The 57,671-nt window shown below is 65.3% G+C and carries 46 protein-coding genes; 31 read left to right on the top strand and 15 right to left on the bottom strand.

The annotated features are described in order from the left end of the window. Positions 1-30: 30 nt before the first annotated feature. From BJF92_RS04105 to BJF92_RS04090, 4 genes are all read left to right on the top strand, one after another. Positions 31-2,223 (top strand): TonB-dependent siderophore receptor, encoded by a 2,193-nt coding sequence (locus BJF92_RS04105; RefSeq protein ID WP_075633508.1) that lies wholly within the window; start codon positions 31-33, stop codon positions 2,221-2,223. A 4-nt stretch (positions 2,224-2,227) separates the two neighbouring features. Continuing rightward, positions 2,228-3,025: a siderophore-iron reductase FhuF gene (gene fhuF, locus BJF92_RS04100; RefSeq protein WP_075633507.1), complete on the top strand. Its 798-nt coding sequence runs from the start codon at positions 2,228-2,230 to the stop codon at positions 3,023-3,025. After that, positions 3,022-4,158, top strand: a complete 1,137-nt coding sequence (locus BJF92_RS04095; RefSeq protein WP_075633506.1) for an ABC transporter substrate-binding protein — start codon at positions 3,022-3,024, stop codon at positions 4,156-4,158. Before fhuF ends, BJF92_RS04095 begins: the two co-directional genes overlap by 4 nt. A gap of 231 nt (positions 4,159-4,389) precedes the next feature. After that, complete coding sequence (locus BJF92_RS04090) at positions 4,390-4,947, top strand: hypothetical protein (RefSeq protein ID WP_139790451.1); 558 nt, start codon at positions 4,390-4,392, stop codon at positions 4,945-4,947. A 95-nt stretch (positions 4,948-5,042) separates the two neighbouring features. Here the strand turns inward: BJF92_RS04090 and BJF92_RS04085 are convergent, their stop codons facing one another. The 7 genes from BJF92_RS04085 to BJF92_RS04055 form a co-directional block, all read right to left on the bottom strand. Then, positions 5,043-6,371, bottom strand: a complete 1,329-nt coding sequence (locus tag BJF92_RS04085) for a glucoamylase family protein (RefSeq protein ID WP_075633504.1) — start codon at positions 6,369-6,371, stop codon at positions 5,043-5,045. 240 nt (positions 6,372-6,611) lie between these two features. Next, positions 6,612-7,913, bottom strand: coding sequence for a flavin monoamine oxidase family protein (locus tag BJF92_RS04080; RefSeq protein ID WP_075633503.1), 1,302 nt, complete (start codon positions 7,911-7,913; stop codon positions 6,612-6,614). Between the two features lie 263 nt (positions 7,914-8,176). Then, positions 8,177-8,905 (bottom strand): aspartate/glutamate racemase family protein, encoded by a 729-nt coding sequence (locus BJF92_RS04075; RefSeq protein WP_075633502.1) that lies wholly within the window; start codon positions 8,903-8,905, stop codon positions 8,177-8,179. 14 nt (positions 8,906-8,919) lie between these two features. Further along, a complete protein-coding gene (locus BJF92_RS04070) occupies positions 8,920-9,738 on the bottom strand; it encodes an ABC transporter permease (RefSeq protein ID WP_075633501.1) in 819 nt (272 codons plus the stop codon). 4 nt (positions 9,739-9,742) lie between these two features. After that, the gene (locus BJF92_RS04065) at positions 9,743-10,651 is read right to left on the bottom strand and encodes an ABC transporter permease (RefSeq protein ID WP_075633500.1); all 909 of its coding nucleotides are present in this window, start codon (positions 10,649-10,651) and stop codon (positions 9,743-9,745) included. A 135-nt stretch (positions 10,652-10,786) separates the two neighbouring features. Then, positions 10,787-12,085 (bottom strand): ABC transporter substrate-binding protein, encoded by a 1,299-nt coding sequence (locus BJF92_RS04060; protein ID WP_075633499.1) that lies wholly within the window; start codon positions 12,083-12,085, stop codon positions 10,787-10,789. A 65-nt stretch (positions 12,086-12,150) separates the two neighbouring features. Further along, positions 12,151-13,242 (bottom strand): ABC transporter ATP-binding protein, encoded by a 1,092-nt coding sequence (locus BJF92_RS04055; RefSeq protein ID WP_075633498.1) that lies wholly within the window; start codon positions 13,240-13,242, stop codon positions 12,151-12,153. A 358-nt stretch (positions 13,243-13,600) separates the two neighbouring features. Here BJF92_RS04055 and BJF92_RS04050 point away from each other — a divergent pair, with 358 nt between their 5' ends. The 3 genes from BJF92_RS04050 to BJF92_RS04040 all read left to right on the top strand — a co-directional run bounded on the left by BJF92_RS04050 (position 13,601) and on the right by BJF92_RS04040 (position 15,626). Continuing rightward, entirely contained in the window at positions 13,601-14,320 is a 720-nt protein-coding gene (locus tag BJF92_RS04050) for a GntR family transcriptional regulator (RefSeq protein ID WP_078057832.1), read from the top strand. 243 nt (positions 14,321-14,563) lie between these two features. Then, positions 14,564-14,800, top strand: coding sequence for a DUF982 domain-containing protein (locus BJF92_RS04045; RefSeq protein ID WP_075633497.1), 237 nt, complete (start codon positions 14,564-14,566; stop codon positions 14,798-14,800). A gap of 148 nt (positions 14,801-14,948) precedes the next feature. Further along, complete coding sequence (locus tag BJF92_RS04040; RefSeq protein ID WP_075633496.1) at positions 14,949-15,626, top strand: sulfite oxidase-like oxidoreductase; 678 nt, start codon at positions 14,949-14,951, stop codon at positions 15,624-15,626. A gap of 596 nt (positions 15,627-16,222) precedes the next feature. Here BJF92_RS04040 and BJF92_RS04035 read toward each other — a convergent pair. Continuing rightward, entirely contained in the window at positions 16,223-18,148 is a 1,926-nt protein-coding gene (locus BJF92_RS04035) for a DEAD/DEAH box helicase (RefSeq protein WP_075633917.1), read from the bottom strand. Positions 18,149-18,455: 307 nt separating this feature from the next. Between BJF92_RS04035 and BJF92_RS04030 the strand changes: the two genes are divergently transcribed. From BJF92_RS04030 to BJF92_RS04005, 6 genes are all read left to right on the top strand, one after another. Continuing rightward, positions 18,456-18,650, top strand: coding sequence for a hypothetical protein (locus BJF92_RS04030; protein ID WP_139790450.1), 195 nt, complete (start codon positions 18,456-18,458; stop codon positions 18,648-18,650). Between the two features lie 354 nt (positions 18,651-19,004). Continuing rightward, the gene (locus BJF92_RS04025; protein WP_075633494.1) at positions 19,005-19,208 is read left to right on the top strand and encodes a heavy-metal-associated domain-containing protein; all 204 of its coding nucleotides are present in this window, start codon (positions 19,005-19,007) and stop codon (positions 19,206-19,208) included. Between the two features lie 79 nt (positions 19,209-19,287). After that, positions 19,288-21,594 (top strand): heavy metal translocating P-type ATPase, encoded by a 2,307-nt coding sequence (locus tag BJF92_RS04020; protein ID WP_075633493.1) that lies wholly within the window; start codon positions 19,288-19,290, stop codon positions 21,592-21,594. Between the two features lie 23 nt (positions 21,595-21,617). Further along, positions 21,618-22,106 (top strand): Cu(I)-responsive transcriptional regulator, encoded by a 489-nt coding sequence (gene cueR, locus BJF92_RS04015; RefSeq protein WP_075633492.1) that lies wholly within the window; start codon positions 21,618-21,620, stop codon positions 22,104-22,106. A 149-nt stretch (positions 22,107-22,255) separates the two neighbouring features. Continuing rightward, positions 22,256-23,647 (top strand): chromate efflux transporter, encoded by a 1,392-nt coding sequence (chrA, locus tag BJF92_RS04010; RefSeq protein WP_075633491.1) that lies wholly within the window; start codon positions 22,256-22,258, stop codon positions 23,645-23,647. A 111-nt stretch (positions 23,648-23,758) separates the two neighbouring features. Further along, complete coding sequence (locus tag BJF92_RS04005) at positions 23,759-25,660, top strand: potassium transporter Kup (RefSeq protein ID WP_075633490.1); 1,902 nt, start codon at positions 23,759-23,761, stop codon at positions 25,658-25,660. 67 nt (positions 25,661-25,727) lie between these two features. Here BJF92_RS04005 and BJF92_RS04000 read toward each other — a convergent pair whose 3' ends face one another. Both BJF92_RS04000 and BJF92_RS03995 read right to left on the bottom strand, forming a co-directional pair. Next, positions 25,728-26,945 carry an adenylate/guanylate cyclase domain-containing protein gene (locus BJF92_RS04000; protein ID WP_075633489.1) on the bottom strand — a complete coding sequence of 406 codons (1,218 nt, stop codon included), beginning with the start codon at positions 26,943-26,945 and terminating at the stop codon, positions 25,728-25,730. Positions 26,946-27,132: 187 nt separating this feature from the next. Further along, positions 27,133-28,395: a DUF3422 family protein gene (locus BJF92_RS03995; protein ID WP_075633488.1), complete on the bottom strand. Its 1,263-nt coding sequence runs from the start codon at positions 28,393-28,395 to the stop codon at positions 27,133-27,135. 390 nt (positions 28,396-28,785) lie between these two features. Between BJF92_RS03995 and BJF92_RS03990 the strand changes: the two genes are divergently transcribed. Continuing rightward, positions 28,786-29,412, top strand: coding sequence for a BA14K family protein (locus tag BJF92_RS03990; RefSeq protein ID WP_075633487.1), 627 nt, complete (start codon positions 28,786-28,788; stop codon positions 29,410-29,412). Between the two features lie 68 nt (positions 29,413-29,480). On the opposite strand, the gene BJF92_RS03985 is transcribed toward BJF92_RS03990, so the two are convergent. Continuing rightward, positions 29,481-30,872, bottom strand: coding sequence for a pilus assembly protein TadG-related protein (locus BJF92_RS03985; RefSeq protein WP_245294654.1), 1,392 nt, complete (start codon positions 30,870-30,872; stop codon positions 29,481-29,483). A 256-nt stretch (positions 30,873-31,128) separates the two neighbouring features. On the opposite strand from BJF92_RS03985, the gene BJF92_RS03980 reads away from it, so the two are divergent. From BJF92_RS03980 to BJF92_RS03945, 8 genes are all read left to right on the top strand, one after another. Next, a complete protein-coding gene (locus BJF92_RS03980) occupies positions 31,129-31,965 on the top strand; it encodes an SDR family NAD(P)-dependent oxidoreductase (protein WP_158032183.1) in 837 nt (278 codons plus the stop codon). A gap of 64 nt (positions 31,966-32,029) precedes the next feature. Continuing rightward, positions 32,030-33,067 (top strand): BMP family ABC transporter substrate-binding protein, encoded by a 1,038-nt coding sequence (locus BJF92_RS03975; protein ID WP_075633486.1) that lies wholly within the window; start codon positions 32,030-32,032, stop codon positions 33,065-33,067. A 115-nt stretch (positions 33,068-33,182) separates the two neighbouring features. After that, positions 33,183-34,700 carry an ABC transporter ATP-binding protein gene (locus BJF92_RS03970; protein ID WP_075633485.1) on the top strand — a complete coding sequence of 506 codons (1,518 nt, stop codon included), beginning with the start codon at positions 33,183-33,185 and terminating at the stop codon, positions 34,698-34,700. After that, entirely contained in the window at positions 34,697-35,758 is a 1,062-nt protein-coding gene (locus BJF92_RS03965) for an ABC transporter permease (protein ID WP_075633484.1), read from the top strand. Before BJF92_RS03970 ends, BJF92_RS03965 begins: the two co-directional genes overlap by 4 nt. 84 nt (positions 35,759-35,842) lie before the next feature. Continuing rightward, positions 35,843-36,742, top strand: a complete 900-nt coding sequence (locus BJF92_RS03960) for an ABC transporter permease (RefSeq protein WP_075633483.1) — start codon at positions 35,843-35,845, stop codon at positions 36,740-36,742. Between the two features lie 28 nt (positions 36,743-36,770). After that, complete coding sequence (locus BJF92_RS03955; RefSeq protein WP_075633482.1) at positions 36,771-37,724, top strand: nucleoside hydrolase; 954 nt, start codon at positions 36,771-36,773, stop codon at positions 37,722-37,724. Positions 37,725-37,846: 122 nt separating this feature from the next. Next, complete coding sequence (gene dps, locus BJF92_RS03950) at positions 37,847-38,350, top strand: DNA starvation/stationary phase protection protein Dps (RefSeq protein WP_280938372.1); 504 nt, start codon at positions 37,847-37,849, stop codon at positions 38,348-38,350. Between the two features lie 108 nt (positions 38,351-38,458). Next, positions 38,459-38,890 carry an organic hydroperoxide resistance protein gene (locus tag BJF92_RS03945; RefSeq protein WP_075633480.1) on the top strand — a complete coding sequence of 144 codons (432 nt, stop codon included), beginning with the start codon at positions 38,459-38,461 and terminating at the stop codon, positions 38,888-38,890. Between the two features lie 139 nt (positions 38,891-39,029). Here BJF92_RS03945 and treZ read toward each other — a convergent pair whose 3' ends face one another. After that, on the bottom strand, positions 39,030-40,805 hold the full coding sequence (gene treZ, locus BJF92_RS03940; RefSeq protein WP_075633914.1) for a malto-oligosyltrehalose trehalohydrolase: 1,776 nt from the start codon (positions 40,803-40,805) through the stop codon (positions 39,030-39,032). Between the two features lie 123 nt (positions 40,806-40,928). Then, entirely contained in the window at positions 40,929-41,498 is a 570-nt protein-coding gene (locus BJF92_RS03935; protein WP_075633479.1) for a DedA family protein, read from the bottom strand. A gap of 226 nt (positions 41,499-41,724) precedes the next feature. Between BJF92_RS03935 and BJF92_RS03930 the strand changes: the two genes are divergently transcribed. Further along, positions 41,725-42,420: a CHASE3 domain-containing protein gene (locus tag BJF92_RS03930; RefSeq protein ID WP_075633478.1), complete on the top strand. Its 696-nt coding sequence runs from the start codon at positions 41,725-41,727 to the stop codon at positions 42,418-42,420. Between the two features lie 23 nt (positions 42,421-42,443). Here BJF92_RS03930 and BJF92_RS03925 read toward each other — a convergent pair whose 3' ends face one another. Both BJF92_RS03925 and BJF92_RS03920 read right to left on the bottom strand, forming a co-directional pair. Continuing rightward, positions 42,444-43,685 (bottom strand): adenylate/guanylate cyclase domain-containing protein, encoded by a 1,242-nt coding sequence (locus BJF92_RS03925; protein ID WP_158032182.1) that lies wholly within the window; start codon positions 43,683-43,685, stop codon positions 42,444-42,446. Between the two features lie 285 nt (positions 43,686-43,970). Then, positions 43,971-44,453 carry a GNAT family N-acetyltransferase gene (locus tag BJF92_RS03920; RefSeq protein WP_075633476.1) on the bottom strand — a complete coding sequence of 161 codons (483 nt, stop codon included), beginning with the start codon at positions 44,451-44,453 and terminating at the stop codon, positions 43,971-43,973. Positions 44,454-44,665: 212 nt separating this feature from the next. Between BJF92_RS03920 and BJF92_RS03915 the strand changes: the two genes are divergently transcribed. The 8 genes from BJF92_RS03915 (at position 44,666) to dnaG (ending at position 57,443) form a co-directional block, all read left to right on the top strand. Then, the gene (locus BJF92_RS03915) at positions 44,666-45,724 is read left to right on the top strand and encodes an aldo/keto reductase (protein WP_075633475.1); all 1,059 of its coding nucleotides are present in this window, start codon (positions 44,666-44,668) and stop codon (positions 45,722-45,724) included. 215 nt (positions 45,725-45,939) lie between these two features. After that, on the top strand, positions 45,940-46,608 hold the full coding sequence (locus BJF92_RS03910; protein WP_075633474.1) for a DUF2161 domain-containing phosphodiesterase: 669 nt from the start codon (positions 45,940-45,942) through the stop codon (positions 46,606-46,608). 546 nt (positions 46,609-47,154) lie between these two features. Continuing rightward, positions 47,155-49,371 carry a UDP-forming cellulose synthase catalytic subunit gene (gene bcsA, locus BJF92_RS03905; RefSeq protein WP_075633473.1) on the top strand — a complete coding sequence of 739 codons (2,217 nt, stop codon included), beginning with the start codon at positions 47,155-47,157 and terminating at the stop codon, positions 49,369-49,371. A 26-nt stretch (positions 49,372-49,397) separates the two neighbouring features. Beyond that, positions 49,398-51,740: a cellulose biosynthesis cyclic di-GMP-binding regulatory protein BcsB gene (locus tag BJF92_RS03900; protein WP_075633472.1), complete on the top strand. Its 2,343-nt coding sequence runs from the start codon at positions 49,398-49,400 to the stop codon at positions 51,738-51,740. A 356-nt stretch (positions 51,741-52,096) separates the two neighbouring features. Next, complete coding sequence (locus tag BJF92_RS03895) at positions 52,097-53,941, top strand: hypothetical protein (RefSeq protein ID WP_143523889.1); 1,845 nt, start codon at positions 52,097-52,099, stop codon at positions 53,939-53,941. A 274-nt stretch (positions 53,942-54,215) separates the two neighbouring features. After that, positions 54,216-54,590 (top strand): CidA/LrgA family protein, encoded by a 375-nt coding sequence (locus BJF92_RS03890; protein WP_075633470.1) that lies wholly within the window; start codon positions 54,216-54,218, stop codon positions 54,588-54,590. Beyond that, positions 54,583-55,293: an LrgB family protein gene (locus tag BJF92_RS03885; RefSeq protein ID WP_075633469.1), complete on the top strand. Its 711-nt coding sequence runs from the start codon at positions 54,583-54,585 to the stop codon at positions 55,291-55,293. The genes BJF92_RS03890 and BJF92_RS03885 overlap by 8 nt, the downstream gene beginning before the upstream one ends. 140 nt (positions 55,294-55,433) lie before the next feature. After that, entirely contained in the window at positions 55,434-57,443 is a 2,010-nt protein-coding gene (gene dnaG, locus BJF92_RS03880) for a DNA primase (RefSeq protein ID WP_075633913.1), read from the top strand. Positions 57,444-57,671 lie beyond the last annotated feature (228 nt).

Below are 57,671 nucleotides of genomic sequence, written 5' to 3'. Positions count from 1 at the left end.
TCATCTTTCTTTGACTTCAGGACGCATGCCATGCCGTTGACGCCGCTTTCCCGCTCTCTTCTGATCCTCGCACTGGCCGGCACAACGCTCACCCCGTTTTGCCGGACGGCCCTGGCGCAGGAGGCCGGTGCGACGGCGATGCAGGACGCGACCGGAAGCTCCACGATGCTCGACACGATCGTGGCTTCGGGCGGATCCGGCGGGGTGATCACGGCGGATGGCTATGTCGGCACATCGAGCGCTACAGGCACCAAGGTAGACACGCCCTTCCTGCAGACGCCGCAATCGGTCTCCTCGGTCACGCAGGCGCAGCTGGAAGACCGCAATCCGCAGACCCTGACGGACGCGCTGGCCTATACGCCGGGCACCCGTGTCGGCGGCTATGGCTTCGATCCGCGCTTCGACAGCTTCACGGTGCGCGGCTTCGACGTGACCTATACCGGCATTTTCCGCGACAATCTGCGCCAGCCGGGCGCCGGCTCCTCCCTGTTCAAGACCGAGCCCTATGGGCTGGAGGGCGTCTCGATCCTGCGCGGCCCCTCCTCCGCGCTCTATGGCGCCTCCGGCGCCGGCGGGCTCTACAATCTCATCACCAAGCGGCCGACGGACACGCCGCTGCGGGAGGTCGAGATCCAATATGGCACGCAGGATCGCATCCAGGGCCAGTTCGACTTCTCCGGTCCGGTGAACGAGAGCGATCCGGTGACCTACCGCATGACCGGCCTGGCGCGCTCGGCCGACACCGAGCAGGTCGGCGTGCCCGACGACCGTGTCTATCTCGCCCCGGCGCTGACCTGGAAGCCGGATGAGGACACCCGCTTCACCCTGCTGGGCGAAGTCTCGCGCATCAAGACGGGCGGCACGGCGGCCTATTATTACGACGCGACCACCGGCAAGGTCTCGGATTTCTTCGCCGGCAATCCCGCCTTCAACGATTCGGTGCAGAATCAGGCGCGCATCGGCTACGAGTTCGAGCATCGCCTGAACGATGTCTTCACCTTCCGCCAGAATGCCCGCCTCTCGACGCTGAAGACCGATGCCGACTGGGCCTTTGCCTATCAGCCCAATGCCGTCGATCCGCTGCTCCTGGATTCCAGCGCCGGCACTTTCGAGGAGCGGCTGACGGCGGGCGTGATCGACAACCAGATCGAGGCCAGCTTCGATACCGGCGCGCTCGATCACACGCTGCTCGTCGGTCTCGACTACACCAAATTGCGCTACAGGAGCCTGAACGGCTATGGCGTCTCCCCGCCGCTCGACACCCGCAACCCGACCAAGGGCCGGCCTGTCGATCCCATCCCCTTCCAGACCCGCACCGATCAGGACCAGTGGCAGCTCGGCGCCTATGTCCAGGACCAGATCCGCTATGATGCCTGGACGCTGACGCTCGGCGGGCGGCATGACTGGGTGAAGACCGACACGGACAACACCACGCTCGCCACCAACGCCGTGACCACGACGAAGCAGACCGACAAGGCCTTTTCCGGCCGCATCGGCCTGACCTACGAGTTCGATTTCGGCCTCGCCCCCTATGCCAGCTATTCCACCGCCTTCTCGCCCAATGCCGGCGTGAACCAGGAGACCGGCGCCCCCTTCAAGCCGACCGAGAGCACACAGCAGGAAGTCGGCGTCAAATATCTGATCCCCGATCTCAACACGCTTCTGACCGCTGCGCTGTTCAACATCGAGCAGAAGAACGGCCTTTACTACGAGGTGGTGAACCTGCCATCGGGCCCGGCCAATATTCAGGTCCAGCGCGGCAAGCTGCGCTCGCGCGGCTTCGAGCTGGAAGGCGTGACCACGCTCGACAACGGCCTGTCGGTCACCGCCTCCTACACCTATACCGACATGAAGATCCTCGAAGGGCCGGAGGGCACGGTCGGCAATCATGTCTCCTCCGTGCCGATGCACATGGCGGCACTGTGGGCGGATTACACCCTGCCGGAGGATGGCTTTGCCGCGGGCCTGGGCTTCGGCGCCGGCGTGCGCTTCATCGGCAAGAGCTATGGCAACGACACCAACACGCTGCACAACAGCGCCCGCGCCCTGTTCGATGCCGCCGTGCATTACGACTTCGCCGCCATCGACAAGAAATATGAGGGGCTGAAGCTGCAGGTGAACGCCACCAATCTCTTCGACCAGCGCGATGCCGTCTGCTCGGCCGATTTCTGCTACCGCGACGCCGGCCGCAAGGTCGTCGGCTCGCTGAAATACAGCTGGTAGTGCCATGACCGGGTCAGCACATCCCGCCGCGGGCGACGCTTTCGGGCCGCTGCCGCTGTCTGCCCTGTTCACGGGCGAACATGCCTGGTGCGCGGAAAAAGTGCTGGCCGCAGAGGATCTGCCGGAGGCGATGCCGCTCGGCGCCTTCTTCCGATCGGGCGCCTTTGCCCAGGCGATCGACCGGATGGAGGAAGCGCGCGGCGCCTGCGACCGGCGGGCGCTCGCCTCCTTCTGGTCGCTCTATTACTTCGCGGCGCTGACCATTCCCTATGTCGTGGCCGGACGGGCGCATCAGGCCCTGCCCGTCTCGCTGGAGGCGATGACGATCGCGCTTGGGGAGGATGGCCTGCCGCGCGCTTTCGGGCTCGACGGCGCCGGCACGCTCAGCGAGGCGGATATCGAGGACCTGCCTGGTCTCGTGACCCCGCTGGTGACCGCGCATCTGCGCGAGGCGGTGGCGCTGATGAGTGCCCATGGCGGCCTGGCGCCGAAGCTCGCCTGGAACAATGCGGCCGTCTATATCGACTATGCCTTCAACGCCACGGCGCGCACGCGGCCGGACGGCGCAGCGAGCGCCGATCACGGTTGGGCCGCGCGCCCGCTCTTCGTCGAGGCCACGCTCAAGGACGGCAGCGCCAACCCCTTCCGCGGCTGCCTGCGCCACGATCCCGGGCCCGAGGGCGCGCCGCTCTGTCGCCGCCGGGTCTGCTGCCTGCGCTATCTCCTGCCCGGTGTCGCAAGCTGCGGCGAACTCTGCGCCCTGCCGGATCAGCGCAAACGCGCTCTGGAGACCACGGCATGACCGACATTCGCACCATCGTCCGCTTCCTGTCCGCAACGCTTGTCCTGCTGGCGCTGCTGGCCTTCGCCGCCCGCCCTGCCGGCGCCACGGACTATCCCGTCACCCTCACCGATTCGCATGGGCGCAGCGTCACGATCCCCGCGCGTCCCAAGGCGATCCTGCTTGGCACTGGTTTTCATCTGGTCGCGCTGTCGCTGGTCGATCCCGATCCCGTCTCGCGCCTGGCCGGTTGGTCTGAGGACATGAAGGCCGACAATCCGGAACTCTATGCCCGCTTCGCCGCGAAATTCCCCGCCCTCGACCGCTTGTCGCGCATCGATGACGGATCGGGCCCTGGCCTGTCGCTCGAAACCCTTTTGACCATTCCCGCGGATCTGGCGATCCTCGCCAACTGGCAGGCCGATACCGATGCCGGGAAACAGGCAATGACGGTGCTGGAACAGAGCGGCGTTCCCGTGCTGGTGCTGGATTTCAACAGCGCGCCGCTGGACAAGACGCCGGAGGCCATGCGGCTGCTCGGCCGCGCGATCGATCGCGAGCGCCAGGCCGATGATTTCGCGCGCCTGTTCGAGGAACGCATCGCGCGCATCCGCGAGCGGGTCGCCAGGGCGGATACACCGGGGCCGAGTGTCTTGATGGATGCCTTCCCCAATCCGGGCCGCTGCTGCTACGCCTATGGCACGGGCGGTCTCGGCGCCTTTCTGACGCTTGCCGGCGGACGCAATGTCGCCGAAGGCTTGCCGGCGCCGGGCGGCATGGTCAGCGCGGAATTCCTGCTGGCGGCCAATCCCGAGGTCTATATCGCCACCTCCGCGCCTGCGGGCGGCTATAGCGACGTCGTCATCGGCCCCGGCGTGGCCGAGGAGACGGCGCGCGACAGCCTCAAGAAGGCCGTATCGGCGCCGATCCTGGCAGAGCTCGCCGCCGTGAGGAGCGGACGGGTGCACGGCCTGTGGAATTTCTTCAATGCCGTGCCGCTCAACGTGGTCGCGGCCGAAGCCTTCGCGACATGGCTACGTCCCCATCTCTTCCCCGATCTGGACCCCGCCGCCACGCTGCGGGAGATAAACGACCGCTTCGCCGCCGTGCCTTTTGACGGCGCCTACTGGATCAGCCTGGAGCAGACACGCTGATCTCTCGATTTCGTGCGTTTTGCCTGGCCCGCCCTTCGCCCTATATGAAGGCTCACAGTCTGTTCAAGACTTGCTGTTGGTCTGACGAAAATGGTGATTTCGAGAACCGGAGCGCAGCGTACTTGAGGTACGTGAGCACCGGAAGCGCAGAAATTGCCATTTGCAGGCGGCCAACGGCGATTATTGGACAGACTGTAAGAGGTAGGACCTGCACGGGGGAGACGGGACGGAATGGCTTGGGCTTTGGCGACGGTCGTCGCATTGGCGATCGTATATGGCGCGCTGCGTTCAAGCCGCTTCGCGCGGCTGGCCGAGCCGGTGCTGAGCGTGCTCGTCGCCATCGTTCTGGTGGCCGCCTTCCTCATCTGGGCAACGGGCGACCAGCGCAGCGCGCGCGACCCTCAGCCGCCGCTGCGGCCCAGCCAGCGCCTGGCGATCACCCCGGATCAGGTGCAGCTTGACGGGCTGGTCTTCACGCAGGGCACGCCGATCAACAATTTCATCGTTACCGGCCGGATGACCAACCGCTCCGATGCCGTGCTCAATTACTTCACCTTTGTCGCGGCCCTGGAAGATTGCGCGGCCTCGCCCTGCCGGCCGATCGGCGAGGATCATGCGCTCGTTCTGGCCCGGCTGCCGCCTCAAGAAAGCCGCGATCTCCGGCTGGTGCTGACCCTGCCGCTTCCGGCCGGGCCGCTCTCTCCTGCGCTGCGCTGGACGACGCGCGTCGAAACCATCAACGCCTTGCCCGCCGGCCCGGCCGCACCGCCCGTGGCGGAAGGCCGCTAGCGCATCGGACCTGAAAGCGGGAAGCGGCTTTTAGAAGAATCTGGCGTGAGAACAAGGATCAGGAGAAGGCGGCAGACCCAGTCGGAGCAGCGACCTTACGCCTGCTCCAGCCAGCCCCCCTCGAAGCCGGCGACACCCAGGCCCCTGCGGATCAACGGGATGCCGCGCATCAGCTCCCAGATGAGCCCGGTCCGGTGATTTTCCAGCATCAGCACGAGAAGACCCTGGTCGAGGCCGACGGTGCGATCATCGAGCCAGCCTTCGGGGCCCGGACCGGGAACGCTGGGATTGAAGCTGCCGAGGAACTGGCCGTCGCGCAGGATATTCGGATAGGTCGAGAGCAGATGGCGCGTGCCGGCAAGGGCGGCATCCGGCGCGAAGGGAAGGCAGGCGAGCGGGGCCCAGGGGGCCAGCGTGCCGTCATCAGGACCGAACGGGGCGCCCCGGGCGAGATAGCCGGCGAAATCGAGCCGTCGTCCATCGAACAGCCGGCGCGAGCGCTGCGGGCCGTCGCAGGCCGTCAGCCCCCAGCAATGGGCGCCATAGCCTTTGAATCCGTGCGGATTGCGCGTGGCATAGTCGCGCTGCACCGCGATGGCCGTCTGCGTGTTCTGGAACAGATCGACGCCCTGATCGCGGCACATGCCGTCGGCGATGCCGCGAAAATCGATGAAGGCATGGGAGAAGAGGTGGATGAACAGCGGTCCGGCATAGAGGAACGGCTTGCCGTCGATCTCCTGCCAGTCGCAGCGCCGGGCGAAATGATGATAGCTCTCCGGCGGCGCGGGATAGGAGCGCGAGGCCAGCGCCATCACATAGAGGATCAGCGCCTCGCTATAGCCCTCCCAGCGATAGGGCAGAAGGCCGGTGCGCGGTTTCCAGCCAAGCGCGAGCGCGCCCTCACCGTCCACCGCCCATTGCCAATTGGCGCGGGCATAGAGCATGTCCGCCAGCTCGCGCAGTTCGGCCTCCCCCCCGCTTCGGTGGAAATAGGCGGCGGCGGTCAAAGCGCCGGCCAGAAGCAGCGCGGTGTCGATCAGCGACAATTCGCAACGCCAGGCCCGCAGGCCGGTTTTCATCTCGAGGAAATGGTAGAAGAAGCCACGATAGCCCGTGGCATCCGCATCGCGGCTTTGGCGGCTTCCCGCCAGGAAGCGCAGGGTGGTCAGCGCACGCTCGAGCGCGGCGTCCCGCGTCATCCATCCGCGCTCGACGGCGACCGGCAGGCAGGCGAGACCGAAGCCCGTTGCGGCGATGCTGCACGGCGTATTCGGCGAGGAGGCATCGGCGACGAGCCCGGTTTGCGCATCGGTGTAGTCAATAAAATAGTTGAATGCCGCCTGTTGCAACGCATCGCACAAGGCCGAGTCCGAGGCATAGGCCAGGGTTTCTGAGGTCAAATTGTGCTGAAGCGCGAGATTCATGAGGTCACGGCGGTGTTGGGCGCGGGTTCGGAGAGGCCGACCGCGACGAAGGTTCTTGGACAGGCGGTTTTGTACGTTGCGGGATGGCGTTTGGATGACAAACCACGCACAGCCTCCCTGCTTTTTCTTTTTCGATGCAGCCCGGCTCCTGACGCGCGCGACAGACTGCCGGAACCACTGTCCTCTGCCGAACCTGTCCTTTTCCTGTCAAACGTGAACGGTCTGACCTTGACGGGCGCGCTAGCGTCCCGTTTCCCCAGCTAAGGTCGCCAGAGCAGACACGGCTGCAGCCGCCGCGGCACGCCCGGCCAGAAGCGCACCCTCGATGTAGCAGGGGAAAGCCATGGCGAGTTCGGACGAGGCAAAATGCAGATCGCCCGCGCCGGCGCGCAGAAGCCGCTCGGCATCGCGCGCCGTCTTGTCGGTAATGACATCGCCATAGCCGCCGCTGCTCAAGGGATCGTCCATCCAGGGGCGCGCCGCGATCTCCAGCGGATGGGCGGCGTCCGGCCCCAGCACCGACAGGCGCTCCAGCACGAGCGTGCGCTGGCCGGCCGCGTCGCGCCCCTGCCAATCGCGCGCAAGCGGACCGCCGAGAAAGACGATCAGGCGACCCTCCGGCTCTGAGGCCAGCCCGCCATCGCAGCTGAAGAAGCCAAAGCCCGGCGCCGTCACCATGCCGCTTGCCCCCTGGCTGCGCCAGAAGGGCGTCGCGTAGCGCAGCATGAGCTTGACCACGCTGGCGCTGCTCCAGGCGGCCAGCGCGCCCTGAAGCGCGGGCGGCAAGGCCGGCTCGAAGGCGAGCGCGCGGGCCACGACCGGCGGCAGGGCCACGATCACCTGGCGGGCCGAGAGCGCCTCGCCCTGATCCATCAGGATCTCGCTGACACCTTCGCCCCTGCGGATGGCGCGAGCCCGCTGCCGGAGCCGCACCGTTCCCGGCCCCAGCGCTTCGGCCATGGCCTCGGCCAGCGCCTGCATGCCGGCGGGAAGGAAGCGGGCCAGCTCGTTTTCCTCATTGGTGTTGCGCCGGTCGTTGGAGGCAAGGAACCAGAGCGGAATCTCCCGCAAGGGGCGGCACCAGAGACCTTCGATCATCGAGCGAAAGGCCTGTTTGCCGAGTTCCGTGGTTGGGCGGCTCTGCAGCCAATCCGCCACGCTCAGGCCGGACAGCGCAGGATCCTCGGGATCGAGCATCCGCAGCCGCGCGCGCAGCGCCTGGCTCGCCGTGTCGGCCGCCTCCACCAGCGCTTCGGAGTGCGGCGGGTGAAAGCGATAGGCGCCGGAGAGACGGGTCTCGGCCGTGTCGAAGCCCAGGTCCCGCACGAGCGCGTTCAGCTCGGTCATATCCTGGCAGACGAACTGACCGCCGCCATCCCAGAGCCTGCCGGTTTGGTCCTCGTGGCGCTCGACCTTGCCGCCGACGCGGTCCCGGGCCTCCAGAACCACGACGCTGAGCCCCGCCGCCTGACAGATCCTGGCGGCACTCAAACCGGAAAAACCGGCACCCACGACCGCCACGTCATACGCGACATTACCCATTACGCCACCGTTGCCGTCTTTGCTGCTTTATCCGCAGATCGCGCTGACTGCCGTAAAGTCAAGGGAAACACGTGTTTCGATCTGGAGCAAGGTCGCAGCGCGGCATCATTCGCCGGCTAGCATCAGCAGGGCAATGCCACTGGGGTTCCCGACGGGCTGAACGCCGGGGCAGACTGCCGACCGGCAGATTGGAGCGATCACCGCCGCGCGCTGGCGAGGCGGCCGCGGGGAAACCGCGCAGCAGAGCCGGGCCAAACTCTGGCTCAGGGTGCGAAGGCACTCATGGCGCCGGCATAGGCCTTGGGCAGCGGTGCGGCATAGGAACCACGCTTGCTGGTCTTCAGGCCCTGGGCCACCAGCGCTTCGGCCTGCTTGATCGCGGCGGAGACACCATCGACCACGGGCACGCCATACTGGTTTTGAAGCCTCAGCGCCAGATCGGCCATGCCGGCGCAGCCGAGCACGATGGCTTCCGCGCCATCCTCCTTAAGCGCGCGCTCGATCTCGCCCGTCAGACGGCCCAGCGCGTGCGAGCCGGAATCTTCGAGATCCAGAACCGGAATATCCGCCGCGCGCACCCGCGCCCGCGCGCCCATGCCATAATGGCGGGCGAGATTGTCGATCAGCACGCGCGAGCGCTCCAGCGTGGTGACGACGGTGAAGCGCTGGGCGAGGAAACCGGCCGTCATCAGGGCGGATTCGCACAGGCCCAGAACGGGAATCGAGGCCAGCGCGCGGGCGGCATCAAGCCCGGTATCGTCGAAACAGGCAATGACCGCGGCATCCGCGCCCTCCGCCTCGCCGGCGCGGATCGCCTGCAGCAGGCCCGGCAGCGCCATGGCGCCGTCATAATGTCCCTCGATCGAGGCCGGGCCCATGGCGGAGGTGCGCGCCAGGATCTCGGTGCCGGGGGCCGCGACGGCGCGGGCGGCCGCGGCCGCCTTCTCGGTCATGGAGGCGGTGGTGTTGGGATTGACGAGCAGGATGCGCATGGAACCGATCTTTGTCAGGCGCGCGCAGCCCGGCGGCGCAGGCCGAGAATGACCAGAAGCGCCACGAGGATCACGCTGAAAGAGAAGAGACTGGTGACGGTGCCGAGCGCATAGAGCACCGGCGTCGTCACATTGGTGGTCATGCCGTAGATTTCCAGCGGCAGCGTGTTGTAGGTGCCCGAGGTCATCAGCGTGCGGGCGAATTCGTCATAGGACAGCGTGAAGCCGAACAGGCCGACGCCGATCAGGCTGGGCGCGATCATCGGCAGCAGCACGTGGCGGAAGGTCTGCCAGGAGGTGGCGCCGAGGTCGCGCGCGGCCTCTTCGTAAGAGGGCGAGAAGCGGTTGAAGACCGCGAACATGATCAGCACGCCGAAGGGAAGCGTCCAGGTGAGATGGGCGCCGAAGGCCGAGGAATACCAGGCCGGCTGCAGGCCCAGCTGGTTGAAGACCACGCCGATGCCGAGCGAGATGATAATCGAGGGCACGACGAGGCTCGCCACCGTGCCGTAGAACAGAAGCGTCGCACCGGGGAACCGCCGGCGGAAGGCGAGGCCCGCCATCAGCGACACCACGACATTGACCACCATGACCATCAGCCCGAGCATCAGGGAGCGGGAGAAGGAGGCGCCGAAATCGCCGACCGCCTGCTTTTCGAACAGGTTGAAGAACCAGTGCAGCGAGGCGCCGTTCATCGGAAAGGTCAGGCCGCCATTCGGCCCCTGGAAGGACAGGATGAACACGGCCGAGAGCGGCCCGTAGAGGAAGAGGACGAACAGGGTGAAGAAGGCCGCGAGCACATAGAATTCAAAGGTGCGCTTCTCGTGGTTCATGGGCTCAAAGCTCCTTGCGGATATCGACGACGCGCAGGATGGCGGCGACCATCAACAGCACGACCACGAGCAGGACGACCGCATTGGCGGCGGCGGCCGGATATTGCAGCAGCGACATCTGGTTCTTCATCATCAGCGCCACGGAGGCGCTCTGCCCGCCGGACATGACCTGCACTGTGGAGAAATCCGCCATGGTCAGCGTGACGACGAAGATCGAGCCGATGGCGATGCCGGGCTTGGCGAGCGGCAGGATGACGTTCCAGAGAATCTGCCCGCCGGTGGCGCCGCAGTCACGCGCCGCCTCGATCAGCGAGCGATCGATGCGCATCAGCGTGTTGAAGATCGGCGTGACCATGAACAGCGTGTTGAGATGCACCAGCGCCAGCACCACCGCGAAATCCGAATAGAGCAGCCATTCGATCGGCGCAGGGATGATCCCCATGTCGACCAGCGCCGTGTTGATCAGCCCGTTGCGGCCGAGCACAGGGATCCAGGAGATCATGCGGATGATGTTGGAGGTGAGGAAGGGCACGGTGCAGACGAGGAAAAGCAGCATCTGCATCGTCGTCGTGCGCACATGGAAGGCGAGGAAGTAGGCGACCCAGAAGCCGATCGCCAGCGTCAGCGCCCAGACGACGACGGTGTATTTCAGCGTGTTGAGATAGGTCTTCCAGGTGATCCAGGAGCCGAGCGTCTCCTCATAGTTCATCGTCAGAAAATCGGGATAGAGACCGGCGAAGTCGTAATCCCAGAAGCTGACGACCGCGATCATGAGGATCGGCAGGAGAAAGAAGAAGCCGAGAATGAGGACGAGCGGGCTCGCCTGCAGATAGGACAGCAAGGCGGGCGGCAGCGCCCTGCGCCGCGCGGGCTTTTGCGCCGTTTCGGCCAGTTTGGAAGCAATGGTCGCCATGGCGCGGCATCTCCCCTTCTCGAGCGTCAGGGCATGATCCAACCGGCGTGACACGCGGATCGATCGGATGATGCATCAAATAAAAGGGCCCGAAGCGCCGATCCCGTTGAAGGAGACCGGCGCTCCGGGGCAGCGTCAGGCGGCGATGAACTCGTTCCAGCGGCGGACCATGTAGCGGTCCTCGTCCATCACCGAGTTCCAGCAGGCCACCTTGCCCATGCGGTCTTCGAAGGAGCCGCCATCGCGCACGGCGCCGGCCTTCTCCATCACCTTGCCTTCGGGCGAGAGAATGTCGCCCTGGGCGGCCTTGCCTTCGATCCAGTAGCCCCATTCGTCCGGCGACATATGCGCCTTGGCCGTGTCCATGCAGGCGGAGTAATAGCCCTGGCGGTTGAGGTAAGCGCCGACCCAGCCGGAGGTGTACCAGTTGATATATTCATAGGCCGCATCCAGCTGCGCGCCGGTGAGATGGGACGCCAGCCCGAGGCCGCCGCCCCAGGCGCGATAGCCTTCCTTCAGCGGCTGGTATTTGCAGGCGATGCCCTTGGAGCGCACGGCGGCCACGGCAGGCGACCACATGGACTGGATCACCACTTCGCCCGATGCCATCAGGTTGACCGACTCGTCGAAGCTCTTCCAGAAGGCGCGGAACTGGCCGGCCTTCTTGGTCGCGATCAGGAAATCGATGGTCTTGTCGATCTCCGCCTTGGTCATGTTGCCCTTGTCGCCATATTTGATCTTACCGGAGGCTTCCATGATCATGGCGGCATCCATGATGCCGATCGAGGGGATGTTCAGGATCGAGGTCTTGCCCTTGAAGGCGGGGTCGAGAATGTCGGCCCAGCTGGAAATGTCGCGGCCGACGAGATCGGGGCGGATGCCCAGCGTGTCGGCATTGTAGATCGTCGGCATCATGGTGAACCACTGGGTCGGTTCCTTGGCGAACTTCTTGTCGCCGGGCTTTTCCACGAAGCCGACCGTATGCGGCGCCGTGCCCTGGGCGATGACGCTGTCGGGCTTCAGCTTGCCGGTGATGAACAGCGGCACGACCTTGTCGAAATATTTCAGCTTCTTCACGTCCATCGGCTGGATCACGCCCGAGGCATAGACCTTCTTCAGGATCCAGTATTCGATGTCGGCGACATCATAGGACTTGGGCTGGGTCACGGCGCGCTGGGCGGCGGCATCGCTGTCGGTGGCGGTCATCTCCAGCGTGATGCCGAGATCGGCCTTGCACTTCTCGGCAATGGCATTGATGTTCGAGACGCCGGTGCCGAACTGGCGCAGCGTGATCGGGTTCTGCGCCCAGATGGTCGGGAAGCCGGTGATGGCGCCCGAGCCGGCCACGGCGCCGACGGCGGCAGCCCCTGTCTTGAGGAGCGAGCGCCGGGTCAGGCCGGCCGTGGCTTTGCTGGTCTTGGTCTCCGTCGTCATGTCTGTTCCCTCTGTTGTCATGAACGATGATGGATGATTGGATCTGTCCGGTCAGAGCCGGGCGTTTACGCCGCGACGCTGCCGAGCAGCACGGCGTCGTCGAGCGCCCAGCTGAGCGCGACGGCATCGCCGACCGCAGCAGGCGCGGCGAAATAATCGGCATCGGAGAGGATCACCGTGAAGTCGTCGCTGCCGGCGCCCATCACGGTGAGCTTCACCGAGGCGCCGCGATATTCGACATTCGAGACCACGCCGTTGAAGCCCGATGCATCGGCCGCCGCCGGACCGAGCCGCACGCGGTCGGTGCGGATGCCGATATCGACAGGCATGCCGGGGGCAATCGAAGGCCCACGAACGCGGAAGACATGTCCGCCCGCGGTCTCGAAGGCGACGATGCCGTCCATGTCGCTGGCGCTGGCGCGGCCGGACAGGACGTTGTGATCGCCCATGAAGCGGGCGACGAAGGCGGTGGCCGGCCGCTCGAACACCTCGCGCGGGCTCGCCGCCTGCTCGATGCGCCCGTCATTCATGATGACGATCAGATCGGCCAGCGCCATGGCCTCTTCCTGGCTGTGGGTGACATGGACGAAGGTGATGCCGAGATCCTTCTGCAGGCGCTTCAGCTCGGCGCGCATGCGGATTTTCAGGAAAGGGTCCAGCGCGGAGAGCGGCTCGTCGAGCAGCAGCGCTTCCGGATCGGTGATCAGGGCGCGGGCGAGCGCCACGCGCTGCTGCTGGCCGCCCGACAATTGCGCCGGCCGGCGCGTGGCATAGGGCTCCATCTGCATCAGCTTGAGCATCTCAAGCGCCTTGGCGCGCCGGGCCTCCTTGTCCACGCCCTTCATCTTCAGGCTGAAGGCGACATTGTCGACGAGGTCGAGATGGGGAAACAACGCGTAGGACTGGAACATCATCGCCGTGCCGCGCCTGGCCGGCGGAAAATCGGTGACCACGACATTGCCGAGACGGATATCGCCCGATGAAATGCTCTCATGGCCGGCAATCATGCGCAGCGTCGAGGTCTTGCCGCAGCCCGAGGGGCCGAGGAAGCAGCAATAGCTGCCGGGCGGTATCTTCAGCGAGATGGCATGCACCGCGGTGGTGGCGCCATAAACCTTCGAAACGGATACAATGTCGATCTCAGCGGCTTTGGACATCAAGCTTCTCCTTCGTCGCGGCCTTAACAATGCATCAACCGTGCCAAGTCGAAGACGAAGGATGCTTCCCTGACCAGAAGCAGCGATTTCAAACACTTGAAAATGTGCAGCGCCTGGCTGCCCTTATGGTTTGCTTAAGTTTTGATCGGATTGCCGTCAAAATTCTCCGCAGATCGTATACAATTTTAGCTGTCATCAGATACAAAAACGCCCTTAACCCGTCGTCCGTTTGGCGCTAAAATAAGGACACGGCCAGGACGGAAAGGATCCGGCAGGGCCAAGCTGGCAGCGGCAAAGAGGCGAGCCACCGCGCTCCATCCGCCTTTCCTTGCCGGCGGATCCATGAGACGGCTGATCCATGACGATGACACACCCCACTGCCACGCTTGTCGAGGACACCACCGAGGTCACGAGCCAGACCATCCGCGACGCCCTGCGCGACGCGATCGTCGATCGTCGGCTCGCGCCCGGCACCAAGCTGTCGGAGGCCGATGTCGGCACGATCTTCAAGGTGAGCCGGACGCTGGCGCGCAGCGCGCTGCAGGCGCTGAGCTATGAGGGGCTGGTGGTGGTGGAGCGCAACCGCGGCGCCTTCGTCGCCTCGCCCTCGCTCGAGGAAGCACGCCAGATCTTCGCCTCGCGCCGCATTCTGGAGCCTGGCATCCTGGCCGAGGCGGCGCGGCGGATCGGCCCGGCGGAAATCGCCGCGCTGCGCCATCTGCTCAAGGAGGAAGAACGGCTGATCGAGGCGCGCGGGCAGCATGCGCGCCGCGCCGAGATCAAGGCCTCGGGCGATTTCCATCTGGCGCTCGCCGATATGGCCGGCAATGCGGTGCTGCGCCGCTTCATGGACGAACTCGTCGCCCGCTCCTCCCTGGTGATCGCGCTTTATGGCCAGTCGGCGATTTCGAGCTGCGGTCATCAGGAGCATGAGGCGATCGTCACCCATATCGAGACGGGCGCGATCGATGAGGCCACGGCAATGATGCTACACCATATCGATCATATCGAGGCCGATCTCGATTTGCGCGCCAAGACCGGCTCGGACCTGAAGGAAGCGCTGCTGCAAAGCCTCTGACGCCCGGCCGTCCCGAAGACGGGACACCGGCCTTCGTCGTCGAAGCGTCATATGCGGCGGATTTCCCGGGAGAAGCTGGCGTCATCTCGGATTTTTTCTGGATCTTTGGAACCGCTGTCGCACCCGCGCGTTACCGGGCGGCCTGTCCTCATCGCATCACGCGAATCGGGGATCCGGGCGAGACTGACGCCGGCACGCCTTCCGATCCGATCGGACGCCTGCCGCGCACGCATGAGGGTGTTTATGAGCTACAAGCGTTTTCCCAATCCGGTTCGCGTCATCGCACGTCAGAGCCAGGAAATCATTATTTCCACTGCCTGGGATGCCCTGGAATTTCTGCGCCGTTGGCCGGGCAGCCATGACCGCGCCTACCGCGTCGCCTTCCAGCATTGCCTTGATGCCCTTGATGGCATCCGCACGCCGAAGGCGGCCCATCGCTCCTTCACCGCCGCCGCCCGCGAGGCCGGCATTCTCGCTTAAACTCAAGGGGGCAGCGCAGCCGCCACTGCCCCTTCTATCTGCCATGCTGCCGGGCCTCCTTGACGGAGGCCCTTTGTCATTCCACATCTGCCGGCAGGGACAGGCGATCACGATCCGCCATCAGATCCGCGATCAAGGAGTGCCGGCGATGCAGGATGACGAAGGGGCCGAGGCGGCCCTTCTAACAGAGACCAAGCTGACCACCACCAAGCGCCGCTGGGCCGAGGAAGGCCGGTTTCTCACCGGCCGCGTCACCCGCGCGGGCGATGACCGTCTGCCGCCGGGACAGCATCTGGTGCAGAACTGGCCGGTGCTCGACCTCGGACAGCAGCCGATGATCGCGCCGACCAGCTGGTCGCTCGACGTGTCAGGCGCGGTGGAAACGCCGGTTCATCTGGACTGGAAGGCCTTTCAGGCCCTGCCGCAATCCAGCTTCGTCTCCGACATTCACTGCGTCACCACCTGGTCGCGCTATGACAATCACTGGCGCGGCGTCTCGGTGCATGACCTTCTCGACCTCGTCCGACCGAAGCCGGAAGCGACCCATGTCATGCTGCGCAGCTTTGACGGCTACACGACCAACCTGCCGCTGGCCGATTTTGCCGTGGAAGACGCGCTGCTCGCCACCCATTGGGAAGGCGCGCCGCTGACGCGCGAGCATGGCGGGCCGGTGCGCCTCGTGGTGCCGCACCTCTATTTCTGGAAGAGCGCCAAGTGGATCGAGCGGATCGACCTGATGACGGCCGACCGCGCCGGCTTCTGGGAGAAGAACGGCTACCACATGCGCGGCGATCCCTGGACGGAAGAGCGCTATTCGGAGGATTGAGACGGCCTCAGGACGATGCCGTCCGATAAGCACGGCATAGGACGCAAAGCTTGGCAGCCGTGTCAGCCCTATCGTAAGAATGTGATGGATCGCTTCTCGATGTCTGAACCTTCTTGCCAGATGCGCGAAGCCCTCGCTTCGTCATGCTCAGGCTTGTCCCTGTTATCTGCAACATCTTGATTTGATTGACGGAAGCAGATCCTCAGGACAAGCCCGAGGATAACGTCGCGCGTGATGATCCTGTTCGCCCGAACTCTCAAAATTCTGACGTTATCCTGAGAATTTCCTGTCTTCTGCCTGCCGACATCCGACCGGACACGAGCCGCGCGTCTCGTCCTTCGCCCCCAATGGGGAGACGAGACCCAGCCGATCAGACATCGCCTCCATCAGACCTGGTGGGAAAAATGCATAAGCCGCATTTTCTTTTTGGAGACGCCTGGCGAGGGCGGCGCTGCACCTCTCTTCTCCCCAGCGGGGAGAAGAGGGCCCGAAGGGTCAGATGAGGGAGCCAGACGCGTTCACAGATCATTATGTCGTGGAGCGTGAGGTCGTCAGCCAGCAGAACATGTGGAAGCGCCAGGCTTCCGCATCTCTCCTCAGGCCTTCGGGCCCTTCTTGAACGGCTTGCCGCCGGCCTTCTTTTCACCGCGGGGCTCATAGCCCTTCTTCTCGAAGCTGCGGCTGTCGGCGGCCTTGCGCTCGAAACGGCCGCCCTCTTCCGCGCGCGGACCCTTGGGGCTCCAGGGCTTGGCGCCCTCGCCTTCGCGCCGATCGGACTTCCAGGCCGGCTTGCCGCCCTTGGGGCTCTCGCGGAAATCGCTGGCGCCATCGCGCTGGAACGGCTTCTTGGCGGCCGGGCGGCGGCTGTCGGACAGATCCGGCGCGCCGGAGAGTTCCTTGACCGTGATGCCGCGCTCGAGCTGGCCCTTCGGACCCAGCGCCGAGCTGAAACGCTCCGCCCAGTCGCGGGCGATTTCGACATAGGTCACGTCCTGCTGCATCTTGATGGCGCCGATCTCCTGCTTGGTGATCTTGCCGATGCGGCACATGACGGGAATGAGCCAGCGCGGCTCGACCTTGTCGCGCCGGCCGGCCGAAAGCTCGAACCAGACGGCATCGCCGAAGTTTTCACGCGGCGCGCGCGGTAAAGGCTCAAAGCTGCCTTCGGCGCGGTCGCGGGTTCCACGCTCGCGCGGAGCTGCGGCGGCGCTGACCTCGACCAGATCTTCCGGGGCGGACCGGCCGGCGCGCAGGCGGCGCACGAAGGCGGCGGCGATCACTTCGGGGGTGAAGCGGGCGACGATCTCGGCGGCCAGGCTCGCCTCGTCTTCGCCAATCGGCTCCAGGAGCGAGGGATCAGCCAGAACGCGCTCGTCATCGCGCTTCAGCACCTCGTCGGCCGACGGCGGACGGGTCCAGTTGGCCTCGATGCGAGCTTCGCGCAGGATGCGCTCGGCCTTGCGCCGGGCGCTGGTGGGCACGACCAGCGCGCTGATGCCCTTGGAGCCCGCGCGGCCGGTGCGGCCCGAACGGTGCAGCAGCGTTTCCGGATTGGTCGGCAGATCGGCATGGATGACCAGCTCGAGACCGGGAAGGTCGATGCCGCGCGCCGCCACGTCGGTGGCGATGCAGACGCGGGCGCGCCCGTCGCGCATGGCCTGCAGCGCATGGGTGCGCTCGCTCTGGCTCAGCTCGCCCGACAGCGCCACGACGGCAAAGCCGCGATTGTGCAGCCGCGCCGTCAGATGATTGACCGCCGCGCGGGTGGAGCAGAAGACGATGGCATTCTGCGCATCATGATAGCGCAGGAGATTGATGATCGCGTTTTCGCGGTCGGCGGGGATGACGACCAGCGCCTGGTAATCGATATCGACATGCTGCTTCTGCTCGGCCTGGGTCGCGAGCCGCAGAGCGTCGCGCTGATAGCTGGCGGCCAGATTGGCGATCGCCTTCGGCACGGTGGCTGAGAACATCAGCGTGCGCCGGTCGGCGGGCGCGGAGTCGAGCAGGAATTCGAGATCCTCGCGGAAGCCGAGATCGAGCATCTCGTCGGCCTCGTCCAGAACGACGGCGCGGGTCTTCGACAGGTCCAGCGCGCCGCGGCGCACGTGGTCGCACAGCCGGCCCGGCGTGCCGACGACGATATGGGCGCCGCGCTCCAAGGCCCGGCGCTCGGTACGCACATCCATGCCGCCGACGCAGGAGGCGATCTCGGCGCCGGTCAGTTCATAGAGCCATTCGAATTCGCGCTTGACCTGCATGGCGAGCTCGCGCGTGGGGGCGACGACGACGCAGAGCGGCGCGCCGGCGCGGCCGAAACGGCCCTCGCCCTTGAGCAGCGTCGGCGCTACCGCCAAGCCGAAGGCGACCGTCTTGCCCGAGCCGGTCTGGGCGGAAACGAGCGCGTCGCGCCCGTCCATCTCAGGCGAAAGCACCGCCTTCTGCACCGGCGTCAGGGTCGAATAGCCGCGTTTGGCTAAAGCGTCGGCAATCGCCGGAACGACGCCCTCGAACTCACTCATCATCATCTGTCTTTCGGAATGGAGGTGCGGGTGACATCGGATCGCCCGACGTCAGCGGCGCTCGGGCCAAAGGGGCCCGCCGCGCGGATTGGCCGTCTCATAGAGCATCGAGGGGAGTTTGTCGAGCGCAGGCTTGCACGATCGCTGATGGACGCCGCCCGCCTACCCCCTGCCAAGCCCATGCCGAGCGCAGAAAAGGAAATATTTCTCTTACCCTTCCTTGCAACTGCGGCGCGACATCTTAGTTAATGGAGAGCGCCAGCGAGGAGACGCCGGCGCGCTCAGCATGACGCATCGGGAGGAAGCCATGAAGGCATCGGATCAACTGCAAGTCCAGTATGATTTCCGCAGCGGGAGCGTGCTCCTGCAATGCAAGAACCGCAGCCATGTGCTGCGCGAGAAATTCAGGACCAAGGAAAGCGCCGAAGCCGCTGCGGTGGAATTTGCCCGGGAGAACTGGGACTACCCCGTGAAGACGGCCATGCCGCTTGCCGCGCATTGAAACAGCGTTGTGTGGGTCCGGCCAAAAACAAAAGCCAGACAGGCTCTTGAACAGGACGAATAAGACCCCATCTTAGGGTCAGACATCGTTTCCAGCAGCGTGACCACGGATGTACTGGCACAAGCTGTTGAGACGGTTTGGGGGAAGGTCGGGTTTATCACTCGGCCTTTTTCTGTTTCTGGGCGTTTCTGATTTTGGGCGCCCTTCTCCGCGGCTCCGGTGCGCCATGCTTCTTCGGCACGCCGAATTTTCTCCATGGCCCTTGACCTTCCCACCATGGGAAGCCCCATCTCTTATGTCAGACCGCGGCTCGTTGCTGTTGCTTCAACGGGCCGCCCGCTCAAGGAGAGTGCCATGACCTATCATTTTTCCATTCCCGACATGAGCTGCGGCCATTGCGTGAAGGCCGTGACGAGCGCCATCGCGGAGGTGGACCCCAAGGCCGAGACCGCCGTCGATCTCACCACGAAGACGGCGACCGTCGAGTCCGCCTTGCCGGCCGAAGCGCTCGGCAAGGCGATCGAAACGGCGGGCTATGCCGCCACTCTGAGCGACTGACCTAGGCTGTTTCCGCCGAACCGGTCATTTGATGAGAAGGTCCCGGGGCTCGCGCCCCTTGGGCCGGAATGGTGACGCCATGACGATCTCTCTCCCTTCACCCGCCGCCCCGCTGCTGGAAGGCGGCGAGCCGCAGGATGCGGCAATCACGACACTGTCGATTTCCGGCATGAGCTGCGCCTCCTGCGTTGGCCGGGTCGAGCGCGCGCTTCAAGCCGTGCCCGGCGTTTCCCGGGCAGCGGTCAATCTGGCGACGGAGCGGGCGACGGTGACGGCCGAGGAGGGTCTGGCGTCGGATCTGCTCGTCGCCGCGGTGGCCAAGGCAGGTTACGAAGCCCGCGCCTTGAAGGCAGCGGGCGCGCGCAAGGCGGCAGAAGATGGCGACAGCAGGCGCGCAGCCGAGCGCAAGAGCCTCGCCCGCGCCTTCTGGATTGCTGCCGTGCTGACCCTGCCGCTCTTCGTTCTGGAAATGGGCAGCCATGTCAGCCCCGCCTTGCACGGCTGGATCATGGAAGAGATCGGCATAAGGCAAAGCCGTGTGCTGCAATTCCTGCTGGCGAGCGCCGTGTTGTTCGGACCGGGCCTGCGCTTCTTCCGCCATGGCCTGCCCGCCCTCTTCCGGCTGGCGCCGGATATGAATGCGCTGGTGGTGCTTGGCACCACGGCGGCCTGGGCCTATTCCAGCCTCTCCACCTTCCTGCCGGAGCGCCTGCCCGCCGGCACCGACCATGTCTATTTCGAAGCCGCCGCCGTGATCGTCACGCTGATCCTGCTCGGGCGGCTTCTCGAAGCGCGCGCCCGCGGGCGCACCAGCCAGGCCATCCGCCGGCTGGCCAGCCTTCAGGCCAAGAGCGCGGAAGTGCTGCGCGACGGCGGCTTTCGGGAGATTCCCTTGGCCGAGGTCCAGCTGGGCGACACCTTGCGCATCCGCCCCGGCGCGCGCTTGCCCGTCGATGGCACCGTGCTTGACGGCAGCTCCTTCGTCGATGAATCGATGATCTCGGGCGAACCCGTTCCGGTCGAAAAGACGCCGGGCGACCGCGTGGTCGGCGGCACGGTCAACACCACGGGCAGCTTCACCTTCCGCGCCACCCATGTGGGAGAAGAGACGCTGCTGGCGCAGATCGTCTCGCTGGTGGAGGACGCCCAGGGCGCCAAGCTGCCGATCCAGACGCTTGCCGACCGGGTCACGGCCTGGTTCGTGCCGGCTGTCATCGTCGTGGCGGCAGTCACCTTCCTCGCCTGGCTACTTCTCGGGCCCGAGCCTGCCCTGCCCTTTGCTCTGGTCAATGCCGTGGCGGTGCTGATCATCGCCTGCCCCTGCGCCATGGGGCTCGCCACGCCCACCTCGATCATGGTCGGCACCGGCCGCGCGGCCGAACTCGGCGTGCTGTTCCGCAAGGGCGAAAGCCTGCAGACGCTGAGCGGCGTCACGCAATTCGCCTTCGACAAGACCGGCACCCTGACCGAAGGCCGGCCGCGCCTGACCGATATCGTTACTGCATCCGGCGTCGATGAGGACCGGGCGCTGGTGCTCGCGGCGGCGGTGGAGCAGGCCTCCGAACATCCGATCGCCCGCGCCATTGTCACGGAGACCCTGGAGCGCGGGATCGCCGTGCCGCCATCTTCGCATTTTGCCGCCCTGCCCGGACTGGGCGCCGAGGCCATGGTGGAGGGGCAGAGCGTGATGATCGGCGCCGACCGCGCGCTGGCTGCGCGGGGCCTCGATCTAACGCCCTTCGAGGCGGAGGCCCGCCGTCTGGCGGCGGAAGGCTGCACCCCGGTCTATCTCGCCATCGACGGGCGGGCCGCGGCCATGCTCGCCGTGACCGATCCGATCCGGCCTGAGGCGGCAGAGGCGCTGGCGGCGCTGCGGGCACAGGGTGTTTCGCTCGCGATGATCACCGGCGACAACCGCGTCACGGCTGAGGCGATCGCCCGGCGCCTGGGGATCGAAAGGGTGATGGCGCAGGTGCTGCCCTCGGGCAAGCTGGAGGCGATCCGTAGCCTTCAGCAGAAGGGCGGCCCTGTGGCCTTTGTCGGCGACGGCATCAATGATGCGCCGGCACTTTCGGCCGCCGATGTCGGCATTGCTGTCGGAACCGGCACCGATGTGGCGATCGAAAGTGCTGATGTGGTGCTGTTGCAGGGCAATCCGCTCGGCGCGGCCCGCGCGCTGGCGATCAGCCGGGCGACGCTTGCCAATATCCGGCAGAACCTGTTCTGGGCCTTCGCCTATAATGTGGTGCTCATCCCGGTGGCGGCGGGCCTTGCCTATCCCGCCTTCGGCCTCATGCTGTCACCGGTGCTGGCGGCGGGCGCCATGGCCCTGTCGAGCGTCTTCGTGCTCGCCAATGCCCTGCGCCTGCGCCGCCTGACCCCATAAAGACAAAACAGAGGAGCTGGACCATGAACATCGGCGAAGCGGCCCGGCAGAGCGGCGTCTCGGCCAAGATGATCCGCTATTACGAGAAAATCGGCCTGATCGCGCCGGCCGGCCGCAGCCAGGCCGATTATCGCACCTATGGCATGGAGGACGTGCACGGCCTGCGCTTCATCCGCCGCGCCCGCGATCTCGGCTTCTCGGTGGAGCAGATGAAGGCGCTGCTGGCGCTGTGGCGCGACCGGGACCGCGCCAGCGCCGATGTGCGCGCCATTGCGCAGGCGCATATCGCCGATCTCGAGCGCAAGGCCGAGGCGATTGCCGCAATGACGCAGACGCTGAAGCATCTGGTCGATCACTGCCATGGAGACCAGCGGCCGGACTGCCCAATTCTGGAGGAATTCGCCGCCCCCCGCATGGAGCCGGACAGGCCGACCCCGCATAGGCCCGAGAAATTCGGCCCCGCCAGTCTCAGCCCAAACCTCACACCAAGCCTTGCGGATAGAAGCAGATAGGTTTCGATCGACGAGCCCCGGCAGGGCCCTGTTCAGGGCAGTCTGCGGGCGGGCGTGCACAGCAGAAGGCGGGCACCGGTCTTGCTCTCCGCCTTGGAAACGCCTATGGCTTGCCACGAAAAGGCTTCAATTGGACGGAAGGACGCGCTTTGGTCCAGACGAGCGAAAGGCTGCCGGCCGGCACCGCCGTGCCGACCCATGGCGTTTCCTTTTCCCAGGCGCTGGCGGTCTGGGCGCGCATCGCGGCTTTGAGCTTCGGCGGCCCGGCCGGGCAGATCGCGCTGATGCATCGCATTCTGGTCGATGAAAAGCGCTGGATCGGCGAAAAGCGGTTCCTCCATGCGCTGAATTACTGCATGCTCCTGCCCGGACCGGAAGCGCAGCAGCTCGCCACCTATATCGGCTGGCTGATGCATGGCGTGCGCGGCGGCCTCGCCGCCGGCCTTCTCTTCATCCTGCCCGGCTTCCTCGCCATTCTCGGCCTCAGCTTCGTCTATGTGCTGTTCGGCGGCACCACCCTGCTCGGCGGCGTGTTTCTCGGCCTGAAAGCCGCCGTGCTGGTCATCGTGCTGCAGGCGCTGCTGCGCATTGCCCGGCGCGCCTTGAAGGGCCGCCTCCAGGTCGCCATCGCGGTGGCCGCCTTCCTGGCGCTGGCCGTGTTGCGGCTTCCCTTTCCGCTCGTCATTCTGCTGGCCGGCCTGTTCGGCTTCCTTGCCGCGCAGCTGAGCCTGCCCGGCTTTGCCGCAAAGCCCGCCGCCGCCGATCCTGCCGCGGGCCTGGAGGACCATTCGCTTCTGGGAGACGGCGTGCCGGCCCATGCCCGGCCGACGGTCGGCTGGTCGCTGCGCATGGCCGCCATCCTCGCGTTCCTGTGGGCCGCGCCCGTGGTCGCGACATGGCTCGTCTTCGGCCCCGGAAATGTCTTCACCGAGATCGGCCTGTTCTTCTCGAAGATGGCGGTGGTCACCTTCGGCGGCGCCTATGCCGTGCTGGCCTATGTGGCGCAGGAGGCCGTCGGCCATTATGGCTGGCTGCGCCCGGGCGAAATGCTGGACGGGCTGGCGCTGGCGGAAACCACGCCGGGGCCGCTGATCATGGTGCTGCAATTCGTCGGCTTTCTCGGCGCCTACCGCCAGCCCGGGATCCTCTCGCCCTTGGAAGCCGCCACGCTCGGCGCGGTGCTGACCACCTGGGTCACCTTCGTCCCCTGCTTCCTGTTCATTTTTCTCGGCGCGCCCTTCATCGAGCGGCTGCGCGGAAACCAATCGCTCTCGGCCGCGTTGTCGGCGATCACGGCCGCGGTGGTCGGGGTGATTGCCAATCTGGCGCTGTGGTTCGCCATCCATGCGCTCTTTGCCGAGATCCTCACCTGGCAGGCGGGGCCGGTCGCCCTCGATCTGCCCCGCCTTACCTCGCTCCAGCCGATCGCGCTCTGTCTGACAGCAGGCGCGGCGGTCCTCGTCTTCGCGCTGCGCCTTTCGGTCATGCCGCTGCTCGGCCTGGCCGCTCTTGCGGGCGTGCTCGTGAACAGCCTTGCGTGATCCCCAATGCGCCTCCCCCCTCTTGCCGGCTGCCTTTGATGACGACAGGCTCCTACGCTCTCACCTCCTCCCTTGACCGCGCGAGCGGTTCGCGCGCGGACTAGAAAGACCATGACGACATCCACCCCCCATTCCGCCCCGCAGACGACGGACATGCGCAAGTTTCTCGTGCTGCTGCTCGGCTCGATCGGCGTCGTCTATGGCGACATCGGCACCAGCCCGCTCTACGCGTTTCGCGAGGCGCTGCGCCCCTTCTCCCATGATGGCGTCAGCCATGAGGAGGTCGTCGGCCTGATCTCGCTGATGGTCTGGACGCTGACCATCATCGTCACCTTCAAATATGTGCTGTTCCTGCTGCGCGCCGACAATGACGGCGAAGGCGGCACGCTATCGCTACTGGCACTGTTGATGAAGAAGGCCAGCCGCTACAACAAGGTGCTGTTCTTCGCCGGAATCATCGGCGCAGCACTGTTCATCGGCGATGCCATGATCACGCCGGCGCTCTCGGTGCTCTCGGCGGTGGAGGGGCTGAAGCTCGTCACCCCCGCTCTGTCGGATTATGTGCTGCCGATCTCGGTGGCCATCATGGTGGCGCTGTTCATGGTGCAGTCGCGCGGGACGGCGGCCGTGTCGAATTTCTTCGGGCCGATCACGGTCCTCTGGTTTCTCGTCATGGGCATCGGCGGCGCGGTGCACATCGCCGACGACTACACCATCCTGCACGCCTTGAACCCGCTGCACGCCATCGGCTTTCTCGGCCATGCCGGCTTCGTCGGCCTGATCGTTCTCGGCGCCGTCTTCCTGACCGTGACAGGGGCGGAAGCGCTCTATGCCGATCTCGGCCATTTCGGCCGCCGGCCCATCCAGGTCGCATGGTTCATCCTGGTGTTTCCGGCGCTGGCGCTCAACTATCTCGGCCAGGGTGCACTGGTGCTAGACCAGCCGGAAAAGATCGAGAACCCCTTCTATCTCATGTTCCCGGAATGGGCGCTGCTGCCGGTCGTCATCCTGGCCACGCTCGCCACCATCATCGCCAGCCAGGCGGTGATCACGGGCGCCTTCTCGCTCGCCCGTCAGGCGATCCATCTTGGCTTCCTGCCGCGCCTGGAGGTCTGCTTCACCTCCGAGACCAATACGGGGCAGATCTATGTGCCGGCCGTCAACACGCTGCTGCTGGTCGGCGTGCTGATCCTGATCTTTACCTTCGGCTCGTCGGAATCGCTGGCCACGGCCTATGGCATCTCCGTCACCGGGGCGATGGTGGTCACCACGCTTCTTGCCTTCCAGTTCCTGCGCGTCGTCTGGGGCTGGAGGCCGGTGACGGCGGCAATCTGCCTTCTGCCGCTGTTCCTCTTGGAATGCATCTTCCTCGCCGCCAACCTGCTGAAAATCCATGATGGCGGCTATGTGCCGGTGCTGATCGCGGCTGCGATCATGATCATGATGTGGACCTGGCGGAAGGGCACCATGCTTTTGCGCGAAAAGACCGCGCGCCACGAGATCCCGCTGGAGGCCTTCATCGCCTCGATCGAGCGCAAGTCGGACCACGCGCCGGTCCAGGTGCCCGGCACGGCCGTGTTCCTGACCAGCGTGCCGGACAAGACCCCGGCAGTGCTTCTGCACAATCTCAAGCACAATCACGTGCTGCACCAGCACAATGTCATCCTGACGATCAAGACCGCCGGCGTGCCCTATCTGCCGGATGACCAGCGCTTCACGCTCACCAAGATCTCCGAGCGCTTCACCAAGCTGGAGCTGAAATTCGGCTTCATGGAAACCCAGAACGTCTCCAGGGCGCTCGGCCAGTGCCGCAAGGCGGGCTTCAAGTTCGAGATCATGTCGACCTCCTTCTACCTCGGCCGGCGCAAGCTGGTGGGCGACGCCAAGTCGGGCATGCCGCAATGGCAGGATCGGCTGTTCATCGCGCTGGCGGGCGCGGCCATCGACCCCTCGGACTATTTTCACCTGCCGGCCAACCGGGTGGTGGAGATCGGCGAACAGGTCGTGATCTGACCTGAGAAGGGGGAGCGATACCGGGCGGCGGCGGCCGCACCCTCGATCGACCCCGATCCCGGCCGCGTTAGGGCTTCAGCGCATAGACCTCGACCGGCCGGTCCAGCCCGCGCAGCGGAAAGGCGCCGAGCGGTTCGACACGGTCGCCGGCCTCGGCTGCAACCGCAAAGGCCTCGGAAACCAGGATCGGACGCCCCACCTCCTTCGTCAGCGTTTCCAGACGCGAGGCGGTGTTGACCGCCGGGCCGATGACGGTGAAATCGAGCCGCAGGCGCGAGCCGATATTGCCATACATGACATCGCCCACATGCGCGCCGATGCCATAGGCGAGTGCGGGATGGCCGGCGGCAAGGCTTTCGGCATTGGCCGCCTCCAGGCGCCGCCGCCCTTCCTGCAGCGCCGTCAGCGCCCGCGCGCAGGCGCCCGGCGTATCGAGCGGGAAGATCGCCAGCAGGCCGTCGCCCATGAATTTCAGAATTTCCCCGCCCTGCTGCTCGATCGGCTCGCACAGCGCATCGAAATAGCCGTTCAACAGCCCGATCACCTCGTCACGCGGCCAGTGGTCGGAAATCTCGGTGAAATTGCGCAGGTCGCAGATCAGGATGGCGGCCCCTACTGTCACCCCGCTGCCACGCGTGGTGGCGCCGGCAAGAATCTGGCCGCTGGCATGCGGACCGACATAGGTTTCCAGCAGCGTGCGCGCCAGGCGATTCTTCAGCCGGATTTCGCTGACCAGCGCCAGGGCCGGCATGAGATCGCCGAGCAATTGCAGATGCTCGGGCTCGAAGCCCTCTGGCGCATCGGTAGCGAAGGACAGCACATGCCGATGGCCGAATGTGTGCTTGAGCGGCCAGGCGACGTAGTCGGTGATGCCAGCCGCTCTCAGATCGGCGAAGAAGGGAAAGTCGGGATTGGCATAATCCGTCCGCCAGAAGCTGCGGCGGATCTCTTCCGCGCCCTGGTGAATGGCATTGATGGGGCTTTCGAGATAGGCGGCGCTGTCCTCGACCCCATGCTCGAAGGTGGCGATATCGGGCTCGTCGCGGTCCACCTGCCAGAGAATGCGCGCGCCGATCCATTGCGGATGCAGGATGCGGAAATGCAGGCTGGAGCGCACCAGCGGCACGCCGGCCTTGACCAGCCGCAGGCACAATTCGTGGAAGATATTGTCGATGAACCGCTCGTCGCTGGTCTCCAGCATCAGCCAGTCGAGCAGGCTGGAGCGCTGGCGCGGCCAGTCACCGGCCGGCGGGAAAATGGGTGCGGCGGTCAAGCTGTCGGACATGGCGCTCTCTTCAGGCGGATGCGGTGAACCGGATCGCTCCCGCAGGCAGCCGCGGAACATCCAGGCCCGATATAGGTCAGCCGGCCGGCGGTTGCAAAGAGGCACTGCATGGCGTGCAAGGGCAATCCCGGGCGCGCTTCGTCCTCTTGACGCGCGGCGACGGACCCGCAGTCAATCCGCGCTGTCGTCAATCCACGCTGTGGGCCTTGCGCATGCGCTTCAGCCCGTACCAGACGATCAGGACGACGAAGGGCACGCAGATACCGGTGAGTACCGAGGGGTCGAGCCATTCCGTATCATGCGGCAGCGCCTTGGCGACATAGCCGATCAGTCCGATGACATAATAGGAAATGGCGGCGACCGACAGGCCTTCGACCGTCTGCTGCAGGCGCAGCTGCTGGGTGGCGCGGCGGTTCATCGAGGCGAGCAGGCCGGCATTCTGCCGCTCCAGCTCGACATCGATCCAGCTGCGGATGAGCGAGGTCGCCCGCGTCAGCTTGCGCGAAAGATTGGCCTGGCGCTCTTCCACCGAGCGGCAGGTGCGCATGGCCGGCGCCATCCGCTTTTCCAGGAAGGTGCCGATGGTCTCGTGATCGGAGGTCGGCACCTCCCCCAGAGACTGCAGGCGTTCCTGCACAATATCGTAATAGGCGCGGCTGGCGCCGAAGCGATAAAGGCTGGCCGCCGCATGCGCCTCCAGCTCCGAGGCGAGCTCGGTCACCTCCGACAGAAGCGCGTCGGCCTCGCCATGGGCGGTGCGGCGCATCTTCTCGGTCAGCTTGGCGAATTCGCTCTCGATGCGGGCGATCTGCGGCGACAGGCCCTGCGCCAGCGGCAGGCCGAGCATGGCGAGCGTGCGATAGGTCTCGATGTCGCACAGGCGCTGCACGACCGAGCCGCGCCCGGCGGGGGACAGGCCCTTGTCAATCAACAAAAAGCGCGTGAGCCCGTCGCCATCCTGGCGGAAATCGGTGCGGATCGTCGCCTGGCCCCGGCGCACGGCGCTGGCGCAAGTGCTCACCTCGTCGAACACCGCGCTGCCCTGGTCGAAATCCTCCGCGCGGATCTCCACGCGCATGCCGGAGATCATCGGCCCGGGCGGGATGAAGCGGTCGCCGAAGGGATGCAGGTTCACGGTATCGCCGAAATTGTCGGGCACGGGCCCGTCCCAGAACCAGGTCGAAAATTCCGTATGCCGCTCCCAGCGCAGCGTGCCCGTGGCGAAAGGCAGTGTGTGGTGGCGGGCATCGGTGGCCGGCGGGGAAACACCGCAGGCGCGCGACAGCTCCGCGAGCGAGGCAATATGTGCCGATGGCCCGTCCGTCATCATAAAGGCGAGCTGGAAGATGACGCGCGGGCATTCCAGCAGGGCGGAGGGCCGGGCATGGATCTCGCCGAGCACTGCGGCGCGGTCCTCGGCCACCGGAAAGGAGAAACTGCCACCTGCCATAAATCCACTCCTTGTCGGGCCTCGGCCACCATGCCGCGCCACGCCTCTCAATAAGCGGCGTTCCTCAGCATTTGCTTATCCTAGAAGGAATTCTTCACGCGCGGCTAGAGCTTACGAGAGCTCTGCCGCCACGAGAGCACCATGCTGTTGCCATTCTGAGACGCAACAGGCCGGGTGCACGGGCGGCACAGATGGAAAGCCACGGATTTCGCCTTTGCAGCGGCTCCACGACCCTGTTGCGGAACCCTTTCGGCGCTGGTTCGTTCTTGGCCCAGGAAATCCACAGGCAGACGCAAAGCAGCAGGACAGGCAGGAGGGCCGGCATCATCCGCCAGCTCCGATGAGGCCCGGACCTGTCGACATGATGTCGATCGAAAATGGAATGCGCCGATGAAGACCCTTCTGTCGCTCACCTTCGCCATGACCACGTCGCTCGGCTTGCTCGCAGGCGGATTGTTCGCTGCTACGCATCTTTCAAACGGCGAACCCACCCACCATTTCGATCATCTCGGCGCACCGCTCTGGACCTCGATCCCGCACAGGGTGGATCCTGCCAATATCGGCTATCAGCGCGAGGCGCCGGACTCGCAGATGATCGCGCGCGGAAAGGCCTCCGAAGTCAGGCTGGCCGAGCTGGAGCGGGAAAAATCGGCCGAACCGGATGCGCGCACGGCACTGGCCTCCCTTCCCCAGGCAAGCGCTGGCTATAACGAGGCGCATCTGGCCTATTGCCGGCAGCGCTATCGCTCCTACGACCCCGCCGACAACAGCTACCGCCCGTTTTCCGGCGGCCGCCAGCCCTGCGTCTCGCCCTATATGAACGATCAGGTTCAATCCGCCAGCGCCGACATCGTCGCCCAAGACGATGGCGCCGTTCTGGAAATGGGCGATACGGGCGGTGCGTCCATGGATGCGCATGCGCAGTGGTGCAGTGCGCGCTATCGCTCCTATGATCCGGTCAGCGACAGCTATCGCAGCTTCTCCGGCGATGTCCGCCGCTGCATCTCGCCCTACTGACGAGGCGCATTTCTGCCGGCGCAGGCGCGATGCGGCAAAGGCGTGGCCGAATGCAACCGCCGCAAGCCTTACCCCACAAGCCGCGGTGTGTTGATCGCCTGGAAGAACAGGGCCTTCATCGCCTCGTCGATCCCGGCGGATGGGCTGACCTCGAAAAAGAGCGAGGGCGATGCGCAAGCCTTCAGCGCGGGCGAAATCTGCGGATCGAAAGGCTGGATCCACTTCTCGTACCAGCCGTCATCCGTCTTCATTTTCAGATAGGTCGTATAAAGGATCGCGATCCGGAAACCTGCCTGCTTGAGATTGTTGCAGACGCTGGTGGCAATCGGTTCCTGACACCGCGTGGCTCGATGCAGAGGCTGGGAGCAGCCATTGGGCTTGTTCGCATCGTTGACACCGTCCGTCACGAAGAAAAGAATCTTTTCGGGGTCGTCAGCGGTCCTGCCAGTGCCGCTGGCACCCTTGGCGCTTTCGCTCATGACCTTGCCTACATCGCCGATCCGCCTATCGAAGTCCGTCATCTGATCGTCGTCGTAGCTGCTGTTGGGCACGGACATCAGGTCAATCGTCGTGGCCTTCGGCTTGACGGAATCGAGATCGTCGGTCAGCGGTGAGATTTCCGTCAGCCCGCGCTTGCTCGCATCTGGGCCGAACGTGTACAGGGCGACGCGAAACTGATCGGGAACGAGGCGCGCCTGCTTTGCCGTGTCCATCAGCGATGCGGCGGCCCTGGCGACCATGTCGATCCGGGTGGTGATCCCGGCGGCACGGGCATCGCCATAGGTATCGCTCGGCTGAACGACGCCCCCCTTGACCACATGACAGGCAAAGACACAATTGTCTAGGTCACGCATCTTTGCGATATCGGCATTGGTCGCACCCAGCCCCATGGAGGGCGTGTTGTCCAGAAGCATATAGAAGTCGCGATAGGCGGCGGTTGATGTCTGCGCTATCGCCTTGCCCTTGACCTCAATCACCGGCTGGCCGAGGATGCGGGAAAAGGTGGTAGGCACCGTCGCGGTGAAATTGACCGTCGCGGTGAGGATGCCATTTTGTTTCACCACCGATACCTTGCGGGTCACGATATAGGTTTTTTTTCCGGCATTAGCATTGAACACGCGACCGGCATCTGCTTCTGCCTGGGCCATATTGCCGTCTTGCGCCTGCATGGCCTGCTTCGCGGTCGATGACTGCGTCGATAGGACCGCAAGAGCCGCCGCATCCGCCGCGCCCTGCAATTCATGCTTGATCGACACGGCCTGACTCACGTCAACCCCCAGACCGACGGCACCCAGCATACCAACAAGCATGAAAGCCGTCATAATGCTCAGATTGGCATGCTGGCTGGCGATAAGCTGCTTGATCACGTTGATGATTTTCCTGTCAGTGGATGAAAACCCGGCACGCGCCCGCAGATACGCGCCACAGCCGAGGGGATCGGCAGAACTGGAAAATGGCACAAATCCGTCTCATTCCAATTAATGCTAATATGATGTCTTTACGCGCCCTCCGATTTTCATCACCTGGGATTTCACTTTTTTGCTGAGGCTGGCCATGAATTGTGTCGCGGTTGCCTCTGGCGAAAGGATGCCTCCTTGCAGTCGACACTGTGCATTTTTTACGCATGCTGGACCCTTGCTTTTTCGCTAGGCAGTTTTAAAGCTAACTGCAGCCCTCATGCTCCGGGCTCCGCATTTTGATCGCCAGGTTTTTCAGATGTCGAAATATTCGCCCCGCGGTGGCCACGCGACCCTTCCCTTGCGCGACGGCGCGATCTTTCCCGTTCATCAGGACAAGGCGATTCTCGTCACCGGTGCCGCCGGTGGCGTCGGCCGGGCGACGGCGGAACTTCTGGCCGCGCAGGGCGCGCGCCTGGTGCTGATCGATCTCGATGCAACGGCTCTTGGGTCCTTGGCCGGGACGCTCGGGGCGCCGGGCCACCATCTGGCGATCGCCATGGATCTGGCAAGCGAAGCCTCTGTCTCGGACGGTTTTGCCCGGGCGGTCGAGGGTTTCGGCACGCTTCATGCGCTGGTCAACTGCGCGGCGATCGTGCGCCACAGCGAGCCGCTGGACATTCCCCGCTCGGACTGGGAGCGGCAATTCGCGGTGAACCTGTTCGGCGCTTACGATATCGCCCGGCTGACCGCCCGCCATATGATTGACCGCGGCGTGCGCGGCGCGCTCGTCGCCATCGCCTCGGAGGCCGGCAAGAAGGGCCATGTGGAATCGCTGGCCTATTCCGCCTCCAAGGCCGGGGTCATCTCCATGACGCGCATGCTGTCGGAAGCGCTGGCGCCCTTCGACATCAACGTCAACTGCATCTGCCCCGGCGGCGTCGCCACGCCGATGCTGCGCGAGGTGGCCGAAGCCTATTCCGGCTATAGCGGCGAAGCGGCGCCCGCCATCTTCGACAAGATGATCAACACCCAGCTCATCCGCCATATCGAGCCGGTGGAGGTGGCGCGGATCGCCTCCTTCCTGCTCACCGACGACGCCATGCTGATCCGTGGCCAGGCGATCAATGCCGATGGCGGCGAGACGCCCTATTGAGTGATCTGGGCCGGCAGACCCATCCAGACAGACCGAAGCCCTGACGGGCCGCAAAGGAGACGAGATGACGACACGGGGACTTCTTCGCAACGCCGCGCTGGCGCTTGCCACCATGACCGCGACGCTGACGGCGGGCGCTCAGGCCTTCTCGGCCGATGGCAAGCCGCTGGTGATCTATGTCTCCTCCAATCCGGTCGGCGTGAACGACTTCCTGATGCTCGGCAAGATCGGCACGGACCGCATCGCCAAGGAGCTCGGTGGCACCTCCAAGACCTTCGAGAGCACTGATCCGACGACACAGCGCCAGAACCTCGAAGCCGCCGCCAAGGAAGGCGCGGATGTGGTGGTCGCCATCACCTTCGAGTTCAACGACATCCTGCCTCAGGTGGCCGCGCAATATCCCAACGTCAAGTTCCTGCAGATCGACAGCTGCCCGTCGAAGATGCTGCCGAACATCTATTGCGCCGTGTTCCGCGAATATGAGACCAACTTCCTCGCCGGCGCCGAAGCCGCGCTGACCAGCGAGACAGGCAAGGTGGGCGCGATCGGCGCGCTCGATATTCCCTTCATCCACCGCTATAACGACGCCTTTCTCGCCGGCGCCAAGCATGTGAAGCCGGAAATCGAGACGGCGGCCAATCTGTGGATCGGCGGCGACAATCCCTTCTCCGACCCCGCGCGCGGCCAGCAGCGCGCCACTGTCATGCTCTCGGAAGACGTGGACCGCGTGCTGGCGGCCGCCTCCGGCTCCAATGGCGGCATCTTCAAGGCCATGGCCGACTTCCCCGGCGCGGCCGCCTTCGGCGTCGATATCAACCAGTGCAAGCAGTCGCCCGGCCATGTCATGGACAATGTCGAGAAGCTCACCGACGTCGCGGTCGAGACCGGCGTGCGCGATATTCTCAAGGGCACGCGCGGGCAGGTTGTCGCCCTCGGCCTGAAGGAAAACGGCATGACGCTGACGAGCTTCAAGCCTGACGTCGACAAGTCCGAATGCCTGATCGCCAAATATCCCGAGGTCATCGACAAGGTGAAGGCGCTCAAGGAAGAGATCATCGCCGGCAAGGTCGTCGTGGCCGACCCGATGAAGCTCGACAAGTAATACCAAGTGTCGAAGATAGGAACCTATAGGTGCCTATCATCGAGACTTGGTATAACGATCCCGCGCGCGGGGTCTTTTCCCGCGCGCTTCCTTCGCATCGAAACCGGATTTCAACATGCAGATGGTCGAGCTGGAGACGGCAGGCATCGTCAAGCGCTTCGGCACGTTGGTCGCCAATGACGGGATCGATCTTTCCGTGGCGCGCGGCGAGGTCCATGCGGTCATGGGCGAGAACGGCGCCGGAAAATCGACGCTGATGTCGATCCTCTACGGCATGCAGGCACCCGATGAGGGCAGCATTCTCCTGCGCGGACAGGAGGTGCGCTTCCGCTCCGCCGTCGATGCCATCGACCATGGCATGGGCATGGTGCACCAGGCCTTCAAGCTGTTCAATTCGCTGACCGTCTGGGAAAACGTCGTCTATGGCCGCGAGCCGCGGCGCGGGCCCGCGCTCGACCGGCGGGCCGCCATCGCCCAGGTGGGGGCGCTTGCCGAGCGCTTCCGGCTGAGCGTCGATCCCACGGCGCGGGTCGGGGATCTTTCGGTCGGCGTGCGCCAGCGCGTGGAAATCCTCAAGGCGCTCTATCGCGACGCGCGCATCCTCATCCTCGACGAGCCGACGGCGGTGCTGACGCCGCAGGAGCGCGACGGATTGTTCGATGTCATCCGCACGCTGAAAGCCGACCAGCGCACCATCCTCTTCGTCACCCACAAGCTGCATGAGGTGATGGCCATTACCGACAGCGTCACGGTTCTGCGCCAGGGCCGCGTAACCGAGCGCATGGCGACCCGCGACACCACGCCCGCCGAGATCATCCGCGCCATGACCGGCCGCGTCGTCAACCTCACCGTGGACCGCAAGCCGGCGACGCCGGGCGCGGCCGTGCTCGACGTGCAGGGATTGACAGTCGGCACGGGCGCAAAGCCTGTCGTGGACAAGCTAAGCTTCCGCCTCCATGCCGGCGAGATCGTCGGGATTGCCGGTGTGGCGGGCAATGGCCAGACCGAGCTGATCGAGGCACTGACCGGCCTTCGCCGCCCGGATGGCGGCCGCGTGACGCTCTCAGGCAGGGATGTCACGGAAGCCGACGTCGAGGCTCACCGCGCCGCGGGGCTGGCCTATGTGCCGGAGGACCGGGCTGTCACCGGCACGGCCCGCGCGGCCTCGGCGGCAGACAATCTGCTGATGGGCTATCAGCGCAAGGCGCCCTTTACCGAAGGCCTGCGGCTGAACGCAAAAGCGGTTGCCGAGCACGCCCGGCGGCTGATCGGCCGCTTCGGCGTCAAGATTGCCGACGAGACCGTGCTGGTGGGCACGCTGTCGGGCGGCAATCTGCAGAAGGTGGTGATTGCCCGCGAGCTGACGCATCAGGCGCCGCTGCTGATTGCCGAACAGCCGACGCGCGGCGTCGATGTCGGCGCGATCGAATTCATCCATGCCGAGCTGGTGGCCGAGCGCGACCGGGGCCGCGCCATCCTGCTGGTCTCTGCCGAACTGAGCGAGATCCTGGCTTTGTCTGACCGAATTCTCGTCATGTATGAGGGCCGGATCCTCGCGGACCTTCCGGCCGGCGCGGCGGACGAGGACAGGCTCGGCCTGTTGATGGCCGGACGGACGGGGCAAGCCGCATGAGCGAGAAGACCATGACACCCCGCCCCTCCCGCCTGCCCGCACTTTCCCTTCCTGCCGTCCCCTTGGCCATCCTGATCGGTGTCGTGCTTGGCGGCCTGCTGGTGCTGGTCTCCGGCGGCAATCCGCTTGATGCCTATTGGCGCATTCTCGTGGGCAGCCTTGCGCCTGCCAACTGGCCGGACACGCTGAACTGGGCGGTGCCGCTGGTCGGCATGACCATCGCCGCCGCCATTCCCCTGCGCGGCGGCATGGTCAATCTCGGCGGCGACGGGCAGCTGGCGATCGGCGGCTTCGTCGCCGCCGTGCTGCCGGTCATGCTGCCGCAGATCCTGCCCGAGGCCATCGCCCTTCCCGGGCCCGTGCTGGCGGCGCTCGCCATTCTCGCGGCCATGCTAGCCTCGGGGCTTTATGCCGCACTGGCGGCGCTGGGCGAGGTGCGCTTCGGCATTCCCATGCTGATCTCGAGCCTGCTGCTCTCCTATCCCGCCATCGGCGTCACCTCCTATTTCGTCGGCTTTCCGCTGCGCGACACGACGACCGGCTTGTCGCAGACGGCGATGATCCCCGAAGGCGCGCGGCTGATGACGATCAGCGGCCCGCTCAATATCGGCCTCCTGATGATCGTGGCCGTCGCCGCGCTGGTGCTTTATGTCGACCGGCGCACGGTCGGCGGCTATGAGTTGAGGATGCGCGGCCTCAACCCGCGCTTCACCGCCTATGGCGGGGTGAAGCCGGGGCCGCAAATGCTGCGCACGCTGTTTGCTAGCGGCGCCATTGCCGGCCTGGTCGGGGCCATCATCGTTCTCGGCTCGCTCTATCGCTTCCAGGACGGGGCGCTGCTCTCGCCCGGCTATACCTGGTCCGGGCTGATGGCGGCGCTTCTGGCGGGCGGCGAGCCGCTGGGCGCGATCACGGCCGGCCTGTTCTTCGCCGCGCTGCAGACCGGCGGCTTCGCCATGCAGCGCGAAACCGAGATCCCCCGCGTGCTCACCATGATCCTGCAGGCGATCATCATCCTGTTCCTGGCGATGCGCCACGGCGTCGGTCGGCGCGGCTGACCGTCTTCTTCCACGTCTGACGCTGCGAAAACCCGACACCCTTTCCGGTCCGATGCCTGGGGCCATTCCTTCGAGAAGCTGCACATGGATTTCATCAGCGCCTTCATGGTCAATTCGACGGTCCAGGCGATCACGCCGATCCTTCTGGCCGCGCTGGCCGGCAGCCTGTGCGCGCGCGTCGGCGTGTTCAACATCGCCATGGAAGGCCAGCTGCTGATCGGCGCCTTCTGCGCCGTGGCCGGCAGCCACTACACCGGCAGCGCCGCGGTCGGCGTGGCGGCGGCGCTGGTGGGAACCGTCGTCTTCTCGCTGATCCTCGCCTATGGCGCCACCGTCTTTCGCGGCGATGCCGTGGTGATCTGCATCGGCATGAATCTTTTGGCCTCGGGGCTGACCGCCTATCTGCTGCGCCAGCTCTTCGGCGTCAGCGGCGTTTTCAGCGATCCCAATATCGCGGAACTCGCCAAGATCCGCATCGCCTCGATCCAGTCCATTCCCTGGCTCGGCTGGATCGTCTCGCGCCAGACGGTGCTGACTTATCTTTCCTGGGCGCTCACCGCGCTGGTCGCCTATGTGCTCTACCGCACGCCGATGGGGCTGCGCCTGCGCGGCGTGGGCGAGGATCCGGAGGCCGCCGGCACCATGGGCATCGACGTGCGCCGCTACCGGGTCGTCACCGTTCTGGCCGCCGGCGCCTTGACCGGGCTCGGCGGCGCGCAGCTCTCGCTCGGCACCGTCGGCATCTTTTCCGAGGATATGAGCGCCGGGCGCGGCTGGATCGCGGTGGTCGCCGTCATGCTGGGACGCGACAATCCCCTGTTGGCCGCGCTCGCCTGCGTGCTCTTCGGCATTGCCGATGCGCTTTCGGTCAAGCTGCAGGCGCAGGGGCTGCCCAACCAGCTTACCGATATCGTCCCCTATGTCGTCACGCTCGCCGCGCTCGTCATCAGTTACAGGCGCAAGCGCGGGACGCGCCTCGCCTGATCATTTCATTCCCGCATTGGAGCCTGCCATGGCCACACCCTGCCGCATCATCCTGGACGTCGATACCGGCATCGACGATGCCATGGCGATCTTCTACGCCGTGCGCCATCCCAATATCCGGCTCGAAGCGCTGACCACGGTCTACGGCAATACCGAGGTGGAGATCGCCACCGACAACACGCTGAAGATCCTCGATCTCCTGGGACGGGCGGACATTCCCGTGGCCAAGGGTGTCGGCCGTTCGCTCCTGAAGCCCTTCACCCGCGAGGCCGATTTCGTCCATGGCTCCAACGGGCTGGGAGACGTGGAGCTGCCGCCGGCCTCCACCAAGCCGGTGGACGAGCATGCCATGGACCTGATCATCCGCCTGGTGAAGGAAAATCCGGGCGAAATCACGCTCTGCCCGGTCGGCCCGGTCACCAATATCGCGCTCGCTCTGGCCAAGGCGCCGGAGATCGCGAAGCTGGTCAAGGGCATCGTCATCATGGGCTCGACCCTGTTCCATCCCGGCATTCACGGCGTGCGCAATCCGATGGTGGACGCCAATCTGCACAACGACCCCGAGGCCGCGCGCATGGTGCTGAACGCGGGCGCGCCGGTGACGCTGATCGGCATGGACGTGACGATGAAGACCCTGCTCTCCTCCGCCATGATGCGCGAGATCACGGAGAAGGGCGATCACGCCGCGCGCACGATGATGAAGATCACCGAATTCTACGTCGCTTCCTACAAGCAGATGCACCCTGGCAATGACGGCTGCCCGCTGCATGATCCGCTGGCGGTCGCGGTCTGCGAGGATCCCGGCTTCGTCACCACCGAGCGCATGTTCGCCGATGTCGAGCTGCATGGCGAGATTACCCGCGGCCAGGTGATCCCCGACCGCCGGCCGATCTCGCGCCACCTGTTCAATGCCGAGGTGGCGATGGAGGTCGACACCGCCCGCTTCGAGAAGGCCTTCCTCGACACCATGCTCCGCGCCTGACGGATTTGGGTGGGGCGGCGAAAAAGCTGGCTGCCCTGCCCCTTGATCTTTCGCAGGATGGTTTATGTCCCTGTCATGTGTCCCGGCCGGACTGGCGCGCGCCAGATCTTGCCGGAGAACATCTGCGTTCACACAGGAACAGAGCCGACATGAAGACCCGCAACAATCTGGATTCCAACGCCAAGAGCGCGTCGATCGACCTTCTGGGCGGCATCCTGGCCGATGGCATTGATCTCGCCCTGATCACCAAGCAGGCGCACTGGAACCTGCGCGGCCCGCACTTCATCGCCATTCACGAGATGCTGGACGGTTTCCGCGGCGAGCTCGACACCCATGTCGACACCGTGGCCGAGCGCGTCGTCCAGCTGGGCGGAACGGCCAAGGGCACCAGCCAGGTCGTCGCCGGCGCCACGCGGCTTGCCGCCTATCCCACGGATATTCACGCCGAGGAGGATCACCTCAAGGCGCTGGCAGAGCGCTATGGCGACGCCGCCAACAGCGTGCGCGCCGGCATCGACGAGGCTGACGAGGCCGGCGATGCCAACACCGCCGATATCCTCACCGCCTATTCCCGCTCGCTCGACAAGGCCCTGTGGTTCATCGAGGCGCATTTCGTCAAGGCCTGACCTTAAGCGGAGATGCGGCAGACGGCACGGACAGGTGCCGCAGGACCCCATCCCGCCTACACCATTCCCTCTCATCACATCACCTGCTCACCAAGGAAGGAGACAACCATGCCCGTTGACGCCAAGTACAAGACGAAAGCCACGGCAAGCGGCGGCGGCCGCGATGGCCGCACCAAGCTGGAAGACGGCACGATGGACCTGCAGCTGGTCGTGCCGAAGGAGCTGGGCGGCCCAGGCGGCGAAGGCGCCAATCCGGAAAAGCTCTTCGCGCTCGGCTATTCCGCCTGCTTCCTCGGCGCCATGCGCGTGGCGGCCGGCCAGCTGAAGACCAAAGTGCCGGAAGGCACGACCGTCACCGCCGAAATCGGCATTGGCCCGCGCTCGGAAGGCGGCTTCGGCATCACCGCCGAACTCGACGTCACCCTGCCCGGCATGCCGGAAGACGAGGCCAAGCAGCTGGTGGAAACCACCCACGGCATCTGCCCCTATTCCAACGCCATCAAGGCCAGCGTCGACGTCAAGACGACCACGCACGCCTGATCAAACGGCATAGGCCGAGACTGAAACATGCGAAGGCCGGCGAATATGGGTTCGCCGGCCTTTTCGTTCGCAGAGCTTTTTTGTCGCGGGATCGCCAAGGGGCTGCCGCCAGCCTCTTGCCGGCGGCAGCGTCGTCTTCCTATGGACGATCCAGCGTCCAGACTAGGCTCCATGGCCCAAGACGACCATCCTCGACCGCACCCAGCGTGAACAGCACCTCGTCCGAAGCCGCCGGCACCGGCACACCTTCTATCGCGCTGGCAGAGAGGTTGGCGAGAAGCCGCAGCGTCGCGCCGCCGCCCAGCGTCCATTCTACATCGACGAACCGCCCATCTCCCTGCGCGCGACCGCTGCGGGCACCGGCCAGATGCGGCGCGAGCCGGGCGTGGCGCAACGCCAGCAGGTCGCGATAGAAGGTAAGCCAGGCGCGGCCTTCTTCCTCTTCGGCCTGCGACCAGTCGAGCTTGCCGGTCTTGAAAGTGCTTTCCGCGGTCGGGTCCATCAGATCGTCGCTGTCGAAGCCCGGCAGGCGCGACAACTCCTCGCGCCGGCCTTTGCGCACCGTCTCGTTCAACTCCTCGTTGAAGTCGCAGAAATAGGGGAAGGGATCGGTGGAGCCCCATTCCTCACCCATGAACAGCATCGGCACCTGGGGCGCCAGCAGATAGACGGAGGCAATGGCTTTCAGGGCAGCGGGATCGATGGTCTCGGCCATCCGGTCGCCCCTGGCGCGATTGCCGATCTGGTCGTGGTTCTGGATGAAGGAGATGAAGGCGGTCGGCGGCAGGTCAGCGCTGGGCTTGCCGCGCTCCTCGCCGCGATAGGGCATGTGCTCGCCCTGGAAGACGAAGCCCTCGGCCAGCGCCCGGCCGATCTTGCCGGTGTCGTCGGCATAATCGGCATAATAGCCGAAGGTTTCGCGCGTGGCGGCGATGTGCAGGATATGGTGGATGTCGTCGTTCCACTGGGCGGTAAAGAAGACCGGGCGGCCCTCGCCGTCGCGCATCAGGAGGTCGCTGTCATTGTCCTCGTTCTCCACCACCAGATGGACATGCCGCCCGGCCGCCGCCGCGCGCACCCGGCGGGCGAGCTCATGCAGGAGATGCTCGCCGCTATTGTCCTCAATGGCATGAACGGCGTCGAGGCGCAGCCCGTCAAAGCGATAGGTGGCGATCCAGTCGATCGCGTTCTCGATGACGAAGGCGCGCACAGCGGCCGCGCTCTCACCGTCATAATTGATGCCATTGCCCCAGGGCGTTTTGTGTCGATCCGTGAAGATCGGCGCATAGGCCGGCAGATAGTTTCCGTCAGGACCGAAGTGGTTATAGACGACATCGAGAAAGACGCAGAGGCCGAGACCGTGGGCGGCATCCACCAGCGCCATCAAATCTTCCGGCCGGCCATAGCTCGCGTCGGGCGCATAGGGCAGAACGCCGTCATAGCCCCAGTTATAACGGCCGGGAAAATCGGCGACCGGCATGATCTGGAGGGCGGTGACGCCCACATCCTTCAGATGCTTGAGCTTGTCGATGGCGGCGAGGAACGTCCCCTCAGGCGTGAAGGTGCCGATATGGAGCTCATAGAGCACGATCTCCTCGATCGGCCGGCCGGTCCAGTCCGGATTTTTCCAGGAATAGGCGGTGAGGTCGACGACCTCGCTCGGCCCATGGGCATCCTCGGGCTGGTGCACCGATCCGGGGTCCGGCACCTTGAGCCCGTCCGACAGCGCGAACTGATAGCGCTTGCCGGGGCCGGCTTCGGCCACCGTCAGGCTGTGCCAGCCATCTCCGGCCCGCTCCATCTGCAGCGGCGTGCCCCCTTCCAGGATCAGCGAGACCCTCTCTTGCAGGGGCGCCCAGAGGCGGAAGAGCACGCCATCGGCGCGCAGGAGGGGTCCAAATGTCTTTTCGTTCACCGACAACACCTTCCAGGGTTATGAAACGCACCAGAGAACCGCAAAGCGGGCAAAAAGGTTCATCGCGACGCAGCGAAGGCCGCCTCTTTCCGTTCGCAGGCGCGCGGAGGACCTGCGTACCGGCTATGATGCCGGATCCGGCCGGCGCCAGTGCCGGGCGACGAGCCAGAGCGCGGGGATGAGCAGCGCGAGCGCACCGATGGCGACCAGAAGATGCGCGTGCAGCCGCATGCGTCCGAACAGGGCATGCACCGTCTCGCTGAACAGGAAGCCGATGGCGGTGATGAGGATGCCCCAAACCAGCGCGGCGATGGCGTTGAGCAGGAGAAAGCGCAAGGCCGGAATGCGGGTCGTGCCGATGACCAGCGGGCTGATGGTGCGCATGCCATAGATGAAGCGGAAGGAGAGCACGAAGCCGGTCGGATGGGCCTCGAGCAGCCGCGTGACCCGCTGCAGCGCCCGGGATTGCAAGGCACGCTGGACGATGCGCCAGTTGGCGGCATAACGCCCGGCGAAAAAGAAGGCCTGATCGGCGAGAAAGGAGCCGAGACAGGCCGCGACCGCCACCTGCCAGTAAGGCAGGAGATGGCGGTGTGCTAGAACGCCGCCGAGAAAGGCGGCCGTCTCCCCCTCCAGCGCCGCGCCCAGGAAGATGGCAAGCGCGCCATAATCGACGATCCAATGTTCCAGCACGCGTCCTCGTTCCTTCCTTCCGGCAGCAGGCTTCCCGGCAGCGGCCTCCTCGCGTCGATCGGGTCTTGCCCGCATCGCCAACAGGCGGCGCGCGCCCTATATCCTTTCTCCCGCATATAGGCGGCGCGCCGGTCTTGGCGACCGTCTCCTGTCGATTTCGACCGATGCGCCCAGACCGAGACGTGTCCAGACCCAGACGCGCCCAGACCGATCAGGATTGATCCGCATGCCCGCCAGCACCTCAAGCCTTCTTGCCACCCTGGCCGACTGGCGCAGACGCTTTCTGACGCCCGAGACGCTTATGCGGCTTCTGCCCGCCAGCGTGATCCTGGCCGCCGGCATCGTGCTGAACATCCGTACCCACGATCTCTTGAGCGACCATCGCGACCTGGTGGTGCACACACATGAAGTGATCGAGATGAGCAAGGACGTGCTGATCGGCCTCGACGATGCGGAAACGGGCCAGCGCGGCTATCTGCTCAGCAGCGACACCGCCTATCTCAAGCCCTATGTGCATGCGCGCGAGCGCCTGGCCTGGATGGCGCCGAAACTAAAGGAGATGGTCTCCGACAATCCGGACCAGACCGCGCGCGCCGATCAATTGCAGGCGCTGATCAATCTCAAGCTCGCCGAACTTGCCCATGCGATCACCGTGCATGACGAGCAAGGCGTTCAGGCGGCGATCCTGGTGGAGCGGGACAGCATGCGCACGGCGCGCATGGACGAGATCCGCCAGGTGATCGGCGAGATGACCGAAAGCGAAAAGACGCTCCTGAGCGCCCGCAAGACCGAAGTCGACCATGACGAGGAGCGCGTGCGCCTCGTCGCCATCTCCGTGGCGCTGCTCTCGCTTGTCTCGCGCTGGTGCGTGGAGATCTGGCTCGGCCGGCGCAAGCGGCAGGAAGAGCTGGGCACGGTTTGAGCAGGAGGCCGGCGGCCCGACGCTTAGGCCGTCTGGCGGACCCGGAAGGCGCTGATCGGCTGGGCGATGTTTTTCAGCCGCTGGAAGCCGAGATCCTCGAAGGTGACGTTTCGCTGCTTGCGGATATGGTCGCGCACCGTGCGGGTAATGCAGATGCCGCCGGGCTCAGCCAGGCCCTCCAGCCTTGCCGCCACATTGACGGTATCGCCGAAGACATCGCCGTTCTGCACGATGACGTCACCGACATTGAGGCCTATGCGGAAGGCCATATGCGCGTCGGCCTCCATTCCCTCATTCTGCCGCCGCATGGCCGTCTGGATCGCCAGAGCGCAATCGAGCGCGGAGAGCGCGCTGGAAAACACTGCCAGAACGCTGTCGCCCGCCGTGGTAACGATCGTGCCCTGGTGCTCCTCGATCAGCGGGTCGATGAGACCGCGGGCATGCTGCAGGCGATCGAGCGTCTCGGTCTCGTTGCTTTCCATCAGCGCGCTGTAGCCCACGAGATCGGCCGCGAGCACGGCCAGCAGCTTGCGGTCCAGCCGGGCCAGAAGCTCGTCGCGGGCGGCTTCCGCCGCGCGGGTGCGCGAAATCATCAGCTTCAGCGAGAGAAGGCCGACGGCGGCGAGGAACAGAGCCAGGGCAATGACCAGCATTTCCATCTGCCAGGAGGCATGCCGCGCATCGCGGGCACGCTCCACCATCAGCTGCTCTTCCTCGTTGCGCATCCGGGTCAGCACGTCGCGCACGCCGTCCATCAGCACCTTGCCCTGCCCGCCGAGCAGGATCGCCACGGCCGCCTGATGGTCGCCCTCGCGCTGGCGCTGCACGCTCTGGCGCAGCTCCGACATTTTCTGCACCACCAGCGTGCGCAACACAGAGACATTGGCGGTCTGCGTCGTGTTGTCGGTCATGTTGACCGCGAGATCATCGAGCGCGCCGCTGATCTGGGCGACGGCCGTGTCGTAGGGCTCGAGATAGAAGCTGTCGCCGGTGAGCAGATAGCCGCGCTGGCCGATCTCGGCATCCTGCAGCAGCGACTGGACGATGCTCAAACGGCGATGGTTGCGCACCGTATGGGCCACCGCCCTGTCAGCCTCGCTGCTGCGGCTCGACAGCCAGAGCGACAGGCTGATCAGCGTTGCCGCCAGGATGATGGTCGCCACCACGATGGGGATGATGTTGCGGCCGGTTTCGTAAGCGAGGCGGCGGACCACCGTCTTGCGCTTGGTGCTGTCCGCCACGAGCTGATCGCGATCCAACGTCACTTTGTCTCCACCCGCCCGAAGCATTGGTCCAAGCCTTATCCGAAGCATCGGCTTCGGACAAAGCGCAATTACCGACATCGACCTTTGCCCGCGGATTTGCAAGCGACGCCGTGGCATACGCAGCCAAGCGCGCGGCAGACCATTCAACACCGGCGGCTGCGAACTTGCGCCGCTGAAGACAGGGGAGCGGACCGGAGGATGCCGCGGGACGATGTCCCGTCATCGCCTGCGTGCGGAATGTGGCAGCTGAGCGAAGGCGAACAGCGGCCGTAAAAGGACGGCGTGTCAGCCCGCCTTGCTTGCGCCGCCATGGCTCTGGCCTCCGTCCTCCTCCGATACCGGCGGCGGGGCGAGCGCCTTCTGCAGGAAGCTGCGCACCCGCCCCTGCGGAAAGCCATCGAGCGCGCCGAAGGCGGTGTAACCGGCTTTTTGATAGGTTCGCAAGGCGGTCGGGCTGAAGGTGTCGATCCAGGCGCCATGGCAGCCCCGCCGCGCCGCCTCGGCCTCCGCGGCCTCCAGCATCTGCCCCGCCAGGCCCTGCCCGCGCATGGTCTCCGCCACCCAGAGCCACTGGATATAGAGCCAGCCCCAGGCGGTGTAGCCGGAAAGGCCGGCCAGAAGCACGCCCTGATCATCGGCGAGAAACAGCACCAGCGGCCGGTGCCCGGAGGGCCCGACATCGGCCGTGTTGAAGCCGGCCAGCGCGGACCCGAGCTGGCGCAGCCGCTCGGGATCGGGATCGTCCGTCAGATGAAAACCGGGCGGCATCGGGCTTGTTCTCCGGAAGGACGCGGCGCGCCTGTCTCGGCAGCGCAGGCTTGGCGCGATTGCCGACCATAAAGCATTTCCCCGCGCCCCGGCGTCAGGCCGGGCGAAAAAACCGGGGAGAACCGACCCCCGTCGGGGCAGGCCCATTTATGGCGACTTTCGCCTCCCGCGCCGTGCCCTATCTATGGTCGGATCAAAGAGGAGGATCACGCATGGAATACCGCAATCTCGGCCATTCGGGGCTGAAAGTATCGACCATCACGGTTGGCACCATGACCATGGGCGGCAAGGGCTGGGCCGCGATGGTGGGCAGCCAGGGGGTGGATGAGGCCCGCCGGCTGATCGACATGTGCCTGGACGCCGGCGTCAATCTGATCGACACGGCCAATGCCTATTCCGCCGGCGCCTCGGAGGAGATCATCGGCGAGGTGCTGGGCGGCAAGCGCAAGAACGACGTGCTGATCGCCACCAAGGCGCGCTTTCCCATGGGCGACGGCGTCAACGAGCAGGGCCTGTCGCGCCACCATCTCATCCGCGAATGCGAGGCAAGCCTGAAGCGGCTGAACACGGATGTGATCGACCTCTATCAGGTACATGAATGGGACGGGCAGACGCCGCTGGAGGAGACCATGGCCGCGCTCGATACGCTGGTTCAGCATGGCAAGGTCCGCTACATCGGCTGCTCCAACTATTCGGCCTGGCATATCATGAAGGCCATGGGCATCAGCGCGCTGGACAAGCGCCACCGCTTCATCAGCCAGCAGATTCATTATTCGCTGGAATCGCGCGACGCCGAATTCGAGCTCCTGCCGCTGTCGATCGACCAGGGGCTGGGCGTGCTCGTCTGGAGCCCGATCGCCGGCGGCCTTCTCTCCGGCAAGCACCGCCGCGACCACACGCCAGAGGGCAGCCGCCAGGCGGCCGGCTGGACCGAGCCGCCGATCCGCGATGTCGATCGGCTCTGGTCGATCGTCGATACGCTGGTGGAAATCGCGCAGGCGCGCGGCGTCTCCGCCGCACAGGTGGCGCTGGCCTGGCTCATCGGCCGCAAGCCGGTCACATCCGTGATCATCGGCGGGCGGACGGAAGCGCAGTTCAAGGACAATCTTGCCGCCGCCGAGCTGAAGCTGACCGACGAGGAGCGCCAGCGGCTCGACGATGTCAGCAAGCCCAAGCTGCTCTATCCCTACTGGCATCAGGCGCAGACCGCATCCGCCCGGCTCGGCGAGGCCGATCTCTTCCTCCTGGGGCCGCATCTGCAGCAGGCGTGAGGCTGAAGGAACGCTGCCCCGCCGGCCTGTCCGGCGGAGCAGCACGCCGGCCGCTTGCGCCGGAGCATCGCCGGACCTAAAGCGGGCCATCCGCCTGGAGCATCGCACCGACCATACGGGCTCGGCCGCTCCTTTCGATCTTGTCTTTGCCTAGGATGGTACCGGGATCCCGCTCCCGCCTTTCGGCACGACGCATCAAGGCCCCGGTCTCGCTTATGGAAACCTCCCTCTCGCAACCCGTCAAAACCTTTCTTGAGACGCTCGGCTTCGAGGTGAAGGGAGAGATCGGCGGCTGCGATCTTCTGGGCGTCAAGCCGGGCGAGCCGGATCTGGTCGTGGTCTGCGAGTTGAAGCTGCGCTTCAATCTCGAACTCCTGCTCCAGGCGGTGGACCGCGCCGCGATCGCCGACGAGGTCTGGATCGCCGCGCGGATTTCGGCAAAAGGGCGCGGCCGCGAGGCCGACCGGCGCTATCGCGATCTCTGCCGCCGGCTCGGCATCGGCATGCTCGGTGTATCCGACACCGGCCTCGTCAGCATCGTCGTCAGCGCCGTCTCCCCCATGCCGCGCACCAATGCCAAACGCCGCTCGCGTCTCGTCACGGAATTTCGCCGCCGCCAGGGCGATCCGGTGACCGGCGGCAGCACGCGCGCGCCTGTGATGACCGCCTATCGTCAGCAGGCGCTGCTCTGCGCAGCCGAAATCGACGCCGGGCGCTGCCGCCCCAAGGAGATCGCCGCACGGGTGCCCGGCGCCGGGCGGCTGCTGCAGGCCAATGTCTATGGCTGGTTCCAGCGCATCGACCGCGGGGTCTACGTGCTCACCGATGCGGGCCGCGCCGCTTTGAGCAAATGGCCACAGGTCCTGCTTACAGCATCAGACTGAAAATCATGCGCAGGCCAGTGCTTTCAGCCCGGAAAGAGGCTGGCGCGATTTCGGCGACGCCATGATCTCGCACCGCAAAAGCCTCAAGCGCGACAACCGTGATTCCCGCCAAAGGGCAGAGCGGTCCTTCGTGGCTTTTGCGGCAACAAGAGCTGAGATGACCCTCTGCGTATCAAATCGGTGCAAGCGCCTGCTTGGCACACCAGTAAAGCGTCATTTCAAGACACTTCGTTTCAATAATAAACAAGCATTTTACATTTTAAATCCATAAAATAAAATATATTAACGATCATTATTTACCTGTTCGCGAGTTTATATTCCCTGCCGCATTTCGTGAAAAAGCGAAAAAAAACACCCAAAATGAGAACTTAAGATCTGAAAATAGGCAATATTGTGCATGGAATAAGAAATTTTTTCTTTCAACAAGTCCGACACCAGCGGCCCGCCTCCCCAAAAGAAACAACGCATGGAATTTAGTTAAAATTGGAATTGTTGACACTAATATCCAGTTAATACTTACTGGCGAGAGTCATTAGCGAGGTCGCCATGTTCCGTATCGTTTCCCTGGCACTTTGGGTGCTGTCATCCCTTGCACTCTTCATATTCGTGCTCCAGCCGGTGGGCGCAGATGTACAGCTTGTCGTTGCCGGCCTGACCATCGCCTTTCTCTTCGTGATCACCCGCTTCGACGGCAAGGGGCTGCTGCGATACATCGCACTGGCGACCGCCAGCATCATTGTTCTGCGCTATGCCTACTGGCGCACCACCAGCACCTTGCCGCCGATCGACGATCTTCTGTCGTTCATCCCCGGCATGGCGCTGTATGTGTCGGAAATGTTCTGCATCGTGATGTTTTTCATCAGCGTCTTCGTGGTTGCCGATCCGATCGAGCGCGAGACGCCGGCCCTGCCGGCCGATGAGGATTTGCCGACGGTCGATGTGTTCGTTCCGTCCTATAACGAGAGCGCCGAGATCCTGTCGCTGACGCTGTCGGCCGCCGCCGCGATGGATTACCCGCGCGACAAGTTCAAGGTCTACCTGCTGGACGACGGCGGCACCGACCAGAAGCGCAACAGCAACGACCCGGAAACGGCTGCCGCCGCCCAGCGGCGCGGCGCGGAACTGAAGGCCCTGTGCGCCGATCTCGGTGTGCATTACCTCACCCGCGCCCTTAACAACCATGCCAAGGCAGGCAATCTGAATGCCGGCCTGGAGCGCACCTCGGGCGATCTCATCGCCGTCTTCGACGCCGACCATGCGCCCGAACGCCGCTTCCTGCGCGAGACCGTCGGCTTCTTCGGCAAGGATCCGGACCTGTTCCTCGTCCAGACGCCGCATTTCTTCGCCAATCCCGATCCGGTCGAGCGCAACCTCGGCACCTATGCCACAATGCCCTCCGAGAACGAGATGTTCTACACCATGATCCAGAAGGGTCTGGACCGCTGGAACGCCTCCTTCTTCTGCGGATCGGCGGCCGTGCTGCGGCGCGAGGCGCTCGAGGAAGTCGGCGGCTTCTCGGGCATCACCATCACCGAGGACTGCGAGACCGCCCTGGAGCTGCATTCGCGCGGCTGGAACAGCGTCTATGTCGACAAGCCGTTGATCACCGGCCTGCAGCCGGAAAGCTTCACCAGCTTCATCGGCCAGCGGTCGCGCTGGTGCCGCGGGATGATCCAGATCCTCATCCTGAAGAACCCGCTGTTCAAGCAGGGCCTGACGCTGGCGCAGCGCATCAGCTATCTCTCCAGCTGCCTCTTCTGGATGTTCCCCTTCGTGCGCGCCACCTTCCTCGTCGCGCCGCTCCTGTTCATCCTGTTCAACCTGAAGATCTTCAACGCCTCGGCCGAAGACTTCCTGGCCTATACCGTCACCTACCTCGTCGCCTCGGAGATCCTGCGCAACTATCTCTACGGCCGCATGCGCTGGCCCTGGATTTCCGAGCTCTATGAATATGTCCAGTCGGTCTTCCTGGTGCGCGCCATCGTCAGCGTGCTGCTCAATCCGCGCAAGCCGACCTTCAACGTCACCGACAAGGGCATGTCGCTGACGCAGCGCCAGCTTTCGAGCCTCGCCTGGCCTTTCTTCGCCATCTTCGCCGGTCTTTCCATGGTTCTCGCCGTGGCAATCTACCGCTACCAGACCGAGCCGGCGCTGGGCGACCTGATCCTGATCACCGGCGCCTGGAACATCCTCAACCTGGTGATCGCCGGCGCGGCGCTCGGCATCGTCACGGAACAGCCGACCGACGTGGAAGGCATCAGCCTGCCGGTGGCCCGCAAGGCCGAGCTGGACCTTGGCACCCAGACCCTGCCGGTGCTGGTGCGGCAGATGTCCAGCAACCGCGTGCTGATCGAGGTCGGCAAGGGAAGCATCCCCCCCCTGCGTCCGGGGGACCATGGCCGACTGTTGCTGATCGATCCGCCTGCCGATGTGATCATCCCCTCCATCCCGGCCTTCGTCGGCAAGCCGGTCAATCACGACCTGCGCAGCTACCTGATCGATCTCGAGCCCGAGGCCCAGCACTATGCCGCGGTTTCCACGCTGCTGCTGTCCGATCTCGATCTGGCCCGCCAGATCCGCAGCGACCGCCAGCATCGCCGCAACTACATCCTCGCCTCGCTGTCGCTGGTGCGCTGGGCCATTGTCAGCCCCTTCGCCGCCGTCTCGGCCCTTCTGTCCTCGCGTCCCGAAGGCGGTCGTATCAGCCGTCGCCGACGTCAGGTCCAGGCCGACAAGGCCACCATCGCCACCAAGGCCGCGTGAGCAGCCCGTCAGAGGAAATGCCTGTCATGTTCAGATTCTCCGCATCCTCCGCACTGCTCCTGTCCTCGATCGCGCTGGCCACCCTGGCCGGTCCGGCACGGGCCGACACGATCAGCCCCTTCCGCTTCAAGTCGGCCGGCCAGGTAGCGCAGCCCGCCCCAGCCCAGGCGCCAGCCTTGCCGGCGCTGGACAATGGCGATCTCCGCCGGATCGCCGCCAGCCGCTATGGCCTGTTCTTCGGCGGCGAATTCGCCGGCCGCACGCTGCCCTTCTTCGCCCTGCCGGACGAAGCCTCCAGCAGCACAAAGCTGGTCCTGACGGCGCAGACCTCGATCTCGGCCGCGCCGGAGCGTTCGCGCATGATCGTCAAGATCAACGGCACCGAAATCGGCACCTCCGCGCTGCGGGCCGGCGACCCTCGGCGCATGGTCTTCGACGTGCCGGCCGGCGTCATCCAGCCGGGTTACAACGCAATCTCGATGGAGGTCGATCACCGTCATCGCGTGGATTGCAGCATCGACGCCACCTATGAGCTGTGGACCCAGGTCGATCCCGCGCAAAGCGGCTTCGTCTTCAACGCGCTTCCGCGCACCGCCCTCTCGCTCGTCGATCTGATGCCGCTCTCGGGCCTTGCGGACGGGCGCACCAATCTGCGCATCGTCCTGCCCTCCGGCGCGACCATGAGCGACCACGACCGTGCGCTGAAGGCGGTGCAGGCGCTGACCATCCTCGGCAATTTCAACCATCCGCATGTCGAATTCGCCAACAAGCCCGGCACAGGCCCCGGCATCGACCTGATCATCGGCACGCAGGCGGATCTGAAGCCGCTGCTGGGCGCAAACTCCCCGGCCCTGACCTCCTCCGAGACGGTCAGCGTGGAGCCCGGTGACACGGCCGAGCGCAAGCGTCTGATCCTCACCGGCGCCAATGCCGGCGAGATCGAGGAGCGGCTCGCGCGCTTCATCCGGACGGCCGGCGCCGAACAGCCGGTGGGCACGCCGGAGGGCCTGGCCGCGCTTGCCAACACCCGCGGACGGCTGCTGACCCCGGGCGAAAAGGTGACGCTGGCCGAGCTCGGCTACAACACCAAGCGCTTCGACGGCCGCTTCACCAGCAATCAGGTGAACTTCACCATGCCCGCCGATTTCTATCCGGGCGACTATGCCAGCATGTATTTCCATATGAGCGCGCTTTACGTGGGCGGCCTGGCGCCGGATGCGGCGCTGACGGTCAAGGCCAATGACAAGGTGGTGGCGACGATCTCGCTGAGCTCGGCCCGGGAAGGCGCGATCCGCGACCAGCGCCTGCCCATCCCCTTCAACGCGCTGCGGCCCGGCCAGAACACGCTGAAAATCGAGGCCCGCCTGCCCTCGCGGCTCGACGCGGCCTGCGAGAGCGTCGACAAGGCCTCCTCCAGCGTGCGCCTGGCGATCGACGAGCGCTCCTATCTCGACATGCAGAACTATGCCCGCATCGGACGCTATCCCGATATCGGCGTTCTGACCTCGGGCCTGATCAACGATGCGACGGCCGGCACCAACCCCGCCACCACGCTGCTGGTGCCGGGCTATGACCGGCGCGGCATGGACGCAGCGGCCACCTTCGCCGCCAAGCTGGCCTATGCCTCCAACCAGGTGAAGCCGCTGCAATATGCCTCGATCCTGCCGCCGCTCGACAACAGCAACGTCATCGCCTTCGGCGCCTTTGACACGCTGCCCTCCGAGCTGACGACGCGCATGCGCCTCGATTTGGTCAATCTGCGCGCAGCGACATCCGGCAGGCCGCAGCTTCTGGAAATTGCCGCGCTGCAGCCCACGGCCATTCGCTCGGATGCGCAGGACGGCACGATCGGCGCGCTTCTCGACAAGCCGCTCGAAAAGGTCGGGAGCTTCGCCGGACGTCTCCAGGGCAAGATCCAGGACGCGGCGGACACGCTCGATATCAGCCGGCTGCGGGTGATGATGGGGGCGGAGAGCGGCAACCGGCGCTTCGCACCGGCCGCCAATGCCGCGCTTGTGGTGGCCCAGGACGTCGGCAAGAATGGCGGCCTGTGGACGGTGGTGGCCGCCCGGGACATGGACAGCCTGACGGCACGCACCGACACGCTGACCGACATCAACCTCTGGAACAAGCTCGGCGGGGCCGTCCAGTCCTTCTCTGAAACAGGCGAGATGCTGCAGCAGCAGATCAGCCCGCGCGAGCAGATGTTCCAGACGCAGCCGCTGACCTTCTCCAATGCGCGGCTGGTGGCGGCCGGTTGGCTGGCCAACAATGCGGCCTTCTACATTGCCGCGCTGCTGATCGCGGCCATTCTCCTGGGGATCGGCACCTTCATGATGCTGATATCCGGACGGCGCCCCCATGGCTGAGGGACGAAGCGCCATGTTCGCCGGCCGGCCGCTTGCCCGCCCAACCGGTCCCGCCTGTGCCATGGGCCCTGGCGGGACCTTGCCGAGCGCATCGAGCCGGCGACCGGAATCAGGTCGCCGGGACCATCCGATAAAGGAAACAAGCCGCTGGGCCAGGGGGTCGACGCGGATCCTCGAACCGTCGATCCGGCAAAGCCCGGGGCCATTGCGCGCCGTTGCTATGGACAGTGCGGCCGACAGCCTCGTCAGGCGCAGCGATACTTTGGAGCCGGTGGATCACGCTCCTTCGACCCTTCCCCTTTTCAGCCTTCTGGCCCTTTCCAGCCGTCTGGCAATCTCTCCGCGAGGTATACCTCATGTCTGCCCAGCTTAAACTGATGCTCTCGAAACTGACCTTCCCGCTTGTCGCCGCCACGGCCTTGTTCGTTCTCAACCCCTCGCTTCTGCCCGAGTCGCTGCGCCAGGATTCGGCGCTGCGCGCCGAGGACATGACCTCTCCCGGGCTGGGCGAGCTTCTGGACGGTCCGGCGAAGTCGAGCGGCAGGACAAGCAGCGTCAATGCCGCGCTCGCTCCGCCGACGGTCTCCGCCCAGGCGGACGGCGCGCCGGCCCTGCCCGCCGCTGCGGTGAAGCAGAACATCCAGCCGGGCGAAAATCCCTTCCTCTCCCCGGGCAAGGACCTTACCGCTGCAGCATCAGCGGCCAGGGCGCCCGCCACCGTGCAGGCGATGATCGTTCCGGCGGCGCCGCAGATGCCGGCGGCGCCGAACATGGCCCCCACGCCCGCTGCGGTGAACCCGTTCGAGACGGACAAGAGCCAGGACGGGGCGCTCTCCGCGCTGCCGAGCGCTTCGACGAGCGATGTCGACGTCACGGCCCTGCGCTACTACGCCACCAGCAAGGACTTGAAACGCCTCGGTGCGGAAATGCGGCGCCTCAAGGAGCTCTATCCCGACTGGCAGCCGCCGAAGGATCTGTTCGCGCCCGTCGTCAGCATCGACGAGCAGCCGCTCTGGGAGCTTTATGCCAAGGGCGACTATGCCGGCATCCGCGCCGAGATCGCCCGCATCCAGAGCGCCAATCCGAAATGGCAGCCCTCGGAGGACCTGACGCAGAAACTGCAGGCCGGTGAGACCCGCAGCCTGATCAACAGTGCCTATAAGCGGGGCCGCTGGGCCGAGGTTCTGTCGACGGCGCAGGCCGCGCCGCAGATCATGGTCTGCCAGGAAATGCAGGTCCAGTGGAACGTGGCCGAAGCCTTCGCCCGTCTGAAGAACTATGCCGAGGCTTTCGACGTCTACCACTATATCCTGACGAGCTGCGACGACCCGGCCATGCGTCTGTCGACCGTGCAGAAAGCCGGGCTGCTTCTGCCTCCGGCGGGAACGGCATCGCTGATCGCACTCGGCCGCACCATGCCGGACGGAAGCTCCGAGTTCGACGATATCAGCTTCGACGGATTGCGCCGCGAGATCGGCAGCTTCATCCAGAATGGCGACTTCGCCAGCATGCCCAACGAGCAGGAACTGTCCCGCTTCGTCGAGTTCATCCAGCAGACGAATTCGGGCAAGGATGCCACGCTGATCGGCTGGTACTTCTATTCCCAGAAGGACTGGGCCTCCGCCAATGGCTGGTTCATTCAGGCAGCCAAATATCAGCGCGATCCCAAGAGCATCGAAGGCGTCATCCTGACCCTGCGCAACATGGACCGCCCGGGCGAGGCTCTGCAGATGGCGCGCCGCTACATGACGGCATCGCCTGAAATCGCCAAGCAATATATCGAGATCATCTCGGCCTCCATCACCGATGACAAGTCCAAGCTGAAGCTGGAAAAGGGCGACACGGAAACCTTCGAGAAAGTCGTCGCGGAACAGAAATCGCCGCTGGGCGGCCAGGCGCTCGGCTGGAAATATCTGGCTGACGGCGACAAAGCCGCCGCATCCGATTGGTTCAACAAGTCGGTCTCCTGGGAGCCCACCGAAGGCGGGGTGATCGGCCTGGCCGTGCTGGCCGCGCGCGCCAAGAACTATGCCACGCTGACCGCGCTGAAGAGCAAGTATGGCAGCGAGTTCGAGGGCTTGAAGGACTTTCGCGTCTACAAGGTCAAGCCCTATCGCGCCGCCAGCGCCAAGCCGGTGAAGCTGAAAAAGAAGCCGGAGGAAAAACGGGGCCTCTTCTGGTTCATGAACACCAATGGCTGAGCCGTCGCCTGCGAAAGGCCCCGGCGCACGCGGCGCCGGGGCCGCTGGAAGAGCCTGGGCCCGGAGATAGATCTGGGATCCGCCTGCTACGGCAGGCAAAAGAAGCGGCGAACCGCGGCAAAGGGGGATAAAACAGGCAGGAACGCGGCGAGTCGCCCGATCCTGCCTCGCGGGATGGAGCGGTGCAGGCCGCCTGTCCTTGTCGTCGCGGGCGATCCCCTGGACCGAGACCTCCCTGAGGTGACGGCGCCCGCGGATTTTATGGAGCCGTGCCATGCCCGTAGGGCTGACCATTCTTCTCCTGTTCCAGCTGATCGGGGAAATCCTGGCCTATGCCACGCATGGCGCCGTGCCCGGCCCCGTGATCGGCATGGCGCTGATCTTTCTCTGCCTGTTTCTGTTCAAGGGCCAGGACCGGCTGAAAGCTTTCGAGACCCATACGCTGTCGGCCTCGCGCCTGCTTCTGGCCAATCTCGGCGTGCTCTTCGTGCCGGCCGGCGTCGGCATCGTCCAGCATCTGGACATGGTGGCCGATCGCGGGCCGCAGCTGATCGCAACGATCCTCCTGTCGACGCTCGCGACGCTTCTGGTGACCGTCTCGACCTTTCTTCTGACCAAGCGGCTGATGGGCGCGCGCAAGGATGGCTGACGGCTTTACCCGCGGCCTCTGGGTCTATCTCGCCGCTTCTCCGCTTCTGTGGCTCACCGTCACGCTGATGGTCTGGCTGCTGGCCTTGCGGATCGCGGCGCTCAGCCCCCGCAATCCGCTGCTCAACCCGGTGCTGCTCTCGGTCGCGATCCTGGTGGCCCTGCTGCTCGCCTCGGGCATTCGCTATGACAGCTATTTTGCCGGCGCCCAGTTCATCCATTTCCTGCTCGGCCCCGCCACGGTCGCGCTCGGCATTCCGCTTTACGAGAAGCTGGCGCTGGTCAAGGCCAATCTCGTGCCGATGCTGGTCGCCCTCGTGGCCGGCTGCCTGACCGCCGTCGGCTCCACGCTGCTGCTCTGCCATGTTTTCGGCTTCCCGCCGGTCATCACCGCCTCGCTCGCACCGAAATCCACCACCGCGGCAGTGGCCATGGCGATCTCCGCCGGCCTGCATGGCGACCCGGCGCTCACGGCCGCCGTGGTGATCCTGACGGGGATCACCGGCGCCATCATCGTCACGCCGCTGATGAATGCGCTGCGCATCCGCGACTACAGCGCGCGCGGCTTCGCCGTCGGCCTGGCCTCGCACGGCATCGGCACCGCACGGGCCTATGCCGTCGATCCGATCGCCGGCCTGTTCTCGGGCCTGGCCATGGGGCTGAACGCCATCCTGACGGCGCTGGTGGTGCATTTGTTTTTCTGAGCGCCGCGCTTGGGAAATCCGTGCGCGGCGGCCTGTGCGCATGGGGCCGTCTCGTTCTATCCATGTGAATAGCGTGCACGCTCTTCCCAATCGCGCGCCGCGCGATGGCAATCAACATCGGCGAAGCCTATAGAGAGGCCATGCGCTTTTCGCCCACCTTCCTGGAAGATCTCAAGGACCGCGTTCCGATTTCGGACGTGATCGGCCGGCGTGTGACCTGGGACCGGCGCAAGACCAATGTCTCGCGCGGCGACTACTGGGCCTGCTGCCCCTTCCATGGAGAGAAATCGCCGAGCTTCCATTGCGAGGACCGCAAGGGCCGCTATCATTGCTTCGGCTGCGGCGTCTCCGGCGATCATTTCCGCTTCCTGGTTGAGCTGGACGGCATGCCCTTCGTGGAAGCGGTGCGCCAGATCGCCGACATGGCGGGCGTGGCCCTGCCGCAGCCGGACCCGGAAAGCGAGAAGCGCGAGCGCCAGCGCACGACGCTGGAAGACGTCATGGACATGGCCGCGCGCTTCTTCGAGGAACAGCTGCAGGGCCCGAACGGCGCGCGCGCGCGCGCCTATCTGCGCGAACGCGGCCTGACCGGGCGCACGATCGAGACCTTTCGCCTGGGCTATGCGCCCGACAGCCGCAACGCTCTGAAGGAATATCTGGCGTCGCAAAACGTCTCGAAGGAACAGATCGAGGCCTGCGGCCTGGTCGTCCATGGCGAGGGCATCGCGGTGTCCTATGACCGGTTCCGCGACCGCATCATGTTCCCGATCCTTTCGGCGCGCGAGAAGGTGATCGCCTTCGGCGGCCGGGCCATGGCGCCGGATGCGACGGCCAAATATCTCAATTCCAACGAGACCGAGCTGTTTCGCAAGGGCGAGGTGCTGTTCAACTTCGCCCGCGCCCGGCGCGCCTTGTCCGGGGCGGCCGGCGCCGAGACGGTGATCGCCGTCGAAGGCTATATGGACGTGATCGCCCTTCATCAGGCCGGCGTGGAAAATGCCGTGGCGCCGCTCGGCACGGCGCTGACCGAGAACCAGCTGGAGCTGCTCTGGCGCATGACCGGCGAGCCGGTGCTGTGTTTCGACGGCGACGGCGCGGGCTTGCGCGCCGCCAACCGCGCCGTCGATCTGGCGCTTCCCCATCTCAAGCCCGAACGCTCCGTGCGCTTTGCCCTGCTGCCCGATGGCAAGGACCCCGACGATCTCGTGCGCACCGATGGCCGCGCGCCCTTCGACCGCGTGATCGCCCAGGCGCGCTCGCTTTCCGACATGCTGTGGCTGCGCGAGACCCAGGGCGGCACCTTCGACACGCCGGAAAAGCGCGCCGCCCTGCAGGCGCGACTGAAGCAGGCGGCGGCCACCATCGCCGACGAGAATGTCCGCTTCCACTACAATCAGGACATTCGCGAGCGCCTCGCCGGCTTCTTCCAGAGCCCCGGACGGGGCAATTTCGGCGGGCGGGAGGCCGGCGGCTGGAACAGCGGTGGAGGAGGAAGGAGCAGCGGCAGGGATGGCGGACGAGGCGGGCGCGGCGCGAACCGCGCCAGCAATGCCGGGCTCGGCGAGGGCATCTCCGACCGGTTGACCCGCTCCGCCCTCGTCTCAGGCCAGGCCGCCCTGCCCGCCTTGCGCGAGAGCGCGCTGGCGCTGACCATTGTCACCCATCCCGAGCTCCTGTTCGAGGAATATGACGACGTCTCCGGCATCGAGTTCGAAAGCCGCGATCTGCAGCGCCTCTGGTCGCAGCTGCTCAATGTCGCCGCCGCGCGCGGGCCGACGCTCGACGCCGAAACGCTCGGCGCCGACCTCATCCGCCTCGGCTTCGATCCGCTGCTGGCCAGCCTCGACCAGCAGATCCGCTTCGCCCGGCTGTGGACCGCCACCCGCGCCGCAGCCCTCGACGATGCGCGCGAAGGCTATGCCCAGGCGCTGGCGCTGCACAAGCGCACCAAGGCCCTGCTCTGGCAACGGCGCGAGCTGGAAACCGAACTCGCCCGCGCGACCGAGGAGGAGGACGGCGAGGCCGTCGGCCTGCTGCTGCGCACGCTGCAGGAGGTACAGTCCGAGGTGACGCGCCTGGAGAACCAGGAGGCCATCATCGACGGCTTCGGCGTCCTCTCGGGGCGGATGAAGGGTCCGGCGCGGAAATAAGATCAGCCGCCATTAGCGACCATCCCTGCAACTCGCGCTCGATCGCTAGAGCATCAGACTGGAAATCATACGCAGTCCGATGCTCTAATTTTTGTTTTTGCATCGGATTTTTTCCGAAAACCGGTTCCCACTTTTCGGTCCGATGCCCTAAGGCCTGTTGACAGACGTCAGGCTGGGGCAAGGTTTGTTGCCGAGGGTCTCCTTGTTTGACAGGAGGCTTTGATGGTT

It is taken from the genome of Xaviernesmea rhizosphaerae, from assembly GCF_001938945.1.
Classification (GTDB): domain Bacteria; phylum Pseudomonadota; class Alphaproteobacteria; order Rhizobiales; family Rhizobiaceae; genus Xaviernesmea; species Xaviernesmea rhizosphaerae.
Note: the sequence above shows the minus strand (reverse complement) of the source record. Positions and strands in the feature narration are given on the sequence as shown.

Bases quoted from the DNA above. Each gene is read 5' to 3' on its own strand.
- BJF92_RS04105 (WP_075633508.1), top strand. From the start codon at position 31: ATGCCGTTGACGCCGCTTTCCCGCTCTCTTCTGATCCTCGCACTGGCC.
- fhuF (WP_075633507.1), top strand. From the start codon at position 2,228: ATGACCGGGTCAGCACATCCCGCCGCGGGCGACGCTTTCGGGCCGCTG.
- BJF92_RS04095 (WP_075633506.1), top strand. From the start codon at position 3,022: ATGACCGACATTCGCACCATCGTCCGCTTCCTGTCCGCAACGCTTGTC.
- BJF92_RS04090 (WP_139790451.1), top strand. From the start codon at position 4,390: ATGGCTTGGGCTTTGGCGACGGTCGTCGCATTGGCGATCGTATATGGC.
- BJF92_RS04085 (WP_075633504.1), bottom strand. From the start codon at position 6,371: ATGAATCTCGCGCTTCAGCACAATTTGACCTCAGAAACCCTGGCCTAT.
- BJF92_RS04080 (WP_075633503.1), bottom strand. From the start codon at position 7,913: ATGGGTAATGTCGCGTATGACGTGGCGGTCGTGGGTGCCGGTTTTTCC.
- BJF92_RS04075 (WP_075633502.1), bottom strand. From the start codon at position 8,905: ATGCGCATCCTGCTCGTCAATCCCAACACCACCGCCTCCATGACCGAG.
- BJF92_RS04070 (WP_075633501.1), bottom strand. From the start codon at position 9,738: ATGAACCACGAGAAGCGCACCTTTGAATTCTATGTGCTCGCGGCCTTC.
- BJF92_RS04065 (WP_075633500.1), bottom strand. From the start codon at position 10,651: ATGGCGACCATTGCTTCCAAACTGGCCGAAACGGCGCAAAAGCCCGCG.
- BJF92_RS04060 (WP_075633499.1), bottom strand. From the start codon at position 12,085: ATGACGACGGAGACCAAGACCAGCAAAGCCACGGCCGGCCTGACCCGG.
- BJF92_RS04055 (WP_075633498.1), bottom strand. From the start codon at position 13,242: ATGTCCAAAGCCGCTGAGATCGACATTGTATCCGTTTCGAAGGTTTAT.
- BJF92_RS04050 (WP_078057832.1), top strand. From the start codon at position 13,601: ATGACGATGACACACCCCACTGCCACGCTTGTCGAGGACACCACCGAG.
- BJF92_RS04045 (WP_075633497.1), top strand. From the start codon at position 14,564: ATGAGCTACAAGCGTTTTCCCAATCCGGTTCGCGTCATCGCACGTCAG.
- BJF92_RS04040 (WP_075633496.1), top strand. From the start codon at position 14,949: ATGCAGGATGACGAAGGGGCCGAGGCGGCCCTTCTAACAGAGACCAAG.
- BJF92_RS04035 (WP_075633917.1), bottom strand. From the start codon at position 18,148: ATGAGTGAGTTCGAGGGCGTCGTTCCGGCGATTGCCGACGCTTTAGCC.
- BJF92_RS04030 (WP_139790450.1), top strand. From the start codon at position 18,456: ATGAAGGCATCGGATCAACTGCAAGTCCAGTATGATTTCCGCAGCGGG.
- BJF92_RS04025 (WP_075633494.1), top strand. From the start codon at position 19,005: ATGACCTATCATTTTTCCATTCCCGACATGAGCTGCGGCCATTGCGTG.
- BJF92_RS04020 (WP_075633493.1), top strand. From the start codon at position 19,288: ATGACGATCTCTCTCCCTTCACCCGCCGCCCCGCTGCTGGAAGGCGGC.
- cueR (WP_075633492.1), top strand. From the start codon at position 21,618: ATGAACATCGGCGAAGCGGCCCGGCAGAGCGGCGTCTCGGCCAAGATG.
- BJF92_RS04005 (WP_075633490.1), top strand. From the start codon at position 23,759: ATGACGACATCCACCCCCCATTCCGCCCCGCAGACGACGGACATGCGC.
- BJF92_RS04000 (WP_075633489.1), bottom strand. From the start codon at position 26,945: ATGTCCGACAGCTTGACCGCCGCACCCATTTTCCCGCCGGCCGGTGAC.
- BJF92_RS03995 (WP_075633488.1), bottom strand. From the start codon at position 28,395: ATGGCAGGTGGCAGTTTCTCCTTTCCGGTGGCCGAGGACCGCGCCGCA.
- BJF92_RS03990 (WP_075633487.1), top strand. From the start codon at position 28,786: ATGAAGACCCTTCTGTCGCTCACCTTCGCCATGACCACGTCGCTCGGC.
- BJF92_RS03980 (WP_158032183.1), top strand. From the start codon at position 31,129: ATGTCGAAATATTCGCCCCGCGGTGGCCACGCGACCCTTCCCTTGCGC.
- BJF92_RS03975 (WP_075633486.1), top strand. From the start codon at position 32,030: ATGACGACACGGGGACTTCTTCGCAACGCCGCGCTGGCGCTTGCCACC.
- BJF92_RS03970 (WP_075633485.1), top strand. From the start codon at position 33,183: ATGCAGATGGTCGAGCTGGAGACGGCAGGCATCGTCAAGCGCTTCGGC.
- BJF92_RS03965 (WP_075633484.1), top strand. From the start codon at position 34,697: ATGAGCGAGAAGACCATGACACCCCGCCCCTCCCGCCTGCCCGCACTT.
- BJF92_RS03960 (WP_075633483.1), top strand. From the start codon at position 35,843: ATGGATTTCATCAGCGCCTTCATGGTCAATTCGACGGTCCAGGCGATC.
- BJF92_RS03955 (WP_075633482.1), top strand. From the start codon at position 36,771: ATGGCCACACCCTGCCGCATCATCCTGGACGTCGATACCGGCATCGAC.
- BJF92_RS03945 (WP_075633480.1), top strand. From the start codon at position 38,459: ATGCCCGTTGACGCCAAGTACAAGACGAAAGCCACGGCAAGCGGCGGC.
- BJF92_RS03930 (WP_075633478.1), top strand. From the start codon at position 41,725: ATGCCCGCCAGCACCTCAAGCCTTCTTGCCACCCTGGCCGACTGGCGC.
- BJF92_RS03920 (WP_075633476.1), bottom strand. From the start codon at position 44,453: ATGCCGCCCGGTTTTCATCTGACGGACGATCCCGATCCCGAGCGGCTG.
- BJF92_RS03915 (WP_075633475.1), top strand. From the start codon at position 44,666: ATGGAATACCGCAATCTCGGCCATTCGGGGCTGAAAGTATCGACCATC.
- BJF92_RS03910 (WP_075633474.1), top strand. From the start codon at position 45,940: ATGGAAACCTCCCTCTCGCAACCCGTCAAAACCTTTCTTGAGACGCTC.
- bcsA (WP_075633473.1), top strand. From the start codon at position 47,155: ATGTTCCGTATCGTTTCCCTGGCACTTTGGGTGCTGTCATCCCTTGCA.
- BJF92_RS03900 (WP_075633472.1), top strand. From the start codon at position 49,398: ATGTTCAGATTCTCCGCATCCTCCGCACTGCTCCTGTCCTCGATCGCG.
- BJF92_RS03895 (WP_143523889.1), top strand. From the start codon at position 52,097: ATGTCTGCCCAGCTTAAACTGATGCTCTCGAAACTGACCTTCCCGCTT.
- BJF92_RS03890 (WP_075633470.1), top strand. From the start codon at position 54,216: ATGCCCGTAGGGCTGACCATTCTTCTCCTGTTCCAGCTGATCGGGGAA.
- BJF92_RS03885 (WP_075633469.1), top strand. From the start codon at position 54,583: ATGGCTGACGGCTTTACCCGCGGCCTCTGGGTCTATCTCGCCGCTTCT.
- dnaG (WP_075633913.1), top strand. From the start codon at position 55,434: ATGCGCTTTTCGCCCACCTTCCTGGAAGATCTCAAGGACCGCGTTCCG.